Origin of the sequence: Micromonospora sp. ALFpr18c (assembly GCF_008868155.1) — a bacterium.
Lineage (GTDB): Bacteria > Actinomycetota > Actinomycetes > Mycobacteriales > Micromonosporaceae > Micromonospora.
Genome location: NZ_WBKR01000029.1, coordinates 1 through 41210, shown reverse-complemented (window position 1 = coordinate 41210; position 41210 = coordinate 1). Strand labels below are relative to the sequence as shown.

The following is a 41210-nucleotide window of genomic DNA, read 5'->3' as shown; positions in this document are numbered from 1 at the left end:
CGGGTGGTCCGGCCCGGTCATGGCGTGACCGGGCCGGGTGGTCGCGGGATGGCCGTGGCGGTCGGGGGCGGATGACCGATGGTCATGGTGATGACCGCAGCCTCGGTCACTGGTGACCGGGTGGGCGTGCAGTTGGGAGCGGTAGCGGTCCACGGTGAAGTCGGGCACCGTCCAGATCACCTTGCGCAGAAACCAGACCACGGCGCCGACGTCGGAGAAGACCGCCCGCAGCGTGGCGCGGCGTAGATCGACCACCCGCAGCCCGGCGGTCTCGGCGGCGGCCACCGCGTCCCCGGGATGCCGCTGCGTCGGCGGCGGCAGCGGGCCGAGGATGGCCTCGCTCAACTCCCGCATCGTGCCCGGCCCGATCTGCTGGGACAGGAACCGGCCGCCCGGGCGCAGCACCCGTGCGGTCTCGGCCCAGTCGGTGCGCACCGGATGCCGGCTGACGACCAGGTCGAAGGACGCGTCGCGGAACGGCAGGGGCGCGTCGGGCGCGACCGCCACCACGGTGGCGCCGACCCGCCGCAGGGTACGGCGCGCAACCTCCACGTTGGGCGGCCAGCCCTCGGTGGCCGTCAACAGTTTCGGCGGCCGGGGGACCTCGGCGAGCACCTCGCCACCGCCGGTGTCGACGTCCAGTGCCGTGTCGGCCAGCGCCATCCGGTCGGCGACCAGCCGGGCGTACCCCCAGGGTGGACGGTCCTCGGTGGCCCGGCCGGCCAGCCAGTCGAAGCCCCAGCCGTCGACCGGCGCGGCGGCCGCCTCCGCGATCAACTCGTCCGCGTCCCGCTCGGTGTTCATGGCGGTCAGCGTCACCGGTCGGCGGGGCTGCCGGCAAGCCATTTGCCGGCGTGCGCGCCCGGTCAGGGGCGGGGGCGGGCGACCTCGACGGTGGCGCCGGCCAGCGCGTCCAGGCTGCCGGCGTCGGTGCGGCCGTTGTCGAACTGGCGCATGAGCCGGGCGCCCAGGTGGACACCGACGCCGCCGGCGGCCAGCGCGACGATCTCGGTGAGCAGGATCGCGACGGTCGCGCCGCGCTGCGGTGAGTGGGCGCGCACCAGACAGGTGACCAGGAACAGACCGGCCATGGCCGCGTTCACCAGGTTGAAGGCGATGGCGGTGCGGCGGGTGCGGTCCACCGGCACGTCCCACAGGTCGACCATGCCGGCGACCGCGGTCATCGCGGCGGCGAACAGGGCGGCGACGCCGGTCCAGTAGCCGACCTCGCCGAGGAACGTCGGCCCGCCGATGACGTCGGTGAGGTCGAAGACGGTGGCGCTGACGAAGAGCCCGAGCGGGAACGTCACCAACATCGGTTGGATGGGGTGCCCCTGCACCCGCAGCCGGCTCTGCATCGTTCCTCCCCAGGGTCGGCGCAGCTCACCAATGCCAGAGTGCTACCCGAGCCCGGCTCCGGCGAAACGATGCCGCCCGACTCGCCGCCGAGTGGGAGAACGGGCACCCGGGCGGGTCAGCTCTCGCGTTGGCGGGAGACCGTCCGAACCAGACGCTCAGCCACTTCGCGCAGCGGGATGTCCAGCGAGGACGCGGCGGTGCGCAGCACGTCGAGGGCCTCGGCGGGTGGGCAGCCCCGCTGCGTCATGATCACGCCGACGGCCTGGCCGATCACACCGTCGATCAGTAGTTCGGCGTCCCGCTCGCCGGCCATGTCGGCCTGCCGGCCCCGGTCCCGGACGGCGGCCAGCAGCAGGCCGGCGTGTTCGGCGAGCAGCATCGCGGTGAGCTGGTGCTGTGGGGTGAGCAGGTTCGGTGCGGAGGCGTACAGGTTGATGGCCCCGATCACCTGGTCGTCGATGTCCACCGGCGCGGAGATCACCCCGCGGACGCCGAGGTCGCGGGCGCGCGCCGTCCAGGCCGGCCAGCGTGGCTCACCGGCCAGGTCCACGGCGAGGATCATCTCGCGGCGCCGGATCGCGCTCATCGCCGGCGAGTCCGGCCCGTGCCGCAGGTCGTCCAGGCCGGCCAGGCGCTCGTCGGAGGCGGCCACGCCGGCCGGCTCGCCGGCGCGCAGCGCCGTGAACCCGCACCAGCGCACGCCGGCCACCGCGTCCCGGGTGATCCGGACCAGCGCCAGCAGCGCCTCATCGAAATCGGTCAGCGTGATCAGCCCGGCGGTCAACTCCCGCAACAGGGCCGCGGTCTCCAGGACGCCGAGGTTGTGCACCACGGGTTCCCGCGTGTCCAGATTCACTGGTCCGCAGCTCCCGTACGCCCCCGTGCCTGCCCAGCCGGCATCGTCACCTGTGTCATCGTCTGCTCTCTCCCGACTTGACCGACCCGCCCTACTACCCTGCGAAACCCAGGTCGAAACGGCGTAAATCGGGGCTCCTGCCGCACCGAGGGCGCGATCAGGAGCCCCGCGGGAGCGTCAGCGCGGCGCGCCGCTGAGCCGCCGGCCGATCGAGGCGATCAGGCGGTCGAGCTCGGAGCCGAACGGGTTGTCGTGCACCAGGTAGGTCCAGGTGGCGGTCGGCCGTACCAGGGTGCCGTCCTCGGGCTCCCAGGTCTCGTCGAATTCGGTCTCGGTGAACGTGGCGATCGTGCGGGCCTCGATCTCCGGGACCAGGTTGTTGAACGCCGGCACGGCAGCCCGGTGGAACTCGTCGAGCGGGTCGAGGCGGCCCAACGCGCGCAGGTGCACGCCCTCGCGGACCTCGGACAGCTCGGACAGGTGCTCGGCCCAGAGCCGGTCCAGGTGGTAGAGGGCGATCGACCGGGCCACCCGGGCGAGCAGGTCCTCGTCCATCTCGCCGGCCTTGTCGGGCTCCTTGTCCAGCAGCATCAGCGCGGCCACGTCGCTGGTCAGCAGCCGCTCCCGGCGCTGGGCGAGGGCCTTGCGCTGCTGCTCGATCACCACGCTGTAGCGCCAGGTGTTGCGGTGGATCTCGTGGTTGACGCCCTCGGCGACCCGCTGGGCGTGCTCCACCGCGTAGTCGACCTGCTCGTCGGTGACCAGGCCGTCGGCGTTCATCCGCGGCGACGCGGGCACCGAGTCGGCGGCGTGCCGGACGACCAGGTCGTCCTCCAGACTGACGAAGAAGACCGACCCACCCGGGTCACCCTGCCGGCCGGCGCGGCCGCGCAGCTGGTCGTCGACGCGACGGCTGTCGTGCCGACCGCTGCCGATCACGTAGAGCCCGCCCAGCTCACTCACCCGGGCCTGGTCGGACTGGTCGCTGCCACCGAGGCGGATGTCCACACCGCGGCCGGCCATCTGGGTGGAGACGGTCACCGCGCCGTACGCGCCCGCCTCGGCGATGATCGCCGCTTCCTCGTCGTCGTTCTTGGCGTTGAGGACCACGCAGGGCACCCCGGCCGCGTTCAGCCCGGCGGCCAGCCCCTCGGACTCCTTGACGTCGAGCGTGCCGACCAGCACCGGCCGCCCCTTGGCGTGCCACCGCTGGATCTCCTCGATCAGCGCCTCGTCCTTCTCCGCCCGGGTGGCGTAGATCCGGTCCGGTTCGTCCTCCCGGACGCACGGCGTGTTCGGCGGGATGACCGCCACCTCGAGGCCGAAGAACTCCCGCAGCTGGTCGCCGACCAGCACCGCGGTGGCGGTCATCCCGCACACCTTCGGGTAGAGGGCGATGAACGCCTGCACGGCGATGGTGCCCAGCACCTCGCCCTCGGCGGTGGCGTCCAGGCCCTCCTTGGCCTCGACCGCCGCCTGGAGGCCGTCGGGCCAGCGGCGGCGCTGGGCCACCCGGCCGCGCATCTCGTCGATCAGCTCGACCGAGCCGTCCCGGACGATGTAGTCCACGTCACGGTGCAGCAGGGCCTGCGCGTGCAGCGCCACGTTGACGGCGGAGAGCTGCTCGACGTGCTCCTCGTCGTACAGGTCGATGCCCAGCTTGGCCTCGACGGCGGCCAGGCCGGCGGAGGTGAACGCCACGCTACGGCCGTCCTCGGCGACGGTGAAGTGCCGGTCCTTGCGCAGGCCGCGCACCAGCGCGGCGGCGGCGTGCACCGGGTCCTGCTCGCCCGGCACCGCGCCGGCGAGGACCATCGGCACCCGCGCCTCGTCGATCATGATCGAGTCGGCCTCGTCGACGATCGCGGTGGTCAACGGCGGCTGCACCCGGTCGGCCACGTCGGTGACCAGCTGGTCGCGCAGGTAGTCGAAGCCCGCCTCGCTGACCGAGACGTAGGTGACGTCGCAGGCGTACGCGTCGCGCCGCTCCTGCGGGCTGGACGCCTCGTTGACCCAGCCGACGGTCAGGCCGAGCAGGGTGTAGACCGGCTCCATCCACTGGGCGTCGCGGCGGGCCAGGTAGTCGTTGACGGTGAGCACGTGCACCGGCCCGTTTCCGAGCCGGACGTGCCCGTACGCGGCGATCGCGGCGGTCAGGGTCTTGCCCTCACCGGTGGCCATCTCGGCGACCTTGCCGGAGAGCAGGGCCATCGCGCCGAGCAGCTGCACGTCGTACGGCCGCTGGTCGAGGCCGCGGCGGGCGGCCTCGCGGCCGATCGCGCAGATCTCCTCGTAGCCGGCGGCGGCACCGGCGGCCTCGGTCAGCTCGGCGTCGTCGAGCGCGGCGAGGTCGTCCTCGCGCGCCGCGATCGCCGGCAGCAGCTTCTCCAGCGGAGCAAGATCCACGGTCGAGCCCGGACGCTGGAGGAACCGCCGGAACTTGCTCTTGAACCGTTGCGACACACCCATGAGCGGCAACGGTACGCGATCCGGGCCGGCCCGCGGGGCCCGGCCGCCGGCATGTCGGCCCCGGGCGAGGGGGTCAGGCGACCAGGAGCTGGTGGGCGGCCAGCTCACGGTACAGCGGGTCGGTGGCGCTCAGCTCGGCGTGCGTGCCCACGGCCACCACCCGGCCGCCGTCGAGGACGACGATCTGGTCGGCGTCGACCACGGTGGCGAGCCGGTGCGCCACGATCAACAACGTCCGGCGGACGGCCACCGCGTCGATGGCGCGGCGCAGCGCGGCCTCGTTGCGCGAGTCGAGGTTGCTGGTCGGTTCGTCGAGCAGCAGCACCGGCGGGCCGGCCAGCAACGCGCGGGCGATTGCCAGGCGCTGCCGTTCACCCCCGGAGAGCAGCACGCCGCCCTCCCCCACCTGGACGTCCAGGCCCTGCGGGGTGCGCTGCGCCAGGTGGCCGAGGTTGACCTCGTCGAGGACCTCGTGCAGCCGGTCGTCGGTGGCGCCCGGCGTGGTGATCAGCAGGTTCTCGCGCAGCGTGCCGGCGAGCACGGGCGCCTCCTGCTCGACGTAGCCGAGCCGGGCCCGCAGCACGTCGCGGGGCAGGTCCCGCACGTCGGTGCCGTCGAGGCGGACCGCGCCGTCGCTCACCTCGTAGAAGCGTTCGACCAGCGCGAGCAGTGTCGACTTGCCGGCGCCGGAGGGGCCGACCAGGGCGGTACGCGTGCCCGCCGGCACCGCGAAACTGACCTCGCGCAGCACCGGCTCACCACCGGGGTAGCCGAACCCCACCCCGTCGAACTCGATCATCGGCGCGGGTCGGTGCGGGGTCACCGCGGAGGCGGGGGCCGGTCGGTCCGTCGCGCCCTCCGCCGGCACGGTCAGGATCTCCTCGATGCGGTGCAGCGCGCCCAGGCCGGACTGCAACTGGGTGTACGCGTTCAGCACCTGGGCCAGCGGCAGGGCCAGGAAGAACAGGTACATGACGAAGGCGACCAGGTCGCCGACGCTGATCGCACCGGCGGCCACCCGGGCGCCGCCGATGCCGAGCACCAGCAGGAACGCGCCCTGCACGGTGACCGAGCCGACGGGTCCGACCACCGCCTGCACGCGGGCGACCCGCAGCCCCGCGTCGTACGCGTCGCGGGCGCTGCCGGTGACGGTCTCGGTCTCCCGGGCCTCGGCGCGGCTGGCCCGGATGGTCCGGGCGGCGGAGATGGCCCGCTCCACCGCCGAGGTCATCTCGCCGATGCGTTCCTGGGCGACACGGGACAGCGCCCGGACCCGCCGGGCGAACGTGAGGGCGAAGCCCAGGCCCAGGCCCACCCCGAGCAGGGTGACGCCGAACAGCAGCGGGTCGAGCAGCACCATGGCGGTGCCGGCGCCGAGCACCATGACCGCACCGGTGACCGTCTCGAACAGCCCGGAGGTGACCACCGCACGCAACAGGGTGGTGTCCGAGCCCACCCGGGAGAGCAGGTCACCGGTGCGCCAGCGGTCGTACTCGGCGATCGGCAGCCGCAGCAGGTGCCCGGCCAGCCGCCGCCGGGTGCCGAGCACCAACCCTTCGGCGGTGCGTTGCAGCAGATAGGTGCGCAACCCGCCGATCGCCGCGCCGAGCACCACGAGGGCCACCAGCGCCGTCACGAGGTCGGACACCCCGACACCGCTGCCGACCCGGTCGAGCACCGACCGGGTCAGCAGCGGTTGGGCCAGTGACGCCGCCGCGCCGGCCAGCGACAGCGCGCCCACCACGGCCAGGGTGCCGCGGTGCTCACGCAGGTACGGCAGCAGCGCGGCCAGGCCGGGCGGCCGGCTCACCGGAGCGGTCATGCCAGGAACGGTAGTCGGCCCGGTCACGCGCCGACGCCAGGTCAGCCGGCCAGCACCACCTGAAGCTCCTGGCGGCGCCGCTGCGCCAGGTCGGTGAGCAGGGTGGGGGCCTCGTCGAACGGCACCACCGCCGAGACCACATGCTTGCGGATCACGTCCCCGTACGTGCGCAGCAGCTCGACGGTCTCGGCGGAGAGCCGCTCCCGGTCCCAGGTCGGGGCGAGCCCGCGCGGCACCCGGCCGATCTGCGCGCAGCGCAGCGCCAGCCCGTTGTGGTGGAACTCCTCGCCGAGGCGCACCGCATCCGCGCCGCCCTGATAGAAGGCGAGGTCGATGACCGTGCCCTGCGGTCGCAGCAGCCGCAGCGCGAGCTGCAACGCCCACGCCTGCCCCCGGCACTGGAACACCACGTCGGCGCCCCGGTCACCGGCGGTGTGCGCCCACCGGGTCTTCAGCACGGCCGCCGGGTCGTCCCCCTCGGGGTCGAGGGTCTCCAGGCCGAGCGCATCGGCGACCTGGCGGCGCTGCCCGGTGGGGTCGAGCACCACCACCGAGGCGGCACCGTGCCGCCGGGCGAACAGGGCGGTCAGCAGCGCCACCACGCCGGCGCCGACCACGGCGACCCGCCGGCCGCGTACGCCGTCGCCGAGCGAGCGGACGTCGGTGCCGTGCAGGTCGGCGGCGGCGTGCAGCAGACCGTTGGCGCAGATCGGGCCCATGTGCGCGACGTAGACGCCGAGCAGCGGGTCGAGGTCGTCGGGCAGTGGCACGAACCGCTCGGCGACCGGGTCGGCCAGCCAGCCGGTGCGGTGCCCGTAGGTCATGGCGCCGACCGCGCCCACCGCGACCGCCGGGGTGGCGCTCTCCACCACCCGCCCGACCTGCATGTACCCCAGCCGGGTCACCGGGTACGGGGTGCTCGCCGCGCCCGGCTGGAACAACCCGAGGTCGGCGTTCCAGGTGACGTTCAGGTAGGGATTCGTGCCCTTGACGTAGCTCAGCTCGGTGCCGGCGGAGACGCCGCTGAACAGCGTCTCCACCCGGAAGGTGCCGGGGCGCAGCGGCGCGGCGTCCTGGTCGACCAGCTCGACGCGGCCCGGCCCGGTGACCACCACCACCTTGTCACGCATCGACGGTCACCCCGGTGCTGAGCAGCGCCGGGTCGGTCGCCGTGGCGAGCCGCACGGTCTCGCCGGTGCGGGCCGAGTCGGCCACCGCGAGGGCCAGCCGGTGGGTACCCAGCGCCTCGGCGTACGGGACACGCACGTCGTCACCGACGCCACGCACCGCGTCGACGAAGGCGCGGTCCACAGCCACCCGGGCGGCCTCCGGGTCGGCCGGGACGTGCCGTTCACCGTCGGCGTCGCGGACGGTCAGGCCCTCCTCGGTGAGCGACAGCGCCAGCCCGTCGGCGAGGATCTCCAGCCCGGCGCGGTGCTTCCAGCCGAGCACACAGGCCGCGCCGAGGGTGCCCACCGCGCCGTCGGCGAAGCGCAGCACGGCGGTGGTCACCGAGTCGATGTCCGCCCCGTCCACCGGGGGCGGCGTGCCGTTGCCGTACGCGGTGACCTCGGTCACCTCCCCGACCAACGCCCGGATCAGGTCCAGCACGTGGGCGGCCTGCTCGACGACCGGGCCACCGGAGCGGTCCCGCCGCGCCCACCACGCCACCGGCGGCACCTTGTCCAGCCAGGCGCCGCTGACCATCCGCACCGGACGGTCGGCCAGCAGCTCGCGGGCCTCGTCGAGCACGCTGAGGTAACGCCAGTGGTGGCCCACGGCGGTCCGCAGCCCACGGCGGGTCACCTCGTCGGCGATCCGTTCGGCGGTGGCCAGGTCGACGGCGACGGGCTTCTCCACGAACATCGGCAGCCCGGCGTCGATCACCGCTTGCTCGGCCGGACCGTGCGCGAACGGCGGCACGCACACGTACACCGCGTCCGGCCCGGCGGCCAGCAGTTCGGCCACGTCGACGTACGCGCGCGCCCCGTGCTGCCCGGCCAGCGCGGCGGCCGCGTCGGGCACCACGTCGGTCACCCCGATCAGTTCGACGTCATCGAACCCGGCCAGCACCCGGGCATGGCGCTGTGCCACTCCCCCGGCACCGACCAGACCCACCCGGCATCTACGCATCCGACAACCCCTTCGAGGACGTTTCATGACCGATGGGAGCAGTCCCCTGAGCTGTGCGCAATCAAACGTTCATCCCCCGGGAACGCAGTGTCGTCACCTCCGTGATCAAGCTGTTGCCCTGGAGGCGGTTAGCGCGCGGTGAAGAGTGGGAACAACAGAACTCGGTTTTCTCCGCCCACGATTCTTAAGGGGTGCCAGTGCGGGATACGACATCGAGCGTGTCACCGGTGGTGGAGGCGTGGGCCACGTACCGGACCACTTCGGCGGCGGACTGGCCGGCACGCCGGCTGCTGCGCGCCAAGGGAGACAGCCGGGTCAGCGTGGTGCTGCCGGCGCGTAACGAGGAGGCCACCGTCGGCGCGATCGTGTCGACCATCCGGGAGCACCTGATGGACCGGATCGCCCTGGTCGATGAGCTGATCGTGGTGGATTCACGGTCGACCGACCGCACCGCGCAGGTGGCCCGGGCGGCCGGCGCGGAGGTGGTCAGCCAGGACGCGATGACCCGGGGCCTGCCCCGGCTCACCGGCAAGGGCGACGCGCTCTGGGCCGGCCTGGCCGCGGCCGAGGGCGACGTGGTGGCGTTCATCGACGCCGACCTGCGGGAGTTTCGGCCGCACTTCGTCAGCGGGCTGCTCGGCCCGCTGCTGACCGACCCGTCGGTCGACTTCGTGAAGGGCTTCTACCATCGGCCGTTGGTGGGTACCGCCAGCGTCGAACAGGACGGTGGCGGGCGGGTGACCGAGCTGATGGCCCGGCCGCTGCTCAACCTGTTCTGGCCGGAGCTGGCCGGCTTCGTGCAGCCGCTCGCCGGTGAGTACGCCGCCCGGCGCGACGTGCTCGCCCAGGTGCCGTTCGTCTCCGGGTACGGGGTCGAGACGGCGATGCTGATCGACCTGCTGGACCTGGTCGGTCTGGATGCCCTGGCGCAGGTCGACCTCGGTGAGCGCAAGCACCGCCACCAGGACACGGCGGCGTTGGGCCGGATGTCCGCGCAGATCATGTTGACCGCGTGGTCCCGGTTGCAGCGGCGTGGCTGGGCGAGCGCGGGGCTGTCGCCGGAGGCGCTGCTGACCCAGTTCCGGCGGGGTGGCTCGGACACGCTGCCGAACCTCGACCGCGAGATCGTGGTCAGCGATGTATCCATCGAGGAGCGTCCGCCGCTGGCTGAGCTGCGCCACCGGGTGCCCCGCCGACGGGTGGCCGCGGCGTGAGTGTCCGGGAGGGTGGCGTCCGATGAGCCTCACCGTGTTGATGAACGCCGGTCCGTGGCTGTCCGTGCCACCGCCCGGCTACGGCGGGATCGAGAACGTGATCGCCACGCTGGTGCCGGAGCTGCGGCGACTCGGCGTACGGGTGGTGCTCGCCTCGGTGGGCAGCAGCACCCTGCCGGTGGACGACCGGATGTCGGTCTTCGCCGACGGGCAGTTCGCCGCGTTGCAGCGTCCGTACAACCAGGTCTGCGGGATCGCCCAGGCGCACCTGGCCGGGGTGGTCCGCGAGCTGCACTCCCGCGACGACATCGACCTGGTGCACGACCACGTGGAGGCGGTCGGGTTGGCCACCCTCGCCGCGATGGGGCCGGCCGGGCCGCCGACCCTGCACACCCTGCACTGGGACCTGGCCAAGCACCCGGCGCTCTACGGCGGCCTGGACGGCGGCGACCGGGTCCGGGTCAACGGCGTCTCCGCGGCGCAGCTGGCCCGGGCGCCGCTGGCGCTGCGGGAGCACTCGGTGGGCCACGTGCACCTGTCCACCCCGCTGGCCGTGGACGCCGATCGTCGGCCTGGGCCGGAGAAGGGCGAGCACCTGCTGATCCTCGGCCGGATCAACCCGGGCAAGGGGCAGGACGTGGGCGCCAGACTCGCGCACCGGGTCGGGATCCCGCTGGTGCTGGCCGGTCCCGTCGGTCCGTACCATTCACCGGCCGCCCTGGCCTCGGCGGGCGACGAGGCCCGGCAGAACCCGGACGTCCGGTTCTTCCTCGACGAGGTGGCCCCGCACGTCGACGGCGACCTGGTCCGCTGGATCGGGACGGTGGCCGGTCAGGAGCGCGACGACCTGCTGGCCAGCGCCCGCGCCTCGCTGTTCCCGCTGCGCTGGGAGGAGCCCGGGGGTACGGCGGTGGTCGAGTCGCTGGCCCTGGGCACGCCGGTGGTGGCCACCGCCCGGGGTTGCCTTCCGGAGCTGATCGAGCACGGCCGCACCGGGCTGCTCACCACCGACGAGGAGGAGCTGGGTGACCTCGTGCTGGCCGCCGAGCTGCTCGACCCCGACGAGTGCCGGCGGGTGGCCGCGCGGCGGTTCACCCCGGCGGTGATGGCGCAGCGCTACGTCGAGCTGTACCAGCGCGTCCGCGAACTGGCCGGCGCACCGCGCCTGCAACCTGTCTGACCTGCCCTGGTGCCGCCGGCGGTTTGCCGTCGGCGGCAACGGGTAGCCGGCAGCGCGCACACCCGCCGCGCAGCGAGGAGCCGGTGATGGTCGGACCGATGGCGCACTCAAGGGCCCGGGCCAACCCGGCCGACGGCAGACCGCCGGTACGGCGCGCGGCCGCGACGGTGGCCGTGCTGTTCCTGCTGATCGGCGCGCTCGGTTTCGTGCCAGGCATCACCAGCGGTACGGGCAACCTGCGGTTCGCCGGCCACGGCTCGGGTGCCTTCCTGTTCGGCACCTTCCAGGTGTCGGTGCTGCACAACCTCGTCCACCTGCTCTTCGGGGTGGCCGGCCTGCTGCTGGCGCGGACGATCAGCGGTGCCCGCACGTTCCTGATCGGCGGCGGCGCCGTCTACCTGGTGCTCTGGCTCTACGGGCTGGCCGTGGACCACGACACCGGCGCGAACGTCCTGCCGGTCAACGACGCCGACGGCTGGCTGCACCTCGGCCTCGGCGTCGGCATGATCGCGCTGGGCCTGCTGACCGGTCGGCCACGGCGGTGACCTGCGTCCCGCCCACCGGTCGGTCCGGTTTGGCGCTGCGAGGCCTCGGGTAGTTGGCAGGTCCCGACCCACCAGCGAATCGAGGGACCTCCGATGCCCAGCCGGATCACCTGCGAGGTGCGCGACACGGCACCGGTGGCGGTCGTCCGGCTCACCGGCGCCCTGGACCTGGCCACCATGCGCTCGGTGCACCAGTCCCTGCAGGGGGCGCTGGCCACCCAGCCGGACGCCCTGGTGGTCGACCTCGCCGACGTCACCGTGCGGGACCGGCTGGCGCTGTCGGTCTTCGCCGCCACGGCCCGGCGGGCCGAGGAGTGGCCGGCCGTGCCGGTGGTGCTGTGCGCTCCCCCGCCCGACGCCGCGCGCTGGCTGGCCGAGTCGACGACATGCCGGGTGGTCCCCGTCTCGCGGGACTGCGCGGAGGCGACCCGGATCGCCGGTGCCTCCAGCGCACCTCGGCTGCGGGCCCGCCTCGATCCGGTCGCCGGAGCCTGCCGGCGGGCCCGGGAGTTGGTCGGTGACGCGTGTGCCCGGTGGAACCTGCCGGACGCCGCCGGCCCGGCCGCGCTGGTGCTCAGCGAACTGGTCGGCAACGTGGTCCGGCACGCGGGGACGCCGATGCAGGTGACGGTGACCCTGCGCCGGCCGTACCTGCACCTGGCCGTGGTGGACGGCAGCCGGGCGGCGGCCGAGCCGGCCGGGATGGACCTGCGTGCCGAGGGTGGGCGCGGGCTGCTGCTGGTCCGCGAGCTGGCCCAGCGGTGGGGCAGCGTGCCGGCCGGTCACGGCAAGGCCGTCTGGGCCATGCTGCCGGCGACCTGAGCGTTCGAGGCGGTTGCGCCGGTACCGGCGATCTGACCGAAATTACCGCTCTGGCCTGGTTACATGGTCAGAGGGCCGGGTAGGCACGCCCGTCCTTTCTGTCGTCACGACGGGGTGAGCAGCCATGCCCAAGCGGGTAACCACGGAACCCAGTCGCGATCGGGGCCCGGCGATCCTGGCACCGGCACGCTTCGGGGGCTTCCCCGGAGCGGTACGGGCGCCGATTCCCGGCAACTCGTTGATCAAGCTCCTCGCCACCACCGACCACAAGCAGATCGGCCTGCTGTACCTGCTGACCTCCTTCGGGTTCTTCCTGCTGGCCGGGCTACAGGCGATGCTCATGCGCGCCGAGCTGGCCCGTCCGGGGATGCAGTTCCTCTCCTCCGAGCAGTACAACCAGCTCTTCACCTCGCACGGCGCGGTGATGCTGCTGCTGTTCGCGACGCCCGCGGCCTTCGGCTTCGGCAACTTCATCGTGCCGATCCAGATCGGCGCGCCGGACGTGTCGTTCCCCCGCCTCAACGCGCTGGCCTACTGGCTGTACCTGTTCGGCGGGCTCATGGTGGTCGGCGGATTCCTCGCACCGGGCGGTTCGGCGGACTTCGGCTGGACGGCGTACACCCCGCTGAGCAGCGTGGAGAACAGCCCCGGCGTGGGCGCGAACATGTGGGTGGTCGGCCTGGTCGTCTCCGGGTTGGGCACGATCCTCGGCGCGGTCAACCTGATCACCACGATCCTGACCCTGCGCGCACCCGGGATGACCATGTTCCGGATGCCGATCTTCACCTGGAACATGCTGTTCACCAGCGTCCTGGTGATCCTGGTGTTCCCGCTGCTGGCCGCCGCGCTGCTGGCGCTGTCGGCCGACCGGCTGCTCAACGCGCACGTGTTCGACGCGGCGACCGGTGGCCCGATGCTCTGGCAGCACCTGTTCTGGTTCTTCGGCCACCCCGAGGTGTACATCATCGCGTTGCCGTTCTTCGGCATCATCACCGAGATCATCCCGGTGTTCTCCCGCAAGCCGCTGTTCGGATACACCGGCATCGTGCTGGCCACCATCGCGATCACCGTGCTGTCCATGACGGTCTGGGCGCACCACATGTTCGCCACCGGTCAGGTGCTGCTGCCGTTCTTCAGCATCCTCAGCTACCTGATCGCGGTGCCCACCGGTGTGAAGTTCTTCAACTGGATCGGCACCATGTGGAAGGGGCAGATCACCTTCGAGACGCCGATGCTGTTCGCCATCGGCTTCCTGGTGACGTTCCTGCTCGGCGGCCTCACCGGGGTGCTGCTGGCCAGCCCGCCGGTCGACTGGCACACCCACGACAGCTACTTCGTGGTGGCGCACTTCCACTACGTGGTGTTCGGCACCGTCGTCTTCGCGCTGTTCGGCGGCTACTACTTCTGGTGGCCGAAGATGACCGGGCGGCTGCTCGACGAACGCCTCGGCAAGGCGCACTTCTGGACCATGTTCATCGGCTTCCACGGGACCTTCCTGGTGCACCACTGGCTGGGCAACGAGGGCATGCCCCGCCGGTACGCCGACTACCTGCCCAGCGACGGTTTCACCACGTTGAACACTGTCTCCAGCGTGTTCGCCTTCATCCTGGGCCTGTCCACCCTGTTCTTCATCTACAACGCCTGGAAGTCCTGGCGGTACGGGGCGATGGTGACGGTCGACGACCCGTGGGGCTTCGGCAACTCCCTCGAGTGGGCCACCAGCTGCCCACCGCCGCTGCGCAACTTCGACCGGATGCCCCGGATCCGCTCGGAACGGCCGGCGTTCGACCTCAAGTACGGCCCGCTCGTCGCCGACCTCGGCCGGGACCTGCCGCAACGCACCACCAAGCCACCACAGCACTTCGCCGAGGAGCTGCGCATGGAGCACCACGCTCCCGAGTCGCCCGCCGCCGAGGGCGCGCACGGCGCCCGCGACGCCGTCGACTACCAGCCGGCGCCGCGCTCCGGCGCCCGGCCGGTGGACGTGCCGGAGCCCGAGGGCGTACGCCGGCCGAGCTTCGAGCAGAGCGACGCGCCCAAGGACAGCGAGGACGCGCCCAAGCCGCACGAGCGGTGGCGGCACCCGCACAGCGACGGCAACCCCGAGGACCGCTGATCGGCGTAGGCCGGAAGAGGGCCGACACCTCGCGGGTGTCGGCCCTCGTCGCGTGCGATGGGCGGGTCAGTCCCGCGCGGGCGCCAGTCCGGCGGCGGTGAGCGAGCGGCGTACCGCGGGCTGCACCCGGGTCAGCCGCAGCGGCACCCCGGTCCGGGCGGCCGCGTCCCGGCCGGCCATCAACGCGGCGATTCCGCCCGCGTCGAAACCGCCCGCGCCGACCAGGTCGACGACGACCTCGCTGGGTTGACCGGTGACCGCCTCCAGCATGGCCCGGCGCAGCTGGTCCGCGCCGTCGCGGTCGACCTCGCCGCCGACCTCCACCACCACCCGGTCGCCGTTCTGCTTCACCGAGATCCGGGTCTTGCCCGGGTCCGGTTCGGCGGCGCCGTTCTGCCAGGGCGGCGGCGCGTCGGCGAGCATCGCCTGACGCAACCAGGTCAACGCCCGCGACAGCAGCCGGGACACGTGCATCTGCGAGATGCCGAACCGGGCGGCGATCTCCGCCTGGGTCTGGTTGCCGTAGAACCGCATGGCCAGGATGCGCCGCTCCCGCCAGGGCAGTCGGTGCAGCAGACCGCTGACCGTGACCCGGTCGTCGACCGATTCCAGCGCGTTGTCCGACTCGCCGACCAGGTCACCGAACTCGGCGGAGCTCTCGCCGCCGACCGGCGCGTTGAGCGAGGCCGGGCTGTAGCCGGCCGCCGACTCCAGCGCGGCGAGGATCTCCTCCTCCGGCGTCTCCAGCCGGGCCGACAGCTCGGCCACCGACGGCGCCCGGGACAGCTCGCTGGTCAGCGCGGCGGTGGCCTGCCCCACCTCGAGGATCAGGTCGCGCAGCCGGCGGGGCACGTGCACGCCCCAGGTGCGGTCTCGGAAGTGCCGTTTGATCTCGCCGACGATGGTGATCGCGGCGTACGCGGTGAAGGAGCCCCGTTCCGGGTCATAGCGGTCGACGGCGTTGACCAGCCCCAGGCGGGCCACCTGCTCAAGATCCTCCAGTGGCTCTCCGCGCCCCCGGTAGCGGCGGGCGAGCCGGCCGGCGAACGGCAGTGCGAAGCGGACCAGGTCGTCGCGTGCCTCTCCACGCCGCTCGGGCGGCAGCCCGGCGATCCGGGCCGCGTACGCCAGCGCCGCCGCGTCGAGGTCCTCCAGACCTCGCTCGGTGGGTGGTGGTGTGGTCGTGCTCGTCTGTCCGAACATCCGCGCCTCCCTCAGGAAGGTCCCCCGCCCGGATCGGGAAACCGGTCGTGCGCGTGGTCGAGCCACGCACCGGGCCGGAAAAGGTGGGTCAGTGACTGGGATGCCAGCGGGTGACAACGCCTGCACGCGACGCGATCAGGGCGTCGCAGCCAGCGATGTTCCCGCTCCGTAGGTACTCAATCACGGGACCCCGGGTTCGCGAGGATGTTTCGGCGTCCTCGCCTCAGGAGACCAACAACCCCTGGTGGCGGCCACTCTCGCCGAGGATGGAGAGGGCCTCTGCGGCCCCCAGGGAGGGCGGTGTGGGCAGGTCGTACGGCTGGGCGCGCAGCACCTCCGTGGCCCGGCGGGTCGGTACCGAGGTCACCGGGTAGCCGCGGGCCGCGGTGCGGTCCAATGCCCGACGACGCCGACCGAACCCGGCGACGGCCAGCCACTGCGGCAGGCCCGCCAGCGCGGGCGAGCGCATCCCGGGCGGTTCGGGCAGCACGTCCACGGAGGTGAACGCCTCGCTGCCGGCCAGCCACCACTCGGCCTCGTCGACGCTGCGCCGGGTGGCGTTCTCACACCAGTACGGCACCAGCCCCGCCCGCACCACCTGCCACGGATCGAGCAGCCGGCCGCACTCCACCACCAACCGGTCACCGGTCTTGCCGGCGGCGCGCAGCCAGCGCCGGTACAGGTCGGCGACCCCCGCGCTGAGCGCCGCCGGGCGAGGCACGAGCACCCGGTGCAGCGGGTGTTCGCGGCGGGCCGCCCAGTCCCGCGCGGACAACTCGAAGCCCGAGTCGACGCCGTGCTCGGCGTAACCGGACGGCGCGGACATCTGCGGTGGTTCCCACCGGGTGGCGTCACCGCCGACGGAACGCAGCACCTGCCGCAGCGCGTGGCTGTCCGGGTGGAAGTCCACCGGGTCCAGCCCGCTGGCCGGGCAGCCGACCTGGAAGCTGTGCCCCGCGCTGTGCTCCAGCACGGGCCAGGTCCGCGCGTCACGGACCAGCACGACGGGGGCGCCCGGGGCCAGCCGGTCGGCCAGGAACTGCCCGTACGCGGCCGGCAGGGCCTGCCAGGCGGCGGCCAGCGACACGGTCACCCCGGTCAGCGGTCCCCGGCTGGCCGGGCAGTGCACCTGGCGCAGGTGCAGGTCGGCGTTGCCGGCGAGCAGCCGGGTGGCCAGTGCCGCGCCGTGTTGCAGCGCGTCCGCCGGGCGGTCCACCGCGCCGTCGGTCCAGTGCACGGTCATCTCGAACCCGGCCGGGAGCCACGGAACGCCGAGGGCCACCGCGAGGTGCGCCGCCGCGCCGTGCGGCGACCCGATCAGCACCCCGGGGTAGCGCTGGCGCGGGTACTGGTCGACGAACCAGCGGGCCACGCGGGCGGCGTCCACCTCGTCGACCTGGGCGGCGGTGAGCGCGACCCGACCGGCGGCCCGGCTGACGGCGGCGCGGCGCACCGGCTCGGGCGCGCCGGGGAACCGGGACATCGGCCCGGCGTGCCCCAGGTCGGCGCAGTCCGTGCCGCGCAGCGCGCGGGCGGTGGCGGCGACCAGCACCCGGGCGGCGCTGCCCACGGCCACGACCCGGTCGCCGGCCAGACCGGCACCGTCGGCCATGAGCCCCTTGCGCACCTTGTGCACCGGCCCCACCTTGCCTCGTTCGCTCACCACGCGGTCCGGCTTCCCGTCCCGATGGGGTTCAAACGGGGCATCACCCTCCCGGCGGCACAATCCGCTGGTCGGCGGGGTGCGCCGGTCATCATCGGCGTTCGGTCGCTCGGGTTTCGGCGGAGCCAGGGTGGGCACTTCCGGGGCCATGCGCACCGACGACGCCAGCGAGCCCGCTGCCGCCACGATCACCCCGTACGAGGACGGACCGCTCCTGGTCCGCGGCGACTTCGCGCTGGTCACCCCCGACGGGGAGCGGATCGACGCCCGCCGGGGCACGGTGGCGTTGTGCCGCTGCGGCAAGTCGGCGCTCAAGCCGTTCTGCGACGGCACCCACAAGCTGGTCAACTTCCGCGCGGGCACGGCCCGCGAGGGCTGAGCCGCCGCTCCCCGCCCGTCGCCGTCCCGCGAACGCGCCGCCGCTGCGCCGGTCAGGCGACGGTGGGCTGCGCCGGCGGCACCATGGCGGTGGACGCCGTCGCGGTGAGCGAGACGGTGGGCGGCAGGGGCGGCGGTGCGACGGGTGAGACGGTGGGGACGGCGGAGCGCAACGAGCTGCGGCCGGCGGCCCAGCTGTCCAGCAGGTGCGCGGCGAACAGCCGGTCCACCGCGAGCCCGGCCGCCGCGCCGAAGAGCACGTCGGGGGCGAGGGCCGGCTCGGCGCGGACCAGGCCACCGCACAGGTCGTGCGCGGCGATCTGCTCGTGCACCGCGTCGGCCTCGACGTGCTCGTCGTAGAAGCGGGTGGCGACCTCGTCGAAGCCGAGCCGGCGCAGCCCGTTGCCGTAGCGGCGGTTGGGCAGCGAGGACGTCATCTCGAACGCGGCCAGGTGCCCGAGCAGCGCTCCCCGCAGGCGTCGGTGCAGCCCGAACAGCGACATCAGGTTGTTGGTCGCCAACGTCACGGCGGGCGCCGCGTCCAGGTGGGCGCCGTAGCCGGTGTCCAGGCCCAGACGGTCGAGGGTGCGCCGGAACAGCTCCGCGTGCATCCGGTCCAGCCGGCCATTGCCGTACTCGTCGGTCTGGATCTCCACGAGGGCGGCCTTGGCCTCCCCGTCGATGCGGGGCAGCGCCCAGCTGTGCGGGTCCGCCTCGCGCAGGTGGTAGACGGAACGGTGCACGACGAACTCGCGGAACTGGGCGAGGTCGGCCCGCCGCTGCAGGGTCGCGGCCAGCGCCGGCCCGTCGTCGGCCGCGACCAGCTCGGCCAGCCCGGCCGCCACCCCGGCGGCGGGCACCCGTGGGGCGCCGACCAGCCGGCGCAGCGCCGCCTCGAAGGGCCGCTCGGCGCGGGCGCGCAGGCCCAACAGCGTCGGCTGCCACTCCCAGTCCTCGTCGACGCCCCGCCAGCCGCGGTAGTGCAGCTCGTAGCAGAGGAACAGGGTCAGTTGCAGGTCCTCGTCGGTGAGCGGGTCCGCCGGGTCGAGGTCGGCGCCGAGGCTCGCCGGCAGGTCGTGCGGAGCACGCCGCAGGGCGTCGGTCACCGCCGCGGACAGCGCACCGCGCGGCTGCGGCAGGGGCGCGGGACCGTAGCGGCGGTCGGTGGGCTCCGGCATGTGTCCTCCAGCGTCGTCGGCCGGTACTGATGCCCCTGAGCAGGACGCCTAAACGAGATCCTGCGCGGCCACCGTACGTTCGGTCTGCTCCCGCACCTTCCGGGCGGCCGCCCCGTCGGCGTACAGGCCGCGCAGGTCGGCGAACGCCGGCTCCGGCGGCGCCAGCGGCACCGCCGGGTCGACGACGGCCTCCAGTACGCAGGGACGGTCCGCGGCGAGGGCCTCGTCCCAGGCCGCGCCGATCAGTTCCGGGCGGTCCACCCGGACGCCGTGCAGCCCGAGCAGCCGGGCCCAGCCGGCGTACGGCACGTCGGGTCGGCGCTGGGTGGGGTCGCCGGACGGCTGCCGCCCGCCGCCCATGCCGTTCTGGTCCCGGTTGTTGAGCACCAGCACCACCAGTCGCGGGTCGCGCCACGACTGCCAGTGGTGCGACACGGTGATCAGCTCGGCGAGTCCGTTGAGCTGCATGGCGCCGTCGCCGACCAGGGCGACCACGGGTTGGTCGGGTACGGCCAGCTTGGCGGCCACCGCGTACGGCAGGGCACAGCCCATCGAGCCGAGGGTGCCGCAGAGCTGCGCGTTCACCCCGGGCGGCAGGGCGAGGTGCCGGGCGTACCAGTAGAGGACCGAGCCGACGTCGACCGCGACCGAGCCGACGCCCGGCAGCCGGCTGGACAGCTCCTGGAGTACGAGCTGCGGGTTGATCGGCTCGGCCGGCGCTGCGGCCCGGTCGGCGGCCTCGGCCCGCCAGCGGTCCACCGAGTTCTCCACGGTGGCCCGCCACTGCGGGTTGGGTCGGTCGGGCACCCGGGCCAGCAGTGCCCGCAGCGTCTCGGCGGCGTCGCCGACCAGCGGCACGTCGGCCGGGTAACGGGTGCCGATGCGCCGGCCGTCGATGTCGATCTGCACCGTGCGGGTCTGCCCCGGCATCGGGAAGTAGTCCGTCCACGGGTCGTTGGTGCCGACCAGCAGCAGCGTGTCGCAGCCGCCCATCAGCTCCGCCGCGGCCGGGGTGCCGACCTCGCCCAGCACCCCGGCGTGGAACGGCAGCCGCTCGTCGAGGACCGGCTTGCCCAGCAGCGAGGTGGCCACCCCGGCACCGAGCCGGTCGGCCAGCTCGACGATCTCCGCGGCGGCGCCCCGCCCGCCCTGGCCCACCAGGATCGCGGTGCGCTGACCGCTGCCGAGCAGCTGCGCCGCGGCTTCCAGGTCCACCTCGTGCGGCAGGACGCGGGCCAGCGGCTCACCGGGCGTCGCCGAGATCACCCCGACCGCGTTGGTCTGCAGGTCGGGCACCAGGGCCTCCTGCAGATGCCGGGGCAGCACCACGCAGGTCGGGCTGCGGGTCGCCGCCGCCGTACGGAACGCCTGGTCCAGCAGCCCCGGTACGTCCTGCGGACTGCGGCCGTAGCGGACGAACTGGTTGCACACGTCGGCGAAGAGCCGGCTCAACCCGATCTCCTGGTGTGCGCCGCCGAGCGGCCCGGAGATGTCCTCGCCGACGATCGCCACGACCGGTTTGCTGTCCAGTTTGGCGTCGTACAGGCCGTTGAGCAGTTGGACCGCGCTGGGTCCCTGGGTGGCCAGGCACACGCCGATGCCGCCGGTGAACTTGGCGTGCCCGGTGGCCATGAACGAGGCCGTCTCCTCGTGTCGGGCCGGGATGAACGCCGGGTCGCCGCCGGTACGCTCCAACGCCTCGATGATCGGCGCGATCGCCTCGCCCGGGTATCCGAACACGCGGGGTACCCGCCAGGCCAGCAGCCGCTGCACGACGAGGTCGGCCACGTACCGCTCAGCCATTGCCGCGCCCCGGAGTGCTGGGGTCGACGTAGCGCAGCACCGCGCCGACGCCGTCGGCGAGTTCGGGTGCCTCGTCCGGGCCCAGCACGGTCAGCGCCGCGTCGGTGCCGACGAGGGCCCGGATCAGCGCCGCGTCGGCGCGGACCCGCTGCGGGTCGGCCACCGACATGGCGGCCAGTTGCCCCGCGTCGACGGCGATCTCGGTGGGTTCCGGGCCGATCCACAGCTCACCGTTGGCCGACGGGTCGTCGACGATGATCATGGTGTCCACCTGGTTGCGTTGCAGCGCGGAGACGACCGCGTCGAGACCGGCGCCGACGTCCTCCTGCACACCGAACTTGTCCAGCGCGGCGGCGATCCGCTGGTCGGCGACCTCCGCGATGGTCTGCACGGTGAGGTCGTCGAGCAGGCTCTGGTCCGCGCCGCCAGCCCGGGAGCCGGCGTCGGTGCGGACCACCAGGTCCTGCCAGCGCTCGGGCATCTGGGCGGCGATCATGCCGGTGGCCCGTACGTCGCCAGCGACCACCACCACGTCCGCGCCGACCTTGTCGGCCAGTTCCACGGTCGCCGCGGTGACGTCGCCGGCGTTCTGGTGCCACGCCTCCATGGCGGCGCGCTGGTACCGCGACTGGGACCAGCCGCCGGGCTGCACGCGACGCAGCGGGAAGCTCGCCCGGCCGGCGACGTGCGCCCGTCGGGGCACCCCGCCGGCGCTGACGGCCATCGCGTCGGCGCCGACGCGGTCGGCCACCACCCGCACCCAGGACACCTGTTCGCCGCGCTGGGCGAGCAGCGGCATCACGTGCGGGAGCGGACCGCACGTGGCCAGGTCGCGCAGTGGCGGCGCGGACAGGTACTCGGAGAGCACCACCCGGCCGTGACTGGCGAAGACCGCGAGGCCGTAGTCCCCGACCATCGGGTCGTGTCCACGGATCACGCGGTCCAGCGCGGCGATGCTCGCCTCGTCCGCCCCCTGCTCACTGAGGCGACTCTGCAGGGCACGCCAGCGCAGGTCCAGCGCGGGATGGGCGTCCTCCGTGTCGGCGGAGGCATCCAGGTACACCGAGCACCACGGCCCGGGATGGTCGTAGAGCGGGCGCAGGAAGGACAGCTGCATGCTCGACCCCTTTCCAGCTCGGCCCCCCGCTTACCCTGCTCGCCCGGGATGTCACCTCACGGCCGTGAGCCCGTGACCAGGTTTCATTCACGTCGTTCAACCGGCGAGATCGATACGATCAGTGAACGGAAGCGGACTCTCGGTGGTGGAAATGGACAGCGGACTCGATACCCGACACATCGTGCACCCGACGGAGCGGATCGTCACCGGACGGTTGATCCGCCTGCTCGACGGCTACACCCGCGAGGTACGCATCGGTCAACCGGTGCTGGTGGCCGTGCTCTCCGCGGCGGCTGTCGCCCGGCTCCCCGCGCTGCTGCTGCGCTCGCTGTTCTCGTTCGGCGGTGGAGGCACCCGGCGGCGCTGGAAGCAGTTGAAGCAGGGTCCGGAATACCTGGTGACGCCGGTCCGGCTGCGCAACACCGCCGGTCAGCTCTGCGAGGTGGAGTTGCACGGCCACCTGCCGCAGAGCGCGCTGCACCCGGCGGACCATCTCCAGCTCACCCTGCGCCCGCAACGTGACCCGGAGCTGCCGCCCCGCATCGAGCGGATCGTCAACCTCACCACCGGGCAGTTGCTCACCCCGCGTACCGCGACGCTCTGGTCGCATCTCGGCCCGCCGCTGCTGTTGCAGGCGATGCTGGGGGCGATGCTGCTCATCGGCGTCGTGGCCTGTTCGGCGCTGACCTGACCGCTGGGGCCGGGAACCCGGCCCGAGTGCGGGAAGGGTCAGCCGACCGGGGCGGGCTCGCGGGCCGGTTCGCGGTCGACGCCGAGCATCCCCCGGCGGCGGGCCCAGCGCTCGTAGGCCAGGGTGGCGAACGGCGGCACCGCGCTGGCCAGCGCCACGACCGTCGCGAGCAGGCTCCACCGGTGCAGCCGGGCGACCGCCAGCACCAGCAGGACGTACGCGACGAACAGGCCGCCGTGGATCGGGCCGAAGATCTTGACGCCCAGCTCGTTGCCGGGCGGACCGTACTTGACGGCCATCCCGATGAGCAGGGCCAGCCAGGAGCACGCCTCGGCGATCGCCGCCGCGACGAACAGTCGGGTCACCTTCTCGCGCATCCCCACGCCACCACCTTCCGGGGCGCAATGCTAGCTGGGCGCCTCAGCTGGGTAGGAAAGAACCATCGGGTCTTCCCCGCCCGCCGATCACGTGCGAGGTTAGGGGGACCAGCGGTGACAGGGTGGTGACCATGGGCGAGGACGTCGGCGTGCGAACCTTCAGTCGGGAGGATCGGGCCCGCTATCGCGAGAAGGTCCGCCGCTGCCTGGATGTCTTCGCCGAGATGTTGCGCGAGTCGCGGTTCGACGTCGACCGGCCGATGACCGGCCTGGAGATCGAGCTGAACCTGGTCGACGAGGCGTCCAATCCGGCGATGCGCAACGCCGACGTGCTGGCGGCCATCTCCGACCCGAGCTTCCAGACGGAGCTGGGCCAGTTCAACGTCGAGATCAACGTGCCTCCGCGTCGACTGACCGGCACCGGCACCGCGGACTTCGAGGAGACCGTGCGGGCCAGCCTCAACGCCGCCGAGGTGAAGGCCCGGACGATCGGCGCGCACATGGTCATGATCGGGATCCTGCCGACGTTGCGCCCCGAGCACCTGACCGCCGAGACGCTCTCGGCCAACCCCCGCTACAAGCTGCTCAACGAGCAGATCTTCGCGGCCCGCGGTGAGGATCTGCCGATCGCCATCAGCGGCGTGGAACGGTTGGCGGTCACCGCCGACACGATCACCCCGGAGGCCGCCTGCACCAGCACGCAGTTCCACCTGCAGGTCAGCCCCGCCCAGGTCGCCGACTACTGGAACGCCGCCCAGGCGGTGGCCGGCATCCAGGTGGCGGTGGGCGCGAACTCACCGCTGTTCTTCGGCCGGGAGTTGTGGCGCGAGACCCGGATCCCGCTGTTCCAGCAGGCCACCGACACCCGGTCGGAAGAGATCAAAGCCCAGGGGGTACGCCCCAGAGTCTGGTTCGGCGAGCGGTGGATCACCAGCGTGTTCGACCTGTTCGAGGAGAACGTGCGCTATTTCCCGGCACTGCTGCCGGTGTGCGACCCGGAGGACCCGACGCAGGCCCTCGCGGCCGGTGAGGTGCCCAATCTCGCCGAGTTGCGCCTGCACAACGGCACCATCTACCGGTGGAACCGCCCGGTGTACGACGTGTCGCGCGGCCGACCGCACCTGCGGGTGGAGAACCGGGTGCTACCGGCCGGCCCCACCGTGCTGGACACCATCGCCAACGGGGCCTTCTACTTCGGACTGGTCCGCGCCCTCGCCGAATCGGACCGGCCACTGTGGTCGCAGATGTCGTTCAGCGCCGCCGAGGAGAACTTCACCAGCTGCGCCCGGCACGGGCATCGACGCGCAGGTGTTCTGGCCCGGTCTCGGCTACCTGCCCGTCACCGAGCTGGTGCTGCGCCGGTTGCTGCCGATGGCGCATCACGGCCTGGACCGGTGGGGGCTCGACCCGGCCGAACGCGACCGACTGCTCGGCATCATCGAGCAGCGCTGCATGACCGGCCGCAACGGGGCGAGCTGGCAGGTGGAGACGCTGCACCGGTTGGAGTCGGCCGACCACCTGGACCGGCCGGCGGCGCTGCGCGAGGTGGTCCGCCACTACGTGGATCTCATGCACAGCAACCGCCCGGTGCACGAGTGGCCGATCCCCTGAGGAGGGCCTACTCCCGCGGGCGGACCCACGGGGACGGGTCGTCGCGCAGCCGGCTGTAGAGGTAGCCGTCCTGCCACCGGCCGGCCCGAAACTCGCAGGCACGCACCACACCGTCGAGCTGGAAGCCGGCCTTCTGCAGTGACCGCTGCTCGGCGACGTTCTCCGGGTGGGTGCCGGCCTGGATGCGGTGCGCCGGGGTGTGCGCGAACAGGTAGTCGCAGAGCAGCGCCTGCGCCCGCCAGCCGACGCCCCTGCCCCGCCACTCGGGAAGCAGCACGATCCCGACCTCCCAGTACGAGGCCCTGCCGCCGTAGCGGCCGGACAGGTAGCTGACGAAACCGGCGGCGTGGCCCTGCTCGACCTCGACGATGAGGCGCCCGTCGTCGACACCCAGCCAGCCGTCAACGGCGAAGCGCCGCACGGGCGCGCCCGGGTCGCGGAAGCCGGCCCAGTCGAGCCCGATCAGGCCGGGCTCGACGCAGAACCGCCGGAACATCGCCAGGTCGGCCTCGCCCACCGGCCGCAGCCGAACGGCGAGCCCGTCCCTCGTGGATGCTGCCGGGTCCGCACTCTCCATTCACGACACGCTAGCCGCCCCGACGCGCGGGCGTGGGCCCCGCAGGGCCATCGATCCGGCCGACCAGGACCCTCGACGCCGGCCCGGTGGTGCTGACCTGCTCCGCGTCGGCTGCGATCAACCGCGCGGCGTGGGCACCCCGAAGAGATCGATGATGCCGCCGGGCAGCTGGGCGAGCAGGTCGTGCCGATCGTCGTCGTCGAGCGCCTCGGCGACGGTGCGCAACACCGCCTGAGCGTGTTGACGCACCTGGTCCGCGTCCGCGACCTGCTCCCGGTCGCCGACGTGCTTGAGGAACTCGCCGATGTCCCACTTCCGGCCCTGCGGATTACGGGTGACGGACGTGTCCAGCCGATCCGGTAGCTGCGCCGCCAGGTTGTCGGCCTCCCGTCCGGCGAGCCGTTCACCGAGCACCGACAAGACGGCCTGCACCGACCGCACGGCCTCGTTCTCCCCGAGGCCCGCGCTCTGCCGTACCGTGGCGATCATCTGCTCGTAGTCCATGACCCGCTCCTTCGGTTTCCCTCGGTGTTGAGGCCTGCCGTTGGACGAACGGGGCGAGTTCCCCGGGTCGCTGACCACAAACGGGTGCGCACGCCGAGCCGGACGTCGCGGCAGCCGGCGGGCAGGGCCTCAGATCTCGCCGCGAACCAGGCGCAGCAGGCGGTCGAGGACATGGCGTCCGCTCACCCGCAGGCCGTCGTGCTCGTACTCGTTTATGACCCAGGGGCGCAGGCCGCGCACCGCTCGCGCCGTGACCAGCGAATCGTCCGTGTCGACGTACATGTCGTCGTGGTAGATCGCGGCGGCGACCGGCACCTCGTTGCGGGCCAGCTGCTCCGGGTCGTACAGGTCCGGCCAGTCCGTCCGCTGCGCCAGCAGCTCCGCCACCGCGCCGAGCGGGGCCAGCGCGGGATCGGTGTCGACCATCCACGGGTAGATCATCTCGCCGGTCAGCAGCACCGGCCGGTCCCCCGCCAACGCCCGGTCGACGTCGAACCGCGGGAACTCGGCCCGTACCCGCTGGGCCGCCCACCCGGTGGCGTGCGGCGTCACCGCACGCTGGCCGTAGGTCGCCTCGTGCAACAGCGCGTAAAGCGGGCGGCCCGCGTACGACAGTTGGCGCTGCACCTCGGCAAGGAACGTGTCGGAAAGCTGCTGGTCGGGCATCCCGGGCAGGAAGGCGTCTTCGAGCAGATAGTGCAGGGCGTGCGAGCCGTCGCCGGCGCGCCTCGGCCAGGACCATTTCCAGCAGGGCCGCGCCGATCCCGCTGTCACGCAGTTCCGGCACCACGTACACCGCCTGCACGTCCCCGGTCCGGCGGTGCCGGTGCGTGGGTGCCGGTGCGTGGGTGCCGGTGCGTGGGTGCCGGTGCGTGGGTGCCGGTGCGTGGTCAGCGACCATCAGCCAGGCTCCACAGGCACCGCACCCCCGGGGGGTCGGGCATCGCCACAGCGACCCACGCCCGCTCAGACCGTGAGGAGCACCTTCGTACAGTCGTCCTGCTTCTTCTGGAAGATCTTGTAGCCCTTGGGTGCGTCGCGCAGCGGCATCCGGTGGCTGACGATGAAGCTCGGATCGATGTCGCCGCGCCGGATGCGGTCCAACAGCGGTCGGGTGTAGCGCTGCACGTGGCACTGACCGGTCCGCATGATCAGTGACCGGTTCATGAACGCGCCCATCGGGAACTTGTCGACGAAACCCCCGTACGCGCCGACGACCGCGACCACCCCGCCGGAGCGGCAGGCCAGGATCGCCTCCCGCAGCGCGAACGGCCGTTCCGTCTCGGTGCGGGTGGCCTGCTTGGCCCGGTCGTACGCGTACATGGCGGCGTTGCCGTGGTGGCCCTCCAGGCCGACGGCGTCGATGCAGGCGTCCGGCCCCCGCCCGGCGGTCATCTCGTTGAGCGTGTCGAGCACGTCGGCCTCGTCGTAGTTGATCGTCTCGGCGCCGGCGTGCTCCTCGGCCAGCCGCAGCCGGTACGGGAACCGGTCGATGACGATCACCCGTTCCGCGCCGAGCATCCGGGCGCTGGCGGCGGCGAGCAGCCCGACCGGCCCGGCACCCCACACGGCGATCACCTGCCCGGGCTTGATGTCGCACATCTCGGCACCCATGTAGGCGGTGGGGAACACGTCGGCGAGCAGGACCGCCTGGTCGTCGGGGACGTCCTCGGGCACCTTGAGCGGGCCGACGTCGGCGAACGGCACCCGCGCGTACTCGGCCTGGCCGCCGGCGTACCCACCGAGCAGGTGCGAGTAGCCGAAGATGCCGGCCGGCGAGTGGCCCATGACCTTCTCGGCGATACCGGCGTTGGGGTTGGAGTTCTCGCACACCGAGTAGAGGCCACGCTGGCAGGAGGAGCAGTGCCCGCAGGCGATCGGGAAGGGCACGACCACGCGGTCGCCGGGCTTGAGATTGCGGACCTGCGGACCCACCTCGACCACCTCGCCCATGAACTCGTGGCCGAGGATGTCGCCCTTGCGCATGGCGGGGATGTAGCCGTGGTAGAGGTGCAGGTCCGAGCCGCAGATCGCGGTGGTGCTGATCCGGACGATCGCGTCCCGCGCGTTCATGATCGTCGGGTCGGGTACGTCGATCACCCGGACGCTGTCGGTGCCCATCCAGACGTTGGCCTTCATTCTCGGTCCCTTCGACGTTCGGGCGGTCAGCGGCGGGACGCCGGCAGCGGCTGCGCGGGACGCTGCATGGCCTGCTGGCGTACGGAGATGCCGTTGGGGCTGCCCTCGGAGCGGACCACCTCGCCGGTCTCCAGCACCTGCTTGAACCGGCGCAGGTCATCGCGGACCTGCTGCTCGGGCTCCTCGCCGAACAGCTTCGCCACCACCCGACCGAGCGCGCCGGCGGGCGGGGCGTAGCGCAGTCGCACCCGCACCTCCGTGCCCCGGTCGCCGGGGGCGGGCACGAAGGCGACCCGCCCGGCATTCGGCACACGGGTGCCCGGTAGCGACCGCCAGGTGATCGACCTGTTCGGTTGGTCGTCGACGATCTCGGCGCGCCACTCGACGCGGTGACCGGCCGGGCCACGGGCGATCCAGTGCGAGCGGCGCAGGTCGTCGACGTGCACCGACTCCAGGTGTGCCATGAACCGGGGCAGGTTCTCCATGTCCCGCCAGAACCGGTACGCCTCGGCGGGCGACCGGTTCACCGTCACCGCGACCTCCATCCGGATCACGCGGGCGCGGGCGCGACGGGCACGGCCGGCGCCGATCGCGGCGGCCACGTCCAGGGCGGCGATGCCGGCGATCGCGGCGGTGGTCAACGCCAGCCTGCGGCGTCGTTCGCCGCGTCGGTCGGCCATCGCCCGGCCGAGCAGGGTCAGGTCCAGCGCGTCGCCGGCCACCCTCGTCCACGCCCAGGCGGCGGGTCGACGACCGCTGAGCAGGCCGACGGCGTGCACCACCTCGCGCGCGCCGACGGCCGGGATCGCGGCCTGCGCGGCTGGCGAGTCGTCCACGCCGGTCAGCCGGGCGAGGGGGCGGGGCGCGACCAGGGCACCCACGCCCAGGGCCAGGCTCAGCAGGCCCAGCGTCCTCGGCAGTGCCGTCGGCACGGGCCCGTCCAGCTCCGGCAGGAGCATGGTGTCGACACGGTCCATCTCCGATTCCTTCCCGGTCGGCGTGACCGCCGGCGGACGGCGGATCGGCGGTGAGGTCCGCCCCCGTGACGCTATGCGGTACGTCCGCCCCATGAGCCCGGTTCGAGGTAGAACGTCCGATGTCACGACGGGAGCGTCCGGCTACCAGCGGCGCGACCGACGAGGGTGACCGCAACGCCGCGTTAGCAACGACCGACATCGGGTAGGCGATGTGCGCTTCCAACGGTGGCCGGGAGGTCGGATGACCGCGACCAGTGCCTTTTTCGAGCGGCTGGCCGTGGCCTGCCAGGATCCGCGCTTCAGCAAGGTGTGTGGGAGCGTCCGCTTCGACATCGGGGGCGGGGACCACCTGGAGCAGTGGCTGCTGATCATCGATCACGGCCACATGCGGGTGACGAGGAGCCCCGACCCCGCCACGACTGTCATCAGGGTGTCCGCGCAGGTCGCGGATGCGATGGCGCGCGGTGAGGTGAACGGTCTGGCGGCGATCACCCGGGGCGAGATCATGGTCGACGGTGACCTCGGTCTGGCGTTGCGGATCGGGCGGCTGTTTCCCCGGACACCCGATCCGCCCGCGCCGAACGGTTCGGAGACGGGACGGAGCTGATGAGGGACATCCCGGGCACGGTGGCGTGTATCGACGGGAACACGTTCATGGTGTCCGACGCCAGTGGCGACGTGGAGTCGTCGCCCGCCACCCCGGTCGGACTGTTCGCCGCCGACACACGCTTTCTGTCCCGCTGGGTGCTCACCGTCAACGGTGAGCGCCTGACCGCGCTGTCGGTGGACGACAGCCAGTACTACGAGGCGAGCAGGACGTCGAACTCGACGTACGGCTGGAGGTGGCGGGCGACTTCGCCGACATCTTCGAGATCAAGTTCGACATCGGCGACAAGGCCGGCAGTCACTACACCGAGGTTCGTCCGCACGAGTTGTGCCTGGGTTACCGGCGCGACACCTACCGGCGTGAGGTTGTCGTGTCGGCGAGTGAGCCGGTCGAGGTCGACCCGCACGGCCTTCGATTCGCCGTCCGGATACGCCCCGGCGAGCAGTGGTCGACGCGGCTGCAGGCCGCCCTGCGGGCGCTGCGGCCGGACGGCGTCGACCTGCGCTCCGCACTCCGGGTGCAACGGCCGGACGACTCCACCCTGCCGGCGAGCGTGCAGGCGTGGGTCGCGGCGGCACCGACACTGGACACCGAGAGCGTCGCCCTCCAGCAGGTGTACAACCGCAGCCTGGTGGACCTGGCGGCGCTGCGCTTCGCCCCGCTCTCGCTCGGCGGGGCGACCGTGCCGGCGGCCGGGCTGCCCTGGTTCATGACCCTGTTCGGCCGGGACAGTCTGCTGACCTGCCTGCAGACCCTGCCCGTCACACCGTCGTTGACCCCGCCGACGCTGCGGATCCTCGGCTCGCTGCAGGGCGCCCGGACCGACGACGTGCTGGAGGAGGACCCCGGCCGCATCCTGCACGAGTTGCGCTACGGGGAGTCGGCCGCGTTCGAGGAGCAGCCACACTCCCCCTACTACGGCACGGTGGACGCCTCGCCACTGTTCGTGGTGCTGCTCGACGAGTACGAGCGGTGGAGCGGCGACACGGCCCTGGTGATGGAGCTGGAGCAGGAAGCTCGCGCGGCTCTGGCGTGGATCGACCAGTACGCGGACCTGACCTCCACCGGCTACATCTGGTACGAGCGACGCAACCGCCCCACCGGCCTGGACAATCAGTGCTGGAAGGACTCGTGGGACAGCATCTCCTACGCCGACGGACGACTGCCCGGTTTCCCGAGGGCCACGTGCGAGACCCAGGGGTACGCCTACGACGCGAAGCTCCGCGGGGCGCGGCTGGCGCGTACGGTCTGGGATGACCCCGACTTCGCCGACCGGCTGGAGCGTGAGGCGGCGGCGCTGTACGACCGCTTCAACCGGGATTTCTGGCTGGAGGACCGCGGCTACTACGCGCTCGCGCTCGATCACGACGGCACTCCGGTGGACAGCCTGTCCTCCAACATCGGGCATCTGCTGTGGAGCGGGATCGTGCCACCGGATCGGGCCGCGCGGGTCGTGGAGCACCTGATGGGTCCGGCGCTGTTCTCCGGCTGGGGGGTGCGCACGTTCGCCGAGGGGCAACGGCGGTACAACCCTCTCGGCTACCACAACGGCACGGTCTGGCCGTTCGACAACTCCTTCATCGCGTGGGGTCTGCGCCGTTACGGGTTCTACGGTGAGGCGGCCCGCATCGCGGAGGGCATCCTCTCCGCCGCCACCTACTTCCAGGGTCGGCTGCCTGAGGCGTTCGGCGGGTTCGACCGTGAGACCACCCGCTACCCGGTCCGGTACCCGACCGCCGGCAGCCCGCAGGCGTGGTCCAGCGGGGCGTGCATGCTGCTCATCCGCACCATGCTCGGCATCAATCCTCACGAGGACCACCTGGTCGTGGCCCCGGCGCTCCCGTCCACCTTCGGGCGGGTGGCGCTCCTGGACATCCCCGGCCGCTGGGGCAAGGCGGACGCGTTCGCCCGTTACCGTACCGATCAGTCAGAGGAGCAGCTCGCCGCGAACTCCGGAAAATCGGAGCAGAATTCATTCTTGGAAGGTGTAATAATCGAGACGGGTTTCGTCGGTGAGCCGCTGACCAGGCAAGGAAGCTCCTCCGCACACTTAGGACAAAGTTAAGGCTGGACGGGCAATAAAGTGTTATCCGGGGCCGGCAACGCGGCGACCAGGAGACATTCGGACCACCCTCCTTAATTCTTCTTCCGCAGATTGATGCACGCTCCGGAACTGCTCATACTTCCTGTCGACAAGAGCTTTATCGTCGACTCGAAGGAAACCACTGGTAATGCGGACTCCCCCCGCGCATGTCGCACCGCCGGACCGGGCGCGCAAGCGTCGTCGCCTCACCGGCATCACGCTCGCCTCCGCGGTCGTTGCCGCGCTGGGCGGCAGCGGCATCTACATTGCCGGCGCCCAGGCCGAGGAGGTCGCCGTTCCCGGCCGGGTCCAGGCGGAGGCCTTCGCGGCGCAGTCCGGGGCGCAGACCGAGGGCACCGGCGACGCCGACGGTGGCCGCAACGTCGGCTGGCTGGCCAGCGGCGACTGGCTGCGCTACGACGGCGTCGCGATCACCGGCACCGACCTGACGGCCCGGGTCGCCTCGCACAACGCCACCGGCGGCACGGTCGAGCTGCACCTCGGCTCGCAGACCGGCCAGCTGCTGGCCAGCTTCCCGATCACGCAGACCGGCGGCTGGCAGAAGTGGACGACCGTCACCGCGAAGGCGTCCGGTGTGCCGGCCGGACCGCAGACCGTCTTCGCCGTCATGACGAGCACCTCGACATCGGACTTCGTGAACCTGAACTGGTTCACGTTCGGCCCCGCGACGGGCACGTCGCCGAGCACGTCGGCCGTCCCGAGCGCCTCACCCACGCCGAGTTCCACCCCCTCGACGTCCCCGTCGACGTCCGCGCCGGCCGGCGGCTGGGTGCCGGTCGACCAGGCCAAGTGGAGTAAGGAACTGGCCGCCTTCAACGCCATCAGGCCGAAGGCCGTGCCGCCGGGCACCACCCGGGTTCCCGAGTTCCACACCGACTGCGGCGTCGCGAACTCGGCCCCCGACGACCCGATCGTCCTGCCCGGCCTGTCGGGCGCCTCGCACATGCACACCTTCTTCGGCCCGAAGATCGACGCCTTCACCACGACGGACAAGCTGTTCTCGGCGGCGAACACCTGCAACGCCCCGGGAGACAAGAGCGCCTACTGGACCCCGGAGCTGCGCAAGGACGGCAAGCCCGTCCCGATCAAGAGCATGCGCATCTACTACGGCTCGCGGGTCAAGGACCCGTCGACCGTCAAGCCGTTCCCGCCGGGCCTGGTGGTGGTCGAGGGCGACGCCAAACGGCAGGTGGACACCCCGAAGAACGCCGGCAGCAACCAGTTCTGGTGCGCGGGCAGCGCCGAGATCGGCCGCAGCGCCGACGGCAACTGGCCGCGGTGCGCCCCGGGCGGCAACCTGATCTTCCAGCTCGTGTTCAAGGACTGCTGGGACGGCAAGAACATCGACTCGCCCGATCACAAGCCGCACATGGGCGACCCGGTGAACGGTGTCTGCACCGGCAAGTACCCGGTGGCGGTGCCGGACCTGTCCTTCATGGTGAACTACCAGTCGCTGGGCGGTGACGGCCTCAGCCTCTCCTCCGGCAAGCCGTCGTCCATGCACGGTGACTTCATGAACGCCTGGGAACCGGATCGCCTCGGTGACCTGGTGAAGTCCTGCCTCAACCAGAACGCCAAGTGCGGCATCGACACGACGTTCGCCGGCGGCTGACCACCGCCCCCGCAGCACCATCGTCGGACGGCCCCCACGCCTCAGCGTGGGGGCCGTCCGACGCGAGTCGCGCTGTCCCCGCACCGCACCGTCGAGCCCGTCACGGGTCTCGCGGGACAACCGGATACGAACGGCGACCTGACCGGTTCCTGACATGCCTGCGCCAGGGTGTACCGCGTCAACTACGCAACCCAGGAACGAGGCAATCATGGTGAGGTACCGCAGGCTGTCACTGGGAGTCGCCGCGGCCGTCGTGGTGCTGACCACCGGATGCTCCTCCGACGGCGCGACGCCCGGTGCCCCCGACGTCGCCACGCTGGAGACATCGTCCGCCGCCGCGCCGGCTCCGAGTGCGTCGCCGACCGGGGAGGCCCCGAGGTTTCGACTCGACGACACCGAGTCGGACAGGGCCGCCAAGATGAAGCCGTACACCACCTGCATGAAGAGCCACGGCGTCGATGTGATGGCCATCCGGCAGAAGAAGGTCCCGGCCCCCGGCGACACCGTCACGCAGGCCGCCAACAAGGCGTGCGATCCCCTGTACCCTCGCCAGCCGTGGGAGAAGGACCCCACCAACCCGAAGGCGCGGGATTTCGTGTACGCCGTCGTAAAATGTCTGAAGGCCAAAAACGTCGACGTTGAGCCGTCGGCCGACGGGTTGAGCTACGGCTTCGCCGGATCCGCCGATGACCCGGGTGCGGCCGGCGCCGGTCTTGATCTTGCCATCGCCTGCGAGCGGGACGTGGCGCAACACGCCACCTACTAGGGGGCTCGTGTGCCGCCACGCCCTCCAAACCGGGGCGGGCACCATTGTGGAGGGTGAGCTGATAGGAAGAAGGTTCTCATCCCCACCCTCTGGGAGATCATCGTGGCGCCTTCCCCCCTGTCTCGCCGTTCACTGCTGGTCGCCGGTGGCGCCGTCGTCGCGCTCGGCGCGGCGGGGGCGAGCCCGTCCGCTGCCGCGCCCACCACGGCCGACGACCCGATCGGTACGCCGGCCGAGGCGCTGCGCAACCTGCTCGCCGGCAACCGGCGGTTCACCTCCGGGCACGGCCGGCACCCGCACCAGGGCCTGGCGGACCTGCACCGGCTCGCCGCCGGCCAGCACCCGTTCGCCATCACCGTCGGCTGCGCGGACTCCCGGGTGGTGCCGGAGGTGCTCTTCGACCAGGGGCTGGGTGACCTGTTCGACAACCGGGTCGCCGGCAACATCGTCGACGACCTGCTGCTGGGCAGCGTCGAGTTCGCCGTGGAGGAGTTCGGCAGCCTGCTGATCGTCGTCCTCGGGCATGAGCGCTGCGGCGCGATCACCGCCACCATCGACGCCATCCGCACCGGCGGCGAGGCACCCGGACACATCGGCACCATCGTGGACAGCCTGCGCCCGGTGGTCCAATCGGTGCTGGACCAGCCCGGTGACCCGGTGGAGAACGCGGTCCGGGCCAACATCGCGGCCCAGGTGCGGGCCCTCTCGGCGCGCAGCTCCATCATCGCCGAGAAGGTGCACCAGGGCGCTCTGCGGGTGGTGGGCGCCCGCTACGACCTGGACAACGGGCGCGTGTCGCTGGTCGCCTGACGAGTCTCTACGGACCGGGTCGGTCGGGTTGGGGCGGTCGGGTCACTCCACCGTCCAGGCGATGGCGGGAGGGTGCACCCGGGCGCACAGCGGTCCGCCGCTGGCGTCGGTCAACCCGACCCGGCCGACCAGAGTCCCTGCGCCCTCGTGAGCGGCGCGCAGCAGTTCGGTCGGGACGTCGGTGAACATCAGCTTCGCCCTTCTGAACATCGCGAAGTCGCCGTCGGTCACGGCGCCCCAGCTCAGGTAGAGAAACCGTGCGCCGGGGCGGCCGTGCACCCACGGGCCGCCGACGTCCAGTGCCCCGTCGATCTCCCGGCTGGACACCTCGATGTGCCAGGTCGCCGTCGCCGCGTCGGCGGGCACCCGATCGACGACCTCGGCCCTGCGTTGGACGCCGACGTGCACGTTGCCGAGCCGCAGCGCGTCGGCCTCGGCGCCGGCGCGTCGCCCGGGCAGGTCGCTGGCGTCGATCCGGATGCGCATACCGCCGACTCTAGTTACCTGACCACGGGCCCTTCGCGGTGCCGGTCGACACCGGTCACGAGGGCAGCTTGCCGGCGGCTGCCCGGTACGTGCGCTCCTGTTCCCGGTGCCGCTCCTGCCACGGACCGATGGCCGTACCGGCGATGTACGTACCGACCGCCCAGCAGCCGAGGGCTATCAGCACCAGCACCACGAACGCCACCGTCTGCTCGAAGGAGGGCAGGGCTCCGGCCATGCCGAGGGACCGCTCCAGCAGCCGGTCGTGGCGGGCGTCGAGGTAGTCGGCCGCGCACGCCCCGCCGACGCCGATGAGGGCCAGCGCGGCACCGCCGCAGAGCACCATGACCCGGGGCGACCCGAACCAGGCGGCGGGCGACCGGGGCGCCGGTGCGTACGCCGCACCGAGCCGGTACGCGGCCGGCGCGAGCCCGAACGTGGCACCCGACGCGCCCACCAGGATCTGGGCGCTCAGGATGCCCGCCACCGACGGGTCGTACCAGGCCCACGCCAGCCAGGCGAACAGCACGAGGAGCCCCGTCCAACCGGCGACGAACACCAGCACCCGCAGCACCGCCCCCGCTCGGGCCGCCGGGGTGGTCCGCGCCGCCTCGGCGGCACGCCACTGGTCGACCCGCAGCTGCGCGGCGCGGCGTCCGTCGGCGGCGCGTTGCCGCTCGACCTTCCGCCGGGCGTCCGCCGCCTCCAACTGGGCCCGCTCCGCCTCGTCGATGATTCGCGGCAGGCGGTCGGGACGGCGTGCCTCCCGTAGCGGGTGACGCGGTGGCAGGTCGGCGGGGACCCGCAGACCGCTGCCGGTGTCGAGCACCACCCGCATCCCGCCGACCAGATGGTCCGGCAACAGCGGCGCGATACCGGACGCGTTCCGCCGGTCGTCCAGCCCGTCGACGACCAGCACCAGCCGCTCACCACGCCGTGCGCACGCCTCGGCCGCCTCCGTGTAGCGGCCCAACAGGTGCGCCTTCCGGGTCGACCTGGTCAGATGGCCCGGCATCGACCCGTCGGTCAGCTCGACCAACTGCTCCAGCACCACGTCGAGGAACGCGTCGTGGTTCTCCTGCTCGGTGCGGCCCTCGGGGACGAAGTACGACACCACCCGCACCCCCGGCGGTGGGTGCAGCACGAACCAGGCAAGTAGGGCCGTCATTCCGGCCTTGGGAAAGGCTTGCCACCGCAGGTAGGAGTCCGGTCCGTCGCCGGTGCAGAAGGCCACGAGGCGCGCCAGTTCGGCCTCCCGGTGCAGCAGTTGGGCCGGGGCGATCCGGCGGACCTCCGCCAGGTACGCCGACCGCACCACCGGACCGAAGATGTTGTACTGACGGTTGTTGTCGCCGACCTGCACGCCCTGGGCGTTCCGGGCGTCGACACCCCGCGAACGGTCGTCTCTCGGCTGGCCGCTGCGGCCCATCTGCCCGACCCGCCTCAGCGGAACGTGTTGTGCTGGGTGTTGGAGCTGCCGAGCTGGACGCCCTGCGCGCCGCGCAGGTCGGCATGCCCGATCTCGGTCCGCCCGCCGGCCGCCTCGGCCCGCGCCACCAGGTCCCGTGCGAGGCGGAGGATCTGCTCGTCCCGGTCGACGCCGGCGCGGACAAGATCCTCGATGAGGCGTACCTGCCCGACGCCCGAGATCGTCCCGTCCACCTCCAGCACCTGCAGCGCCTCCTGACCGCGGCCGGTCAACCTGCTTCGCACCAGACTCCGAAAACTGGCGGCGGTGTCCCGGATCACGGCGCTGGTCGCGTCGGTGACCACCGCCGTGGCGCCCGCCGTCAAGGCGGCGAGAACCAGTTCGACACCGTCCACGCGTTCCTCCGTCAGCGATTCGTCACCACGATGGCCCTATTGCACCATCCGCGTAACCCCTTGGGATGCCCGCGCCGGACGACGCGTCGGGTGGCCGGCCGGCGACGGCGGCCCGGCCGCTGCCGTTCGGGCAGGTGCAAGGGGGTGCGGGTGGCCGAGCACCCGTCGCCGGTGTCCGGATTGCGACATGACGAGAATCGCCGGGTGCACCTCGTCGCTAGGTGGGCGGGGCCGGCTGGTGGGCGGTGCGGCGATGGCCGAGTGCCGTGTCCCATGCCGCGACCCCGGCCAGCACGAGGGTCGCCGCGATGGAGGTCACCGGTGGCAGCTTCCGCGACGGGCGACCTTCGCGCGTGCAAGGGGCCACGATGACCGGGAGCGGTCGATGGATCCCGGCCCGCCACGGTCGACACACAGCAAAGGCAGGGAGATGTCACTCCCTGCCACTTCTAACGTATATCGCACCGGGGGGCTTGCCGCAAGACCCGGGGTGTGCCGCAGAATCGGCGGCCGTACCAGCACCGATCAGGCACATGGGGGGCACGACGTGGGTGTGTTGTCGATGCACGGGGGCCGCGGCGACCTCGAACCGCTGGTGGATCTCCGGGAGGTTGACGAGACGCACATCGCGGTCGTCGGCGGCAAGGCCGCGCAGCTGGGCGGGCTGTCGCGGATCGAGGGCATCCGCGTGCCGGCGGGGTTCGTCGTGACGACGGCCGCCTTCCGGCGGATCATGGCGCAGGCGCCGTCGATCGACGAGCGGCTCGATCGGTTGTCGCGCCTGAACCCGGATGACCGGGAGGCGATCCGCACGCTCAGCGCGCAGGTCCGCATGGCCATCGAGGAGACCGCCATCCCGGTCGATCTGGCGGCGGCGATCACCCGCGCGCTCGTCCGGTTCGGCGAGCAGAACGCCTACGCCGTGCGGTCCAGCGCGACGGCGGAGGACATGCCGACGGCCTCCTTCGCGGGCCAGCAGGACACGTACCTCAACGTCGTGGGACCGGCGGCGGTCCTGGAGCACGTCAGCCGGTGCTGGGCGTCGCTGTTCACCGAGCGGGCGGTGACGTACCGCCTGCGCAACGGCTTCGACCACCGCACGGTCCACATGGCTGTCGTCGTACAGAAGATGGTTTTTCCGGATTCGGCCGGCGTCCTGTTCACGGCCGACCCGGTGACGGGCAACCGGAAGGTGGCCAGGGTGGACGCCGTCTTCGGGCTCGGCGAGGCCCTGGTCTCCGGTCTGGTGAACCCGGACGTCTTCGCGATGCGCGACGGCGAGGTCATCGCCAGGGCGGTCGCCGCCCCGGAGCAGCCGGCGCTGACGGATGAGCAGGTCGTGCGGCTCGTGCGGGTGGGACGGCGGATCGAGGCGCATGTCGGCCGCCCGCAGGACATCGAGTGGTGCCTGGTCGACGACGACTTCCAGATCGTGCAGAGCCGACCGATCACCACGCTGTTCCCCATCCCGGCGGCCGACGACGGGGAGAACCACGTCTACCTCTCCGTCGGTCACCAGCAGATGATGACCGACGCGATGAAGCCGCTGGGGCTCTCCATGTGGCAGCTGACGGCCATGGCGCCGATGCTCGAGGCGGGCGGGAGGCTGTTCGTCGACTCCACCCGGCTCCTGGCATCACCCGCGAGCCGCGCCGGCTTCCTGGACCTGGTCGGACGCTCGGATCCGCTGATCAGGGACGCGCTGGAGACCGTCCTGGACCGTCGCGACTTCGTTCCGACGCTCCCGGACGGTGGTGGTCCCGCCGGTCCGACGGTCGGCGGCGCGTCCGCCCCGATCGAGGCCGATCCGGCCATCGTCGCCGAGCTGATCGAGCGCAGCCAGGAGTCCCTCGAGGCCCTGCGGCGCGACATCGCGACGGTGACCGGACCGGCGCTGTTCGACTTCCTGCTGGAGGCTTTCCAGGAGCACAAGCGGATCCTCCGTGACCCGTTGAGCATCAGGGCGATCATGGCGGGGATGGAGTCCACCTGGTGGCTCAACGACCGGCTGTGGGAGTGGCTGGGCGCGCGGAACGCGGCCGACACCCTCACGCTGTCCGCCCCCGGCAACATCACGTCGGAGATGGGCCTCGCGCTGCTCGACGTCGCGGACGTGATCCGCCCGCATCCGGAGGTGGTGGCGTACCTGCAGGGCGTGGTGGACGACGGTTTCCTGGACGAGCTGCCGAAGCTCCCCGGCGGGACCGCGGCGCGCGACGCCATCGAGAGCTACCTCGACCGGTACGGCATGCGCTGCGTCGGCGAGATCGACATCACGAGGCCCCGCTGGAGTGAACGCCCCAGCACGCTCGTGCCCGTCCTCCTCGACAACATCAAGCTCTTCGAGCCGGGCGCCGCCGAGCGGCGCTTCGCGCAGGGACGGCAGGACGCGCAGAACAAGGCACGGGAGGTGCTGACGCGCCTGCGGGCGCTGCCGGACGGGGAGCGGAAGGCCGCCGAGACGACGCGCATGATCGAGCAGGTCCGGACCTTCATCGGCTACCGGGAGTACCCGAAGTACGGCATCATCAGCCGCTACTTCGTCTACAAGCAGGCCCTCCTCGCGGAGGCCGAACGCCTCGTACGGGCCGACGTGCTCGCCGACGCCGACGACGTCTTCTACCTCACGTTCGGCGAGTTCCACGAGGTCGTGCGCACACACCAGGTGGATGCCGACCTGATCCGGCGGCGCAAGGACGCGTTCCGGTCGTACCAGGCGCTCACGCCACCTCGGGTGCTGACCTCCGATGGGGAGGCCCTCAACGGAGCGTACCGCCGCGACGACGTGCCGGCCGGCGCCCTGATCGGCCTGCCGGTGTCGGCCGGGACCGTGGAGGGGCGCGCCCGCGTCATCCTGGACATGGCCCAGGCCGATCTCGAACCGGGTGACATCCTCGTCACGGCCCACACGGATCCGAGCTGGACGCCCCTCTTCGTCGCCGTCGCCGGCCTGGTGACGGAGGTCGGAGGATTGATGACGCACGGCGCGGTGATCGCACGGGAGTACGGCCTGCCGGCCGTGGTCAGCGTCGTCGACGCCACCCGGCTGATTCGCGACGGGCAGCGGATCCGCGTGCACGGCGGCGACGGGTACGTCGAGATTCTGTCCTGATTGCGGCCGTGCCGGGCGGACGGCCGCCGGGCCGGTCAGCGGTGACGCCTTGGACGCCTCGGTGGCGAACCGTCGCAGGGCGGCACCCACCGTGCTGTCGCCGCCGGTGGCGGCCAGCGTGGTCAGGTCTCGCCCGAACACGGTCAGGATCTCCTCTGTCGACGACTCCCCGGACACCGCGGCCTTCACCATGTCCGCCGCCATCGCGTCGCCGACCTTTCACCGACTCGCAGAGCTGCGTGTCGCTCGTGGCCCCAGGCGTGCCTGTGGAAGCAGGCGTCGGGGGTCCGGCGGTCGTCGCCGCATCGACGGTTGACAGCTACTGGAGACTCTGCACTGCCGAGGCCGTCGAGGATCAGCCCGAGCCCTGGGTCCGCCCACCCAGGCCGAGGGCCGATCAGGGCACGCAGCCGGGCCCGAGTGCCGTGAACCGCTCAGGCCCATCTATGCGTTTGATGCATGACGGCAGCGTGTCCCAAAGACAGGAAGCACCTGATGTTCCCGAATCAACAGCAGATCGATCGACAGTACACCGAAAATCTGCACAAGCTCTGCAAAATCATTTTTGCTGCGACAAAGGATTGCGTGCCCGTGGGCGCGGGGAATCAGAAGGCTGACCTGGCGGCGTCGCGAGGCCGCAGCGCCTACCTGACGCACCTGGCGCAGAAAAGTATGATTAACGGTCGAGTTAAGAATCTGACGGATTACCTCGGGGCGCGGGCGGCGGCCGCGCACGGAACAGGAGCGGGCAACTGCGAAGACCAGGCGGCCGTCGCGTTCGCTATCGCAAACACGCTCGTTTACAATGCTAGGCAGAAAGGCGAGATTCATCCTCAGGTCCAGATCGCTTTCGTTTCGGTACCTGAGCATCGGTTCACGGTTGTTGGCATAAAGGACAACCGCGACCACCAGTTCGTGGTGGATACCTGGCTAAAAGGGTCTCGAGTGGTGGCTGCACACGAATACAATTTCCCGTTGGACACGGCGACGTATCAGTGGCACACCGCCGACGGCAGGAACCTGGCAGCTGATGCGGTAAGCCGCGGCCTGGTCGACCCGCAGGCGTTCAGCAAGGTGCACAAGAACCTCAAGATGCACCCTGCCACCCTGGCGAGCTTCCTGAGCCCTCAGACACATGACGAGCACATGCCCGCCCCT

General features: G+C 72.1%; 34 protein-coding genes and 2 pseudogenes. 15 read left to right on the top strand and 21 right to left on the bottom strand.

Going from position 1 to position 41210, the window contains the following annotated elements; translation table 11 throughout:
• The 7 genes from F8271_RS08625 to F8271_RS08595 form a co-directional block, all read right to left on the bottom strand.
• A partial coding sequence (locus F8271_RS08625) for a class I SAM-dependent methyltransferase (RefSeq protein ID WP_151489164.1) occupies positions 1-804 on the bottom strand: 804 nt, incomplete at its 3' end.
• Positions 805-866: 62 nt separating this feature from the next.
• Complete coding sequence (locus F8271_RS08620) at positions 867-1358, bottom strand: DUF2231 domain-containing protein (protein ID WP_151489163.1); 492 nt, start codon at positions 1356-1358, stop codon at positions 867-869.
• Between the two features lie 116 nt (positions 1359-1474).
• A complete protein-coding gene (locus F8271_RS08615; protein WP_151489162.1) occupies positions 1475-2215 on the bottom strand; it encodes a GAF and ANTAR domain-containing protein in 741 nt (246 codons plus the stop codon).
• 177 nt (positions 2216-2392) lie between these two features.
• Complete coding sequence (secA2, locus tag F8271_RS08610; protein ID WP_151489161.1) at positions 2393-4684, bottom strand: accessory Sec system translocase SecA2; 2292 nt, start codon at positions 4682-4684, stop codon at positions 2393-2395.
• Between the two features lie 73 nt (positions 4685-4757).
• Positions 4758-6506, bottom strand: a complete 1749-nt coding sequence (locus tag F8271_RS08605; RefSeq protein WP_151489160.1) for an ABC transporter ATP-binding protein — start codon at positions 6504-6506, stop codon at positions 4758-4760.
• Positions 6507-6547: 41 nt separating this feature from the next.
• Positions 6548-7636 carry a zinc-binding dehydrogenase gene (locus F8271_RS08600; protein WP_151489159.1) on the bottom strand — a complete coding sequence of 363 codons (1089 nt, stop codon included), beginning with the start codon at positions 7634-7636 and terminating at the stop codon, positions 6548-6550.
• Complete coding sequence (locus F8271_RS08595) at positions 7629-8639, bottom strand: Gfo/Idh/MocA family protein (RefSeq protein ID WP_151489158.1); 1011 nt, start codon at positions 8637-8639, stop codon at positions 7629-7631. Before F8271_RS08595 ends, F8271_RS08600 begins: the two co-directional genes overlap by 8 nt.
• A gap of 230 nt (positions 8640-8869) precedes the next feature.
• On the opposite strand from F8271_RS08595, the gene F8271_RS08590 reads away from it, so the two are divergent.
• The 5 genes from F8271_RS08590 to ctaD all read left to right on the top strand — a co-directional run bounded on the left by F8271_RS08590 (position 8870) and on the right by ctaD (position 14516).
• Positions 8870-9853, top strand: a complete 984-nt coding sequence (locus F8271_RS08590; protein ID WP_225854282.1) for a glucosyl-3-phosphoglycerate synthase — start codon at positions 8870-8872, stop codon at positions 9851-9853.
• Positions 9854-9875: 22 nt separating this feature from the next.
• The gene (locus tag F8271_RS08585) at positions 9876-11033 is read left to right on the top strand and encodes a glycosyltransferase (protein ID WP_151489156.1); all 1158 of its coding nucleotides are present in this window, start codon (positions 9876-9878) and stop codon (positions 11031-11033) included.
• Between the two features lie 98 nt (positions 11034-11131).
• Positions 11132-11578 carry a DUF4383 domain-containing protein gene (locus tag F8271_RS08580; RefSeq protein ID WP_225854280.1) on the top strand — a complete coding sequence of 149 codons (447 nt, stop codon included), beginning with the start codon at positions 11132-11134 and terminating at the stop codon, positions 11576-11578.
• Positions 11579-11671: 93 nt separating this feature from the next.
• Positions 11672-12400, top strand: a complete 729-nt coding sequence (locus tag F8271_RS08575; protein WP_151489154.1) for an STAS domain-containing protein — start codon at positions 11672-11674, stop codon at positions 12398-12400.
• 124 nt (positions 12401-12524) lie between these two features.
• Positions 12525-14516 carry a cytochrome c oxidase subunit I gene (gene ctaD, locus F8271_RS08570; RefSeq protein ID WP_151489153.1) on the top strand — a complete coding sequence of 664 codons (1992 nt, stop codon included), beginning with the start codon at positions 12525-12527 and terminating at the stop codon, positions 14514-14516.
• A 66-nt stretch (positions 14517-14582) separates the two neighbouring features.
• On the opposite strand, the gene F8271_RS08565 is transcribed toward ctaD, so the two are convergent.
• A complete protein-coding gene (locus tag F8271_RS08565) occupies positions 14583-15719 on the bottom strand; it encodes a SigB/SigF/SigG family RNA polymerase sigma factor (protein WP_151489152.1) in 1137 nt (378 codons plus the stop codon).
• A 223-nt stretch (positions 15720-15942) separates the two neighbouring features.
• On the bottom strand, positions 15943-17331 hold the full coding sequence (locus F8271_RS08560) for a hypothetical protein (protein WP_151489167.1): 1389 nt from the start codon (positions 17329-17331) through the stop codon (positions 15943-15945).
• Positions 17332-17512: 181 nt separating this feature from the next.
• Here F8271_RS08560 and F8271_RS08555 point away from each other — a divergent pair, with 181 nt between their 5' ends.
• Positions 17513-17761 (top strand): CDGSH iron-sulfur domain-containing protein, encoded by a 249-nt coding sequence (locus tag F8271_RS08555; protein ID WP_370461886.1) that lies wholly within the window; start codon positions 17513-17515, stop codon positions 17759-17761.
• Positions 17762-17813: 52 nt separating this feature from the next.
• Here F8271_RS08555 and F8271_RS08550 read toward each other — a convergent pair whose 3' ends face one another.
• The 3 genes from F8271_RS08550 to F8271_RS08540 are packed head-to-tail and all read right to left on the bottom strand — an operon-like array spanning position 17814 to position 21858.
• Entirely contained in the window at positions 17814-18938 is a 1125-nt protein-coding gene (locus F8271_RS08550) for an iron-containing redox enzyme family protein (RefSeq protein ID WP_151489151.1), read from the bottom strand.
• A 48-nt stretch (positions 18939-18986) separates the two neighbouring features.
• A complete protein-coding gene (locus F8271_RS08545) occupies positions 18987-20741 on the bottom strand; it encodes a thiamine pyrophosphate-binding protein (protein WP_151489150.1) in 1755 nt (584 codons plus the stop codon).
• Positions 20734-21858: a Vms1/Ankzf1 family peptidyl-tRNA hydrolase gene (locus F8271_RS08540; RefSeq protein WP_151489149.1), complete on the bottom strand. Its 1125-nt coding sequence runs from the start codon at positions 21856-21858 to the stop codon at positions 20734-20736. Before F8271_RS08540 ends, F8271_RS08545 begins: the two co-directional genes overlap by 8 nt.
• Positions 21859-22000: 142 nt before the next feature.
• Here F8271_RS08540 and F8271_RS08535 point away from each other — a divergent pair, with 142 nt between their 5' ends.
• Entirely contained in the window at positions 22001-22549 is a 549-nt protein-coding gene (locus F8271_RS08535) for a hypothetical protein (protein WP_370461885.1), read from the top strand.
• Between the two features lie 38 nt (positions 22550-22587).
• On the opposite strand, the gene F8271_RS08530 is transcribed toward F8271_RS08535, so the two are convergent.
• Positions 22588-22926, bottom strand: coding sequence for a DUF3817 domain-containing protein (locus tag F8271_RS08530; protein ID WP_151489165.1), 339 nt, complete (start codon positions 22924-22926; stop codon positions 22588-22590).
• A gap of 131 nt (positions 22927-23057) precedes the next feature.
• Here F8271_RS08530 and F8271_RS08525 point away from each other — a divergent pair.
• A pseudogene (locus F8271_RS08525) lies at positions 23058-24537 on the top strand (glutamate--cysteine ligase).
• 7 nt (positions 24538-24544) lie between these two features.
• Here the strand turns inward: F8271_RS08525 and F8271_RS08520 are convergent.
• The 5 genes from F8271_RS08520 to F8271_RS08500 form a co-directional block, all read right to left on the bottom strand.
• The gene (locus F8271_RS08520) at positions 24545-25114 is read right to left on the bottom strand and encodes a GNAT family N-acetyltransferase (protein WP_151489147.1); all 570 of its coding nucleotides are present in this window, start codon (positions 25112-25114) and stop codon (positions 24545-24547) included.
• Between the two features lie 117 nt (positions 25115-25231).
• Positions 25232-25618 (bottom strand): DUF2267 domain-containing protein, encoded by a 387-nt coding sequence (locus F8271_RS08515; protein WP_151489146.1) that lies wholly within the window; start codon positions 25616-25618, stop codon positions 25232-25234.
• A 129-nt stretch (positions 25619-25747) separates the two neighbouring features.
• Positions 25748-26392 carry a hypothetical protein gene (locus F8271_RS08510; RefSeq protein WP_225854279.1) on the bottom strand — a complete coding sequence of 215 codons (645 nt, stop codon included), beginning with the start codon at positions 26390-26392 and terminating at the stop codon, positions 25748-25750.
• Between the two features lie 192 nt (positions 26393-26584).
• Positions 26585-27757: a zinc-dependent alcohol dehydrogenase gene (locus F8271_RS08505; RefSeq protein WP_151489145.1), complete on the bottom strand. Its 1173-nt coding sequence runs from the start codon at positions 27755-27757 to the stop codon at positions 26585-26587.
• Between the two features lie 26 nt (positions 27758-27783).
• Positions 27784-28734: an SRPBCC family protein gene (locus F8271_RS08500; RefSeq protein ID WP_151489144.1), complete on the bottom strand. Its 951-nt coding sequence runs from the start codon at positions 28732-28734 to the stop codon at positions 27784-27786.
• 241 nt (positions 28735-28975) lie between these two features.
• Between F8271_RS08500 and F8271_RS08495 the strand changes: the two genes are divergently transcribed.
• From F8271_RS08495 to F8271_RS08475, 5 genes and pseudogenes are all read left to right on the top strand, one after another.
• Positions 28976-29341: an SCP2 sterol-binding domain-containing protein gene (locus F8271_RS08495; RefSeq protein WP_151489143.1), complete on the top strand. Its 366-nt coding sequence runs from the start codon at positions 28976-28978 to the stop codon at positions 29339-29341.
• 8 nt (positions 29342-29349) lie between these two features.
• Positions 29350-31406: pseudogene (locus F8271_RS08490) on the top strand (glycogen debranching N-terminal domain-containing protein).
• Positions 31407-31572: 166 nt separating this feature from the next.
• Positions 31573-33057, top strand: a complete 1485-nt coding sequence (locus F8271_RS08485; RefSeq protein WP_151489142.1) for a DUF1996 domain-containing protein — start codon at positions 31573-31575, stop codon at positions 33055-33057.
• A 208-nt stretch (positions 33058-33265) separates the two neighbouring features.
• Entirely contained in the window at positions 33266-33823 is a 558-nt protein-coding gene (locus tag F8271_RS08480; protein ID WP_151489141.1) for a hypothetical protein, read from the top strand.
• 102 nt (positions 33824-33925) lie between these two features.
• Complete coding sequence (locus F8271_RS08475) at positions 33926-34633, top strand: carbonic anhydrase (RefSeq protein ID WP_151489140.1); 708 nt, start codon at positions 33926-33928, stop codon at positions 34631-34633.
• A 42-nt stretch (positions 34634-34675) separates the two neighbouring features.
• Here F8271_RS08475 and F8271_RS08470 read toward each other — a convergent pair whose 3' ends face one another.
• The 3 genes from F8271_RS08470 to F8271_RS08460 are packed head-to-tail and all read right to left on the bottom strand — an operon-like array spanning position 34676 to position 36940.
• Positions 34676-35119: a DUF5990 family protein gene (locus F8271_RS08470; protein WP_151489139.1), complete on the bottom strand. Its 444-nt coding sequence runs from the start codon at positions 35117-35119 to the stop codon at positions 34676-34678.
• Between the two features lie 55 nt (positions 35120-35174).
• A complete protein-coding gene (locus F8271_RS08465; RefSeq protein WP_151489138.1) occupies positions 35175-36545 on the bottom strand; it encodes a hypothetical protein in 1371 nt (456 codons plus the stop codon).
• A gap of 14 nt (positions 36546-36559) precedes the next feature.
• The gene (locus F8271_RS08460) at positions 36560-36940 is read right to left on the bottom strand and encodes a hypothetical protein (RefSeq protein ID WP_151489137.1); all 381 of its coding nucleotides are present in this window, start codon (positions 36938-36940) and stop codon (positions 36560-36562) included.
• Positions 36941-37502: 562 nt separating this feature from the next.
• Here F8271_RS08460 and rph point away from each other — a divergent pair.
• Together rph and F8271_RS08450 are read left to right on the top strand one after the other, a co-directional pair.
• A complete protein-coding gene (rph, locus tag F8271_RS08455) occupies positions 37503-40052 on the top strand; it encodes a rifamycin-inactivating phosphotransferase (RefSeq protein ID WP_151489136.1) in 2550 nt (849 codons plus the stop codon).
• Between the two features lie 495 nt (positions 40053-40547).
• Positions 40548-41210, top strand: a 663-nt coding sequence (locus F8271_RS08450; protein ID WP_151489135.1) for a hypothetical protein, incomplete at its 3' end; no start/stop codon positions are given.

Excerpts from the sequence above, each read along its gene's own strand:
- F8271_RS08580 (WP_225854280.1), top strand. The coding sequence starts at position 11,132 with ATGGCGCACTCAAGGGCCCGGGCCAACCCGGCCGACGGCAGACCGCCG.
- F8271_RS08485 (WP_151489142.1), top strand. The coding sequence starts at position 31,573 with ATGCGGACTCCCCCCGCGCATGTCGCACCGCCGGACCGGGCGCGCAAG.
- secA2 (WP_151489161.1), bottom strand. The coding sequence starts at position 4,684 with ATGGGTGTGTCGCAACGGTTCAAGAGCAAGTTCCGGCGGTTCCTCCAG.
- F8271_RS08540 (WP_151489149.1), bottom strand. The coding sequence starts at position 21,858 with ATGCAGCTGTCCTTCCTGCGCCCGCTCTACGACCATCCCGGGCCGTGG.
- F8271_RS08530 (WP_151489165.1), bottom strand. The coding sequence starts at position 22,926 with ATGCGCGAGAAGGTGACCCGACTGTTCGTCGCGGCGGCGATCGCCGAG.
- F8271_RS08545 (WP_151489150.1), bottom strand. The coding sequence starts at position 20,741 with ATGGCTGAGCGGTACGTGGCCGACCTCGTCGTGCAGCGGCTGCTGGCC.
- ctaD (WP_151489153.1), top strand. The coding sequence starts at position 12,525 with ATGCCCAAGCGGGTAACCACGGAACCCAGTCGCGATCGGGGCCCGGCG.
- F8271_RS08495 (WP_151489143.1), top strand. The coding sequence starts at position 28,976 with ATGACCGCGACCAGTGCCTTTTTCGAGCGGCTGGCCGTGGCCTGCCAG.
- F8271_RS08465 (WP_151489138.1), bottom strand. The coding sequence starts at position 36,545 with ATGGGCCGCAGCGGCCAGCCGAGAGACGACCGTTCGCGGGGTGTCGAC.
- F8271_RS08505 (WP_151489145.1), bottom strand. The coding sequence starts at position 27,757 with ATGAAGGCCAACGTCTGGATGGGCACCGACAGCGTCCGGGTGATCGAC.
- F8271_RS08515 (WP_151489146.1), bottom strand. The coding sequence starts at position 25,618 with ATGGACTACGAGCAGATGATCGCCACGGTACGGCAGAGCGCGGGCCTC.
- rph (WP_151489136.1), top strand. The coding sequence starts at position 37,503 with ATGCACGGGGGCCGCGGCGACCTCGAACCGCTGGTGGATCTCCGGGAG.
- F8271_RS08520 (WP_151489147.1), bottom strand. The coding sequence starts at position 25,114 with ATGGAGAGTGCGGACCCGGCAGCATCCACGAGGGACGGGCTCGCCGTT.
- F8271_RS08605 (WP_151489160.1), bottom strand. The coding sequence starts at position 6,506 with ATGACCGCTCCGGTGAGCCGGCCGCCCGGCCTGGCCGCGCTGCTGCCG.
- F8271_RS08600 (WP_151489159.1), bottom strand. The coding sequence starts at position 7,636 with ATGCGTGACAAGGTGGTGGTGGTCACCGGGCCGGGCCGCGTCGAGCTG.
- F8271_RS08595 (WP_151489158.1), bottom strand. The coding sequence starts at position 8,639 with ATGCGTAGATGCCGGGTGGGTCTGGTCGGTGCCGGGGGAGTGGCACAG.
- F8271_RS08565 (WP_151489152.1), bottom strand. The coding sequence starts at position 15,719 with ATGTTCGGACAGACGAGCACGACCACACCACCACCCACCGAGCGAGGT.
- F8271_RS08500 (WP_151489144.1), bottom strand. The coding sequence starts at position 28,734 with ATGGACCGTGTCGACACCATGCTCCTGCCGGAGCTGGACGGGCCCGTG.
- F8271_RS08560 (WP_151489167.1), bottom strand. The coding sequence starts at position 17,331 with ATGGCCGACGGTGCCGGTCTGGCCGGCGACCGGGTCGTGGCCGTGGGC.
- F8271_RS08585 (WP_151489156.1), top strand. The coding sequence starts at position 9,876 with ATGAGCCTCACCGTGTTGATGAACGCCGGTCCGTGGCTGTCCGTGCCA.
- F8271_RS08550 (WP_151489151.1), bottom strand. The coding sequence starts at position 18,938 with ATGCCGGAGCCCACCGACCGCCGCTACGGTCCCGCGCCCCTGCCGCAG.
- F8271_RS08620 (WP_151489163.1), bottom strand. The coding sequence starts at position 1,358 with ATGCAGAGCCGGCTGCGGGTGCAGGGGCACCCCATCCAACCGATGTTG.
- F8271_RS08470 (WP_151489139.1), bottom strand. The coding sequence starts at position 35,119 with ATGCGCATCCGGATCGACGCCAGCGACCTGCCCGGGCGACGCGCCGGC.
- F8271_RS08480 (WP_151489141.1), top strand. The coding sequence starts at position 33,266 with ATGGTGAGGTACCGCAGGCTGTCACTGGGAGTCGCCGCGGCCGTCGTG.
- F8271_RS08575 (WP_151489154.1), top strand. The coding sequence starts at position 11,672 with ATGCCCAGCCGGATCACCTGCGAGGTGCGCGACACGGCACCGGTGGCG.